Consider the following 57098-nt stretch of genomic DNA (forward strand, 5'->3'; position numbering starts at 1 on the left):
CCAGTTCAGCGATCCAGCCCCTGATCACGGCCTCGTTCACCCGCCCGGCAGGAAGACCGAAGGACAGGACCGGTGCAACGACCACACCGGCCGCACTCGGCGAAGCGTTTACAGCAGCGTTTACAGCCGGCGGTGCAGGGACAGCCAAGGGTGCCGGGACGGGGCAGCGGACCACCGCGGTGGAGGGCGCCGGGACAGCCGGCGGTGCAGGGACAGCCAAGGGTGCCGGGACGGGGCAGTGGACCAACGCGGTGGAGGGTGCCGGCGAAGTGTGTGGTGTTTCGCTGGTTCCGGTGCTTGTTCTATTACTTTCGAACATATCTTCAGTTTAGTCTTGTTGGTTAGAACGGACAATAGTATATGGGGTCTGTGGACAACGAATTCTCACGGTTATTGGTGCCGATTACGGGGCCGGACCGCGCAGGTCCCTACACCGCCGTATGCCGGGCTCGGTCGATAACGGAATCTGCGGCCGTTTCGTACCATAGCTGCGGATATGGAAGACTACAACGGTAAGGAAGGTTGTCCGAGCGGCCGATGGAGCTGGTCTTGAAAACCAGTGTGCGGTGACCCCGTACCGCGAGTTCGAATCTCGCACCTTCCGCCAAGCGTGCATCGCATAACAGGCGCTCCTGCAATTCGCGCCCTGCTCAGGGGAACCGGGCGGCTGGACCTCGAGGTCCAGCCGCCCGGTTTTTTCTATTAACGGTTACGGGATGGCTGACACCATCGGTGCCAGAATGTCCTCCGCGATCTGGTCTGAGTCCTGCAGTGTCCGGTAGCCGCTGCGGTACTGCGCTTTCGATTCCGCCGCAATCGCGATGCCCCACTGAGTCGAAGAGAGTTGAAGACCCAACACGTAAAGACCTTCGATTCCCCGCCCGCTTGCACCTACCGACCGGTAGGGCGGAGCTGTTACTTCCAGACCGCTCGTCACGACCGGCTCACCGTCCGCCGCGATCATGATCCGCGGCCGGGCCAGACCGTCCGTCAGCAGACCTTCCAGTAGCTGCGAGCGGTTCATGAGAACCTGATTTGCCGGCGCCAGCGCCTCGATCATGTTCCGTGCCCGCAGTGGCTCAGCTTTCACCCATGGTGAAACGACGGTGAAGGTTCCGTCCGCCGGATCAATCCCGAACACCGGATCCGGGCCAACAAACCGGACGACGCCGGCACGCGACAGTGCGGCCAGCTGTTCCATCCGCAGTGCTGGTGGTCCGCTGGCAAGTCCTTCTATAAAGGATTCGAACCAGCCGCGAAGGCCGCCGAGCCACGACTCGCCGGTGATGCCGCCGTCGGCCACCAAAATCTTGATCACGGCCCGTCCCGCGTTCAGCACTCCAATGGCCATCTTGACAGGATCATCTTCCCCCGCCAAACAAGCACGCGCGTCCGCCTGGAGGTACGTCTCCACAGCCGCGTCGAACTCTTCATGTGTGGCGAAGGTCCGTTGCGCGAAGGGCCTGGCCAATCCCAACAGATTCAGCCGCCGCGAAACCGGCACGCACGCTGCTACCAGCGCGTCGACGTCGTCCGCCCATCCGATCCCCCGTCCAGGGCGGGAAAGGATGTCGTCCAGGACGGACAGAAAATCAGCACGGTCGACGCTGCTTGGTTCCGCCCTGACCAGGGTCCGGTAATACGCCCAGAGCGCGTCGCGGTGCAGCAGCGGCCAGAGGTCCTGATCGAATCCCGGCTGGAGGCCGCCTACGGCCAGAGCCGCGACCGTTTCCTCGGTAAAAAAGCGCAGGCTGACGCTCTGCGGATAGTACGTAGCGAGGGCGGATTTAGCCCGGTATGGGGCTCCTCTGCGGGAGGCGGCCAGAATCAGCGGTTCGCGTCCGGACGGGACGTAGTTCAGCGCTTCCCCGCCGCTGCTGACCGCCCGGTCCCCCGGCTCCTCGTTCGGGTCAAACCGTCCCCCACGGCCTTCCGTGAGCTGCCCTACGACATCGAAAAAGTTCAGTCCCATCCCGCGGACAAGGACCGGCTCTCCGCCGGGTACCTCGCCCCAGTCCACGTCATTGGGAACGGCGGGTGGCCAGTAGCGCAGGCCGGATTTTCGCGCACCGTCTGCCAGCCGCTGCTGCGCGGGGTTCAACCGTGCCGGCAGGTGCCCCAGGGCGAGCACCACATTATCGGCGCTCAGCTCATCGCCGTTAGCGAGTTCGACGACGAACCTGGCCGCCGCCGTCGGCCGCCCCCGGCGAATCCGGACCGCAGTGGTCTGATGGATCCGAACCTGGATGCCCGCCGGGGCACCGTCCACGAGCGCCGTAAAGGTGCTGCGCAGGTATCTTCCGTAGAGGGCGCGGCTGGGGAAACCTTCAGTGTTCAGTTGCTTGAGTTCAGCAACGTCGGCTGCACTGAGATCAGCGTCCGGGAACAGTGCTTGTTTCCGGCGCCAGTCATCAAAGCTGGCGTCCCTCAGGGTTTGAACACTTAGCCCCTGATCCGGAATGACGGTAGGGAAGAACGCGGGCGTGTTCATCAGATAGAGCCGTGACTGGTCCGTTCGCCATACGTGACCGGGGCCCGCTGGATAGGGATCAACCAGATGAATCTCCAGATGGTGCCGCTCGTCGGGACTCGACGCATAACGGGCCAACAGCCGCTCCAGGACAGACGTTCCACGAGGACCTGCACCCACAATCACCACCCGGAGCCCGCTCGCGTCAACCATTATTCGAGCCTAATGGACCAGTTCCCCACCGCGTGACGCCGCTGTTCGCCGGCGGGCACAAGGACCCAGCCGAAACCGCAGCGGCGTTTTGCTTTGCGACAGCACTTTTAGGTAACCTTGAAACGCTGGCTTCGGGCTTCTACCGGGGCCAGCACTGGAGACGTGCCAGAGCGGCCGAATGGGCTTCACTGCTAATGAAGTGTGGGGCACAACTCCACCGGGGGTTCAAATCCCCCCGTCTCCGCAGTAAATAAGGCACCCCCGATGATTCGGGGGTGCCTTTCTGCTTTCCGCAGGACGCCGCTATCCTGCCTGGGCGAGCACGAGTGGCAGGACCGCGCCGGCGCCTGCCTGACGCAATGCACGGCCGGCGACGGTGAGCGTCCATCGGCTGTCCACCAGGTCGTCGATCAGCAGGACGGGTTGGCCGGCAAAAGGTGCCAGGGCGCCGATCAGGTCCGGTCCGGCTCCGATCCGTTCCCAGACCCCGGCCAGGCGGTAGGCGCTATTGCCGCCGCGCTGGCCCGTGGGCCCGGAATGCTGCAGGTCCATCTGCCCAAGCAGCGGGAGCCGCCCGATCGAGGAAATTCCTTCCGCCAGCGAGCGAACCAGCCGTGGCCTGCGGCGGGACGGGACAGTTACCACGGCAACGGGACGCCCGGCACCGTCCCAGCCTGCCTGCCCCCAGTCCCGGAGAACGCCGATGCAAGCCTGCAGCAGGGCCGGGTCAATCTCCAGATCTTCGGATTCTGCGGCGAACAAGCCACGCAAAGCTCCGCCCCAGCCCAGGTCCGTCAACCGCGACAGCGCCCGGCCGGTCCCGTTCTGTTCCTCGGCTTTCAGTTTCCCCTTCACCGGCACACCAAGCCGGTCCATGCCGCTGGGCCATTGCATGCGCGGTTCGATAGTCACACCGGCTCGGCGCAACGACTCCCCCGCCCTCGAGACCGCCGAGGTATCCACAGCGGCGGAGAACCAACGGCCGGTGCAATTATCGCAGCGCCCGCACGGAGCGGCTGTGTCATCATCGAGGGCCGCGGCTAGATACTCCATCCGGCAGCCATTGGTTTGTTCATAAACGACCATCGAGTCCTGCTCATTCACCCGCGCGGCCGCGATCCGTTCGTAGCGTTCCCTGTCGTAGACCCAGCCCCGCTCCGTCGACTGCCAGCCACCCGCCACCCGCTCCACGGCGCCGTCGACCGCCAGTACTTTCAGGAGCAATTCCAACGGTGTACGGCGCAAATCCACCCGGGCTTCGAGGGCCACGGTGGAGACCGGCCGACCCGCGTCGGCGAGCGCTTCGAGTACGGCCGATGCCTTCCCTTCGGAGGGCATAGATGCCGTCGCGAAGTACTGCCAGATGTCCTTGTCTTCACTGCCCGGCAACAAAAGCACGTCCGCGTTCGCCGAACCGCGCCCGGCACGGCCGACTTGCTGGTAATACGCCACCGGAGAGGACGGCGCCCCGAGGTGCAGAACGAAGCCCAGGTCAGGTTTATCGAAGCCCATCCCCAGTGCGCTGGTCGCGACCAGCGCCTTGACTTGGTTGCCCTTGAGCTTCTGCTCGGCAAGCTCACGGTCCATCGGGTCCGTCCGCCCCGTGTAAGCCAAGACCTCGTGCCCGGCTTCGGCGAGCATTCTGGCGGTATCCTCCGCTGCGGAGACGGTGAGGGTGTAGATGATCCCGCTGCCTGGAAGTTCGGCCAGGTGAGTGAGCAGCCAGCCCAATCGGTCCCGCGAATCCGGCAGCCGGAGGACGCCCAAACGCAATGATTCACGTGCCAAACCCCCGCGGATAGTAAATACGCCGGCGCCCAGCTGCTCCTCAATATCAGCAACAACACGGGAGTTTGCCGTGGCCGTGGTGGCGAGCACCGGCACGGTAGCGGGCAGCTGGGCGATCAGGTCGGCAATCCGGCGGTAATCCGGCCTGAAATCGTGCCCCCAGTCGGAGATACAGTGTGCTTCATCGATCACCAGCAGGCCCGTGCGCCGAATCAGCTCGGGCAGTTGGTTTTCCCGGAAAGCGGGATTTGTCAGCCGCTCCGGGGACACCAGCAGCACATCCACCTCATCTGCTGCCAGCGCCGCCCGAACCAGGTCCCATTCGGTGGCATTGGCGGAGTTAATCGCCATCGCCCGGACACCGGCCCGCTCGGCAGCAGCCACCTGATCCCGCATCAGCGCCAGCAGGGGTGAAACGATTAAGGTCGGCCCGGCGCCCCGGACCCGCAGCAATAGGGAGGACACAAAGTAGACAGCGGATTTTCCCCAACCGGTGCGCTGGACCACGAGAGCACGCCGGCCCGCCTCCACCAGCGCTTCGATGGCTTCGAACTGCCCATCGTGGAATTGTGCGTCCGGGGAGCCGACCAGTTTGCACAGCAGCGCCAGCGCCTGTTCGTAAAGGGGATGCGCTGCTGCTGAATTGTCGTCTGCATGCCGCGTCTGGGCGGCTGCGGCGCCGGTTCCGGGACTGGGAGATGAGGGCGTGCTGGTCTGCTGGGTCATTCCTTAAGTATTCCAGCCGCCACAGACATCCGGGATTTCGCCGCCGAGCGGCTGTGGATATCACCTGCCATAATCAAGGCTTAGCTGCGGCTTCAAAAGCTTCCGGAGCTCTGCGGATATCCGACCGGCAACTCGCCGTCGTTCCCTACTGAATCTCCCCTCTGGCACCCGCGGCCGGACGCTTGTAGTCTCGACAGTGGCGATGGGTTGCTTAGGGAAGCGGGTACCAGGCTGATGTTGACTACTCCCGAAGCTGACGGCAGCAGCACTTTGTTGCCGCAAGCGTATTACGAATTGTCGGTGGAACAGGCCGGGCCGACGGCGGACGGTCAGCTTTTGTACCACCGGCGCCTGAGCCTTGCAGGACCGGTTTGCCGAGGCACCGGTAAGCATCGGGACCGATTATGCAGCCCTGCCGCTGTATTTAGCCGGGAAATGAATGGCGCAGAAGCGGCAACGCACTGTAGTGTCGGTATCGGTGATGGATCCCGCCGGGGCCGCAATGCGGTCCGAACCGCTCACACGCTAATGGTTCCTACCTTTGCTCCATGAAGGTAGGTGATTTATGCCCGGGACCGGAACCCTGATTCTCTTGCGGCACGGCCAAAGCGTGTTCAACGCCGAGGGCCGTTTTACCGGTCTGCTGGACCCTCCCCTGACCGCCCGGGGACGTTCGGAGGCGGTCTACGCCGCAACTCTGATATCCGGATTTGGTCTTCATCTTGATGACGTCTTCACCTCGACCCTGATGCGCGCGGTACGGACGGCCGAAATTGTCACCGAGTGCCTGGGACTGTCCCCCATGCCACGGAAGGTGTGGCAATTGAATGAGCGCAACTACGGGTCACTGACCGGACGGCTCAAGTCGGAGCTGCTGGCCGAGTTCGGTCCCGACGTCCTGCATTTCTGGCGTCGTTCCCTGTACGGCGCACCGCCCCCGATGGACGCGGAGGCCTTGGGTGAACTCTGGCGTACCCCGGCGCTTGCCCAGCTTCCGGCCCGCGCCGTCCGGGGCACCGAATCCCTGTGTGAAGTGTTGAAGCGGGTCCGCGAATTCTGGCATCAGCACTTACGCCGCCAGCTGTTGTCGGGCCGTCATGCGCTGATTGTGGGGCACGGGAACTCGCTGCGGGCCCTTTGCCTGCTGCTGGATGGGCTCAGTGAGGGTGAAGTGGAACGGCTCAATTTCCCCACCGGGCATCCGCTGGTGTACGAGCTGGATGAACGTGCCCGGCCGCTGGAACGCGGCGGGATATATCTGGATCCGCAGGCGGCGCGGTCCGCGGCCAAACAGGTCACCGCCGAAGGTGGAACCTGAAGCTGGATAGGAGAAGAGAATGAGCACACTCGCTTTCACCGGCGCCCGGGCGCTGCAGATCCTGGATTCACGGGGGTTTCCGACCCTGCGGGTGCAAATTAGGGACGACGCCGGAGACCACTTTTATGCTTCGGCTCCTTCCGGGGCTTCCACGGGCTCCCATGAAGCCGTGGAATTGCGCGACGGCGGCACCGCCTGGTCCGGGCGCGGAGTAACAAAGGCCGTGCGCTCGGTGACCGGAGAGATCAACACGCTGCTGACCTCCCGGGAATGGGACAGCCAAAGCACCGTGGACAACGCCCTGCGCGAACTCGACGGGACGGCGGAGAAATCCAGGTTGGGTGCCAACGCGCTGGTCGCTGTTTCCATGGCCGCCTCGAGGGCATTTGCAGCTCATGATAGAGCGTCACTACACACGTGGATTGCGTCAACGGTAGGCTGCTCACAACGGCTGCCCGTTCCGCATTTCAACGTGCTCAATGGCGGTCAGCATGCTGCCAATGCCCTCGCCTTCCAGGAATTCATGATTGCACCCGTAGGTGCTACGACGTTGCCGGACGCCGTGGAATGGGGGGCAGACATTTACCATGCCCTGGGGAGCATCCTGCGTAAAAAAGGCATGGCGACCGGGCTCGGTGACGAGGGCGGCTATGCGCCGGAGATTTCCCGGCCGGAACAGGCCCTGGATCTCATTGTCGAGGCTATTGAGACCGCAGGACACCGGACCGGCGCCGGCGATGTGGCAATCGCGCTGGATCCGGCCGCGAACTACTTCTTTCACGATGGCCGGTACCTCGTCGGGGAACAGAGCTTCAGCACCACCGAGTTGGTCACGTATTATGAAAAACTGCTCGACAACTATCCGATCCGGAGCCTGGAGGATCCGTTGGCGGAGGACGATCCCAACGGCTGGCCGGAGCTGACCGCCGCGCTCGGCTCCCGGATCCAAATCGTTGGAGATGATCTCCTCGTCACCTCCGCCGCACGTGTGCAGGCCGCAATTGCCTCCGCGTCCGCGAATGCCGTATTAATCAAGCCGAACCAGGTCGGAACTGTCAGTGAAACGTTTGACACGCTTCGCGCGGCCGCCCAGGGTGGTTTCACCGCCATGGTCTCGCACCGCTCCGGTGAGACCATGGACAGCTTCGTGGCCGATCTGGCTGTCGGGGCAGGTTGCGGCCAGCTCAAGGCCGGAGCACCGGCGCGCGGCGAGAGGGTTGCCAAGTACAACCGGCTGCTGGAAATCGCCGACGAGGATCCAGCTCTGTCCTACGGGCTGGCAACCCCAATGAACCAGGGGAATCAACATGACTAGGCCAAGCCACAGCCCAGAACCGGAGCGGCCCTTCGCTCCCCTGAGAATTTCCGGTCCGGTTCTGGCCGGAGTGATTCCACGCCAGCCGGGCGTCGTGCTGCACCGTGCCGCGGAGCTGGCCTTCAGCATGGGAGTTGAGCTTATTTGCGCGTATGTGGACGTCTCCAGCTACCGGGTGAGGGACGATGGAGAGGGCCATGTCGAAACCATGCCGATCGATCCGGATGGAGTCGACGACGATCCGGATGGCGTGTCTGCTGACCTCAAAAACCGGCTGGCCGTTAAACTGGCACCCTACGAAGGGATGAGCTGGTCCCTGACCACCCTGGCCGGAGATCCGTCCCGTGCCCTGGGCAGGCTCGCCGAAAGCGTCAATGCCTCACTGATCGTGGTCGGTACCCGCGAACACGGCATCGGTGCACGGCTGGAGGACCTGCTCATAGGGTCCGTCGCTGTCCACCTGACCCACCGTCAGCACCGGCCGGTGCTGGTGGTTCCGCTCAATCCACATACGGCAGGAGCCGAAGCTTAATGGCCGACCCCATAGACCATCAAATGGAGTCCGCCGCGGCTCTGCCCGTGGACAGCGATGTGGACGCACTGGCGCCGCGGCACCGGCCGCTTCATCTCAAAGTGCGGTACGTGGCTTTGGTTGCATTGGGCGGTGCTGTCGGAGCGTTGGCCCGGTACGCGCTGACTACCGTCCTCCCCGCACCGCAGGGATGGCCATTGCCAACACTGCTGGTCAACTTGGCCGGGGCTTTTGCTTTGGGCGCCTTATTAGAGGGACTCTCCCGCCGCGGACCGGATGCAGGAAGATTGCGGGTGGCCCGTCTGCTGGCTGGAACCGGGTTTATGGGTGCATTCACCACCTACAGCACGCTGGCGCTGGACGCCGTCCATCTTTTCGGTGACGACAGGATTGGCGCAGCATTCCTGTACTTGGCCGCGAGTCTGTTCGGCGGAGCAGCTGCGACCATTCTCGGAATCTGGGCGGCCGCCGGGCATCACCGGGCCGTGAGTCGCCGCAGCCCCGTTACTGCGCCGGGCCACGGGACAGGAACGAGCATCGGAATGAAGTCTTGATCATTGCCCTGCTTGCCGCCGCCGGAGGACTTGGTGCTGCGCTGCGGTTCATTGTTGATGGGTTGGTTCGTGCCCGCGTCCGGGCCGCGCTTCCGGTCGGTACGATGCTGATCAACATCACGGGTTCATTGTTGCTCGGCTTCCTCGCCGGACTGGTCCTGGCGCATCAGGTTCCGTCCGCTCTGCAGACCATCCTCGGCACCGGCCTTTTGGGTGGCTACACCACCTTCAGCACCGCCAGCTTTGAGAGCGTGCGCCTGGTCCAAAGTGGACGCATCGGTTTGGCGCTCCTTAACGGAGTGGGAACGATGATCATGTGTGTGCTGGCTGCGGCTGCCGGACTCGGACTGGCACTACTGGTGTGATCCCGCAGTAGTGCCCGGCTCCACACCGAATCCGGCAGGAAAGAGCGAGAAGGTACAGAAACGGTCCCGTGGACTTCACGATGGCGCCGCCTATCATCAGCCGGTGAAACCTAAACAGGTCCGAGAGGTCTCCGGCAGGCAACTTGACCACGATGCCGGCTCCCGCTGCCTCTTACCCGCACTGATCAGCACCGACAACAGGGTGGGCGTTAAACGGCTACACCAAACCCGGACCGAACGGCGCGACACGAGGACGATCAGGCTGCGACGCGCTAGTGTCCACGTGTCGGGACCTCCTTTCGGTTCAGTCGTGCCAATGCGAGCACAATCAGGGCAGCAACTTGGATCAGTGCCGTGACCAGGATCAGCAAGCCAATACTGGTCTGGTACAGCGCTCCGGCGAGTGTGCCGCCGATCAGGGCGGCGCCGCCAAGGATGGCGGCAAAAATTCCGTACGCGGTCGCGCGGCGGCGTGGCAGGACAAGATCCGCTACCGTGGCGCGGAGCGTGGATTCCTGGACGCCCGTGGCCGCGCCCCATAGCAGCGCGCCGAGCACGACTAGTGGAACGTACAACGTGAACGAGAAGACAGGGATCAGGGCCGAGAGGACCGGCAGGATAATCAGGGCCCGGGGCCCGACGCGGTCATACAGCCATCCGGTGGCCAGCGCGGCCACCGCGTCGGCCGCCATGGCCGCGGCGTAGATCAAGGGTACGGCTGCCGGGGTCAGCAGGTGCCGCTCGACCATGTGGAAAGAGATGACGCCGAAGGTCGCAAAGCCGGCCATCGTCATTCCCGTGAAGACGGCATACACCCAGAACGCGCGCGGCAGCGGAATCCTCGGCGTCGCTGCGGGCGATTCGGTCGGTTCCGACGGCGACGATTCCGACGGCGCCGATGCAGACGGTTCCGCGGCTGCCTGTCCGGCCGTCGCGCCGTCGTCGGCCTGGTTTGCGGACGTGCGGTTTTCGGGGGCACGGACGTCGTCCACCTCGTAGGCCAGCGGATTTGGTACGCGGGAACGCAGCCACACCAGCAGCGCCAGGACCAGGATTCCGGGAATGGCGAGCACCAGCAGGGACGGGCCATATTTCCCGCCGGTGATGGCCAGCATTCCGGCCACCGTCAGCGGGCCGATGACCGCGCCCACCTGGTCCATTGCCTCATGGACAGCGAAGCCGCGTCCGCGTCCAGTCACCGCGGTGGCGTGCGAAAGCATGGTGTCCTTCGCGGGACTTCGCACCGCTTTTCCTACCCGTTCGGCGATCACCAGCAGGCAGGCCACCCAGAGCGCGCCGGCCAGGCCGAGGATGGGAACAGTGATGACCGTCAGCGCATACCCGGCGATAGTGAGCGCCCAAAACCGCTTCGTGCGGTCGGCCAACGGCCCCGAAACCAGCCGCAGGATCAGGGCCGCGGCCTCCCCGGCACCCGTCACGGCGCCGACCACCAGCGCCGACGCGCCGAAGGAGGCCAGCAACGGACCCGTGATGGACCGCGCTCCCTCATAGACAAAGTCAGCGAGCAGGCTCACCGTACCGAAGGTCAGCACGAAGGACCAGGCGCGCATCTGCGGGGTGCCGGCCGCAAGACCTGCCTTGGTCATGCCCGCGCGCCGGTTCGGGTGCTCATTGAGCAGCGCGCCGCTGCTGCCGGCGCCCGCCCAGGTCATCGAGGGTTTGCCACCGGTCACCGGCGTCGCGGTCATCCCCTGGGACGATCACTATGAATCCATAGTTCACCGGCTTGGCGAAAATCATCGGCTCGACGCGGCCCAGATGGAAGACGCAGGCGTCCCAGTCCCATTCAATCTTCAGACACGATCCCATTGGCACGTCGATCACCGCCGTTAGCCTGCCTTGGGCAAAGTCACCGCAGGTGAGCGCTGTATTGAAATTGGTCATGGCATGTCCTCTTTCCTATAACTGCTGCCAGCGGTCAGATCCGGCAGCAATGTACCGTTTCGGATACCGGATCATGCCCGCTGGACCCGCTCCGGGACCTCCGACGTAAAGATCTTTCTGTACAGATCTTCACCGTAGCTGGTGGCCGTGGGCTCGCCGGCAACCAATTTAAAGGTCCGCTTTCCGTCGTCCTGACGCTCGGCCTGCAGGAAGAGAGCCTCCGGCAGATCCTGGCCATAAAGCCCGCGCGCCAGGTCGTATAGATGGGTAACGAAGAAAACCCGTATCCGCGATTTCAGCAGGGCGAGGACAATATCCCTTGCAATGCCGGATCCCTCCCGCTCGTTGGTGGCAGCGAAGGATTCGTTGAAGAGCAGCATGCAGTTCGGCGATATTTCATCCGCAATGGCGCTCATTCTGGCCAGTTCCTCATCGAGTTTCCCGCTGACCAGGCTGGTGTCCTCCTCGCGCTTGTAGTGGGTGAAAATGCCATCACAGACGCTTGAACTGTAATAGGTGGCGACGACGAAGAGGCCTGCCTGCATCATCAGCTGGGCGATCCCGACGCTGCGCAGGAACGTGGATTTACCACCTTCGTTGGCGCCGGTCACCATGACCAGGGCCTTGCCGTCGCCGCCGACGTCATTGCCAACGACCTGTCGGGATGACGTCAGGACCAGGGAGGCATCGCATAGGCCGCACAAAGACAGACAGAGTTCGGCAGTCATGGCCTCCGGTTTCGGCAGGCAGATCTGCTGCCCCTTGCCGCTGAGCTTCTCCCGCAGGTTTAATGCGCCCACATAGAAGCCCAACTCGGCCCGCAGCAGCGAAAAGAAGCTGAGGATGTGGTCATCTGCCCGGGCAAGCGCGTTGGCCACCAGGTTGATCCCCCTGTCTTTGAGTTCGGCCAATGCCCTGAACCCGCTTTCATCCCGGTCGCTGATCTGAAAAGTCAGGGTGGAACGGTCCTGGTTGAAAAGACGCTCCAGCCAGTTTTGCTGGTTCGTTTCCGGGCTGCGCAGTGTGAAGTTGGTTCCCTGATTGGCCTTGCCCAACCCGGCGCTAATCAGCACCCCGTTGCGGAATTCCAGCGTCTTCAGATGATTCGCGATGGTGCTGAAATATTCGTCGTCGAGCTGGTCCGCGAGCATTCCAAAGAAGCGCGTAAAGCCGGGTGAGCGGAAGGACGTTGCATTGTCATCGGCCACCTGCCGCAGCTTACGGAGGACTTTTACCAGTATTTTCAGCGACTCCATCGACGTCCGCAGGACGGAACTTGGGTAATTACTGAAAATGCTGTGATAGACATGCTTCTCGGCTTCGATCGCCTCCACGGCCAGCGAATAAAGCTGCCGGATAACGGCTGGCTGCTCAAGACAATCGATCAGTATTTGCTGGCGGTATTCAATGGCCTGCGGCGTCTTCAGAATGCCCAACAGGCCTCTGCCTGCAATATCCCGGAGGAATTCGTCACCGCCGGCCATCGCGTCCAGAATTACGCCGAGCTCCAGGTCCTGGTAAAGCTCCTTAGCATTTTTTCCCAACGCGGCGGAAACATCGAAGTCTTGGTCGGGATACATCAAATAAGCCTTCATGATCCAATCCTTTCCGTTAGCCTGCCGTACGTCAGTGAGTATTTCTCCGCCAGGACCAAGGCGTAGGCCATCCCATTTGCCGGCCTTCGTTCGAGCTTAAAAGTGCGGACGGCGGGATTATCCGGGACGACGGTACTGACCATGCTCACGGTGCTCCCGCTCAACGCCGCCAATTCATCGATGAAGGTCACGCATACACAGAGCAAGTCCCGGTCTACTATCTGCGTCAATACTTCGCGGCACAAGAACACGGCGTCGGACAAGGTGGTGGAGGTGAAGATTTCATTCAAAATGACGATGCTGTTTGACGTCGCCTGGTTCAGGACGTCATGGACGCGGACCAGATCATCGGTCAATTTCCCTCTGAGGTCCTTAAGGTCTTCTTCCCGCTCGAAGTGCGTGAGGATCCGGTCCGGCAGAAATAGTTTCGCTTGCCCGCCCGGTACGGGGTACCCCAGACTTGCCAAATAGTGGAGCTGCCCGAAGGTGCGGGCGAAAGTTGTTTTGCCGCCCTGATTAGGACCGGAAACAACGAAAATCCGTTCCGTACCGGTAAGGGAGAAGTCATTGCATACCACTGGAGCATTCTTTTTCACCAGCGTATCCGCCAGTGCCAGATCGAACGTGTCCTGCACCAATTCCTCCTTCGACGTCTGGGACACTTGTGGATAGCAGAACTGCAGCCCATGTTCCTGGAGCAGTTTCAGCTCCGCGAGATACGCCAGATAAAACTGCACCTCACGGTCAAACCTGTCAATCGTGGGGTCCACGAAGTCCAAGTTGCGGTTGTTGAACAGATCAAGCGCTGCAAACACCTCGGGGAAGAGCTTCGCGACGCGGTCCAGGACCATGGCTTCCACATGATTCATCTCCAAATAGACGGACGTTTTTGCGCAGTGGTCTTTGGCAGCCCGCTGCTGGAATCTCCGGAACGTCTGTTCGACTTCGACGCTGTAGTCGCGTTCAGATTTGTATGGGGCAACGGTGACCCGGCCGCCCTTGATCCGGAAGCAATACTGCATCCCGGCCAGGTCGGTCCTGAGATTCTTCGCTTCGGCCGCCAGCGTGCGAAAGTACTCCGACGCAACGTAGCCGCTCAAAAACTTACGGAGCGCAGCAAAGCCGGCCGAACCGACGTCGGCCCTCTGCAGGGCAGCGAGGAGTGTGTTCACCGCCGCGCAGTAGATTTCCACCGTTTCCAGGAACAATGCCTCCCGCTGTCCCTGGTAAGAGAGCTTGGCGCCCTGCTCGAGCTGGTCGCGCATACTGCGCATGGTTTCGGCGAATAGTTCTATTCCGGCCAGCAGTCCACCGGTCCGGAGATCACGCATGATCCCGTGACGATACTTGATTGACTGAACGCTGGTCAGCGGCATGTAAAAGTAAGGCTTGAGCCCGTAGGCTTCGCGGCCGGCCGTGACGGTGTCAATGATCTGGCTCAGCTGCAGGTCTGTCAGGAAGGCCGCCTGCAGCACGACGTCCGGCGCGGGCGCTACGGGCGCCGGATTCTCAAAAAGGATGCTCTGAAAGGTCATGGCACGTGCCCTATCCGTAAGAATCGGACAGGAACCATAAGCCTGGTGGCAGTTGGAACCGGGATAACCGGTTCGGGCGGGATCCATCGCCTTCATTGCCATAATACAGCTACGCTTAGGGGCGTGACTACTACAAACATCGATCTTTCAGCATCGTTTAAGGCCTACGACGTCCGCGGGATCGTTGGCGAAACGATTACGACGGAGATTGTCCAGGCAATCGGCGCCGCCTTTGTGGATGTCCTGGAGCTGGCCGGACAAACCGTCCTGGTGGGCGGCGATATGCGCCCCTCCTCGCCGGAATTCTGTGCTGCTTTTGCCAAGGGCGCCACCGCCCGCGGCGCGGACGTGAAGCTGCTCAACCTGATCTCCACTGACGAGCTGTACTTCGCCTGCGGATCCCTCAAGGCCGCCGGTGCGATGTTTACCGCGAGCCACAACCCGGCCGAATACAATGGCATTAAAATGGCCAAGGCCGGCGCGATTCCAGTGTCTTCCGAAACCGGACTGACCGAAATCCGCGGACTGAGTGAAAAGTACCTCGCGGGGGGCATCCCCACTATCGGCTCCACCGGCAGCATCAGTGAGCACGATGTACTCCGGGACTACGCGGAATATCTGCGCAATCTGGTTGACCTGACCGGCTCCCGGCCGTTGAAAGTCGTGGTCGACGCCGGGAACGGCATGGCCGGTCTTACTACGCCGGCGGTACTGGGCGGGCGGTTGCTTCCGGCCCTGCCGTTCGAGATAGTCCCGCTGTACTTTGAGCTCGACGGGACTTTTCCGAATCATCCCGCCAACCCGCTGGAGCCGGCAAACCTGCGCGACCTGCAGGCCGCCGTCGTCGCCCACGGCGCGGACATTGGTCTCGCATTCGACGGCGACGCCGACCGTTGCTTTGTCATCGACGAAAAGGGCGATCCGGTATCCCCTTCCGCCATCACCGCCCTCGTCGCGCGCCGCGAAATCGCGCGGGCCAAGGCAGGCTCCGCGGTGCACGCCCCGGAGACAACCCCCGTCATCATTCACAACCTGATCACCTCCCGCGCAGTCCCCGAACTTGTCACAGCAGACGGCGGTCATCCAGTCCGCACGCGGGTTGGACATTCCTTCATCAAAGCCCAGATGGCGTCCGAGGGTGCCGTATTCGGCGGCGAACATTCAGCGCATTACTACTTCCGCGACTTCTTCAATGCAGATACGGGCATGCTGGCCGCCATGCACGTCCTGGCCGCACTCGGCGAACAGGATGGCCCGCTGTCGGAGCTGGGACGTGAGTACGAGCCTTATGTTTCCTCCGGCGAGGTCAACTCCAAGGTGACCGATGTGCCGGCAGCGGTGGCGCGGGTACGATCGGCCTACGGGCGCGACGGCGTCACCATCGACGAGCTCGATGGCCTCACCTTCACGGCAGACAACGGGGACTGGTGGTTCAATCTGCGCGCCTCCAACACCGAACCGTACCTTCGGCTCAATGCCGAAGCCCTCGACGCCGCGACCATGGAATCGGTGCGCGACGACGTCATTGCGTTAGTGCGGCAGCCGTGACCGGGCAGCAGCCGGAGCAGGCACCGGAAGGGATGATTAAGCCCGACGACGCGACCCGGGACGATCTTAATAAGCTGCTGGGCACCGCGCTCGGCATGGCGCAGGAGCAGTTGGCGGCGCATGGCGCCTTCCTGCCGGTCGGCTTGGCTGTGGGGGACGACGGCGAGATCCGAATGATCTCTGTGGTGCCCGAAGAGGGCGCGTTGGAGGCGGACATAGCCCAGGATGCGGAGTTGGACGCCGATGCGCTGATCGCCGATCTCTATGAGGTGCTGCGGCAGCAAAAGGACGTGCACCGGGCGGCCGCCGTCATCTGCGACATCCATTTGCCCGAAGAGGGCACGGACGCAATCCACGTCGTCACCGAGCACCGCAGCGGCATTTCGGTCGCCGCGGTTCAGGCCTACACGCCGCCGGAGTCCGCGGCCGCGAAGGGGACGGAACAGGCCGGCTGGACGTTCAGCGTCCCGGTCTGGGAGGCCGAAGAGATGCGGATCTGGATCTGACCAGGTCCGCATCCCATCCCGTCAAACAGTCCCGCTAGGCTGAGGCGAGCCAAAGGTCGGGACCGAAAACCTCGTAATGGATGCGTTCGGCCGGGATGCCGGAGGCCAGGGCCTGTGAACGGATGCTCTTCATAAAGGGCAACGGTCCGCACAAGTACACCGAAGCGTCGTCGGGAATGTCCAGGCCCGCAAGAGTCATGAATCCCTTATTGAAGCCCGCTTCGGGGCGTTCGAGCCAGAGCTGCAATTGGGCGGAGTCCAGCTTCTCAACATCGGCGCTCATCTGCTTCTGCAGGGCCCAGTTCTCCAGCCCCTGGTCTGCATGCAGCACCAGAACTTCGCGGTCCGAGCCGCTGTCCACGAGCGAACGCAGAATTGAGGCTGTGGGCGTACATCCGATCCCCGCCGAGGCGAGCACCAGCGGGTGGTTCCCGTCGCCGAGCGTAACGTCGCCATAGGGGTTCGAGAGCTCCAGCACGTCACCTACCTTAACGGTGTGATGCAAAACCGGCGAAACCTCGCCATCGACGTCGAGCTTGGTTGTGAAGACCCGACGCGCCGCATGTGTATCGGAGTGCAGGGAGTATTGGCGAACCTGATATATCCCGTCCGGCATGGGCACTTTGATGGTAATGAATTGACCCGGGCTGGAGGGGCTGACAGGGGTCTCGTCCGCCGGCTCGAAGGTGAAGGTCATGGAACCCACGCCAGCGGGCTCCTTGCCGGTCAATACCCAGGGGGAAAAGGGCTTGTCATTGGCGGCCTGCGCGTAGAGGCCTTTTTCAATCTTGATCAGCGCGTGCGCCATCAACCAGTAGACCTCGCTCCAGGCGCCGGCGATCTCGTCGGTGATCACATCTGAGAGCTCTTCGGCGATTGCTTCGAAAAGGTACTGGTAAACGATTGGGTACTGCTCCGGAACAATGCCCAACGACGCGTGCTTGTGGGCGATGCGGGACAAGACGGTCTCCGGGAACGAATCCGGGTGAGTCATCAGGTGCGAGGCGAAGGCGACAATACTGCCGGCCAGGGCCTGCTGCTGGATGCCGCTGGCCTGGTTGGAACGGCTGAACAGACCGTCCATCAATTCGGGGCGTGCAGCAAACATCCGGGCGTAAAAGTTGGGCGTGATTACGGGCAGACGTTCCGCTACCAGCGGCATTGTGGCTTCAATGATTGCACGGCCTTGATCCGAAAGCATTGGGTCTCCTTGGTACTGGTGATTACCGACAAGACCAAATTAGCATCTGAAATGCTAGTTTTGAGGCATTTTCTACGATTTGTAGAAAATAGTTTTTCGACCCGTAGTCAGAGCACAGAATCTGCGCTGGATTCAGGCGATTAGCTGCGGAACATTGTGTCCAAGGCCACAAAGACCGGTCGGCCCGGACGCTTCGCCGCGAGCGAGGAGATGACGACGTCATCGAGTTCGCTGTAGAAGGCCTCACGTGCCCGGGCCAGGGCGCCACGCAGTCCGCACCCGTCCAGCAGCGGACACTCCCCCAACGGCGTATGGCAGTCGGCCACGTCCGGTCGGTTGTCGAGCCGGCGCAGGAGCCAGCCCACTGTCGCCACCCGGCCCGCTGCGCTAATGGCCGCGCCGCCGGCCCGTCCGCGGGCGACCTCCACCAGACCCAACTCCCGAAGCCGGATCACTGCCTTGCTGACGTGGCTGTAGGGGATGCCAACGCTGTCGGCTATCTGATGCGACGTCAGCAGGGCAGTTCCACGCCGGGCAGTGTCCGGCGGGGAACTGTCCGCGGCAGCCGACAGCAGCATGACGACGCGCAGGCACAAATCGGAAAAAGCGTTAATGCGCACCCATCAAGAGTATCCGTTCACCCCAGACGGGACTTGAGGCCGGCCAGCTCCTGCGCCAGCTCATCCGGCAGCGAATCACCGAACCGGGCGTACCATTTCTCGATGCTCTGCACCTCGGCGGCCCACTCCTGAGGAACTACGCTCACGGCTTGGGCCATGTCCGCTTCGGTCAGATCGAGGCCGCGGAGGTCAATTGACCCGGGAGCCGGGACGAAACCGATCGGAGTTTCCACGGCTTCGGCGGTTCCTTCGATGCGCTCGATCGCCCACTTCAGGACCCTGGCATTATCTCCGAAACCGGGCCATGCAAACGAGCCGTCGGCTTTACGCCGGAACCAATTGACCAGGAAAATCTTCGGCAGCTTGTCCGGGTTTCCGGTCTTGCTCAGCGTCACCCAGTGCTTGAGGTAGTCTCCGGCGTCGTAACCGATGAAGGGCAGCATGGCCATCGGATCGCGGCGCACCACGCCCACTTGGCCGGAGGCCGCAGCAGTGGTTTCCGAAGAGAGCGTTGAACCCATGAAGATGCCATTGGTCCAGTCGCGGGACTCGGTGACCAGAGGAATAGTGGTCTTGCGCCGGCCACCAAACAAGATCGCGGAGATGGGTACGCCATTGGGCTCGTTGTACTCGGCCGCCAGCATGTCCACCTGGTCAATCGGCGTGCAGAATCGGGAGTTAGGATGTGCGGCGGTGCGGCCCGAATCCGGTGTCCAGGATTCTCCGCGCCAGTCGGTCAGGTGCTCCGGAGTCTCCTCCGTCATCCCCTCCCACCACACGCCGCCGTCGTCGGTCAGCGCCACGTTGGTGAAAATCGAATTCCCCTTGGCGATCGCCCGCATCGCGTTCGGATTTGTGCCCCAGCCCGTGCCCGGTGCTACGCCGAAAAGGCCATCTTCCGGGTTCACAGCCCTTAGCTGACCGTCCGCCCCGAAACGCAACCAGGTGATGTCATCGCCGAGGGTCTCAACCTTCCAGCCCTCGATGGTCGGATCCAGCAACGCCAGATTGGTCTTTCCGCAGGCAGAGGGGAATGCGGCGGTGACATAGTATGTTTTCTGCTCAGGTGACGTCAGCTTCAGGATCAGCATGTGCTCGGCCAGCCAACCCTCATCCCGCGCCATGGCCGAGGCGATCCGCAGGGCGTAGCACTTCTTCCCAAGCAGTGCGTTTCCGCCATAGCCGGAACCATAAGACCAGATGGCGCGTTCCTCCGGGAAATGCACAATCCACTTCTCCTCGTTGCACGGCCAAGCCACATCCGGCTCGCCGTCACGAAGGGGTGCGCCAACGGTGTGCAGTGCCGGAACGAAGAACGCATCCAGTTCTTCCAGCTTCCGAAGCACCGGGGTGCCGATACGGGCCATAATCCGCATCGACGCGACCACATAGGCGCTGTCCGTGATTTCGACGCCGAACTTGGGGTCGTCAGCCTCTAAATGCCCCATCACAAACGGGATGACGTACATAGTCCGGCCGCGCATTGAACCGGCAAAGAGCCCGTGCAGTTTTTCCTTCATCAACGTCGGCTCCATCCAGTTATTGGTGAAGCCTGCGTCGTGCTCGTTCTTTGAGCAGATGAAGGTCTGTTCTTCAACCCGGGCCACGTCTTTGGGGTCCGAGTTGCCGGCAAATGAATTGGGAAACTTTTCCGGGTTCAACCTCACGAGCGTCCCCGCGGCGACCATCTCGTCGGTCAGCCGCGCATATTCCTCCGCGGAGCCATCGACCCAGTAGATTTTATCCGGTTGAGTGAGCGCGGCAACCTCTTCCACCCAATCCAGCAAGCGCGTATTCGTGGTGGGGGCTCCCCCGACAGACTCCTGCAGCGACGTAACGCTCATGACTATTCCCTTCATCGGGTCAGTGGTGTGAAATAAATGCTAGGGCCCCAGGGTGGGTCCATTTGGAGATCACATGTGGGATGTTGTCTCTTGGCCTGACGGTGCAACCTCTACATTCCGGGGTTCTTCGCCTAGGCAACCACAAATAACCGTGATATGAATCACGTAGACCGGTATAGTAAATATGGCGGACCAGCTCCGATTTGTGGCTCGGCCCGGTTCGCGCTAAAGTTGCATACGGCTCGAGGGCCTGAATGCGTGCGTAGCTCAACGGATAGAGCATCTGACTACGGATCAGAAGGTTGGGGGTTCGAATCCCTTCGCGCGCACAACTGAGGTATCAGCAAAAGAGCCGTTAACCTGAGCAACCGCAGGTCAACGGCTTTTTTTGTTGTGGCTTCAAAACCCGCGGTACCCAGGCATCAGAGCGCGACGACCTCGGCAATGCGGTGACGGATCCCGTCGAAATGGCGATTGAGCAGCTCGGAGGCGAGCGGTTTATCTTTCTGAGCCACGGCGTTGTAGATCTTCCGATGCATCGCGGCGGTTGCCACCAGATCCCCGGACTCGACCCCGATCTCAATATGGATCTTCCGGTAAACCTTCCAAAAGACATCCATCAGACTGCTCAGAAGATCGTTCACCAGGGGCTCGAAGAGCAGCGAATGAAACTGCGCATCCGCCTCGGTGAAGTTTTCCCCGTGCCCGGCGAGTTGTTCCATCCGGCTCACGGCCGCATCAATTCGGCCCAGTTGCTCGGTGGTCATCACATCGATCGAGCTGCCGATCAGACCGGATTCCAAGGCCTGGCGAATATCCACCAGCTGCATCGCCTCCAGCCCCTGATGCCGCAGGGATAGCCTTCCCCGGAAGATCAGCCCATCGGCCAGAGCATCGAAATTGCTTGGCGCCACGAACATACCGAAGCCATGGCGGATCTCGAGCACGCCGAGCGCCTGCAGGACCTTGAGCGACTCGCGGAGCGTATTGCGGCCCACGCCGAGCGCCAGCGAGAGCTCATTTTCCGTCGGCAGCGGATCGCCTGCCTCCAGCTCACGCTCCAGAATGAGATCCATGATGTCTGCCTGCAAGGCTCGTAAGCGTGCCTGCGCGCTGAATCGTGCCTGCGGTACGACTGCCGATGTCGCCAATCTGACTCCTTATATAAAGTGTGCCGCCGCCCAGCCGGCAAGGTGCTCCGGGATCACAACGTTCAAGACATACGATATCGGATGTCTAATATCGACGGCGCAGCGGCACTGGCGGGCAGCCGGGACGAGCAGGATATCCGTGATGATTCTGTGATCACCCGCGCACTTGACGGCAGCTGTGACGTCTCTTACAGTTTTAATATAAGCATCGGACGTCCTACATCCGATATCTAACTTTCGAAATGGTGAGCCCATATGAGTAGCACTCTTGAGAATCTTCCACTGATAAAGGATGCATCCCGACGCAACTTCCTGAAGATGGCAGGGGTCCTCGGCACCGCCACAGCGTTCGCCGGTACGCTGGCCGCGTGTGGCACTTCGTCGACGACGACGACTTCCGCTGCCGCCAATACCGCCGCGGTCAATAAGGACCTGGCGATTGAAGCCGGCATCTCGTACTCGCTGTCCACCGGGTTCGACCCAATGTCCTCCTCGGGAGCCACGCCGCTGGCCGCAAACCTGCACATCTTCGAGGGCCTGGTTGAGCTCGACGCGGCCACCCGCAAGCCCTACAACGCCCTCGCCGCGTCGGATCCCCAGAAGATCGATGACACCACCTACCGGGTAACGCTGCGCGATGGCGCGATGTTCCACAACGGCACCCCGGTCACCACAGACGACGTCGCCTACTCCTTCATGCGTGTCCTGGACCCGGCCAACAAGGCCCTCTTTGCGCAGTTCATCCCCTTCATCGATACCGTCACGCCGGTGGACGCCAAGACCGTCGAGTTTAAGCTGAAGACCCCGTTCGCCGGCTTCGGCCCACGGATCTCCGTGGTCAAGGTTGTACCAAAGGCACTAGCCTCCGCCGACCAGAAGGCATTCGACGCCAAGCCGGTTGGAACCGGACCGTACAAGTTCGTTTCCGCCGCCAAGGACGACAAGATTGTCTTCGAACGCAACGACGCCTACAACGGACCCAAGCCCGCGCTCGCCAAGTCGATGACCTGGTTCCTGCTGGCCGACGCCTCCGCGCGTGTGACCGCGGCCCAGTCCGGGCGGGTCCAGGCTATCGAGGATGTTCCGTACCTGGACGTCGACGGTTTGAAGTCCAAGGTTCAGGTTGAGTCCGTGCAGTCCTTCGGCCTGCTGTTCCTGATGTTCAACTGCTCCAAGGCGCCGTATAACAAAAAGGAAGTCCGGCAGGCCCTGCATTACGCCCTGGACAAGGATGCCATTATCAAGACGGCCCTGCTGGGGAACGCTACGGCGGCAACCTCCTACTTCCAGCCGACGCATCCGGACTACCAGAAGGCCGCCACGGTCTATGGGTTCGATGCGGATAAGGCCAAGAAGCTGCTCGCTGACGCCGGTGTCAGCGACCTGTCGCTGACACTGACCACGACGGACACCGCCTGGGTGAAGGATGTCAGCCCGCTGATCAAGAAGAACTGGGACGCAATCGGCGTCAACACAACGCTTGAAGCACTGGCCTCGTCAGCCGTTTACGCACCGGATAAGGTCGGCGGCCTCAAGTATGACGTCGTCGCCGCTCCGGGTGACCCGTCGGTCTTCGGCAACGACGCGGACATTCTGCTGAGCTGGTTCTACCGCGGCGATGTCTGGGCCAAGAACCGCTTTGGCTGGGCCGACCAACCGCAGTACGCGGCTGTGCAGACCAAGATGGACCAGGCTACTCAGGCAACCGGCGATGCCGCCAAGAAACTGTACAAGGAAATCATCGACATCATTGCCGAAGAGGCGCCGTTGTACCCAATCTTCCACCGCAAGCTCCCCACCGCCTGGGACGCCACGAAGCTCTCGGGCTTCGCACCGCTCCCGACGACCGGCCTGAGCTTCATCGGCGTCGGCCGGACGGCGTAGCGTCTGGCTGCATGACACAGACCAAAGGGGCTGTGGCCTCGCGGCCCCGGCCCCTTTGTTCTGACCTCGATCTAACTACGAACACGCCCCGCCTTTGACGCAGCACACCCTGCGGATAAACCGAAACAAACCGGAGAAGCAAATTGGTAATGTTATTGCGACTGCTGGGACGCCGGCTCGCAGCACTTCCGCTGATGATCCTGGGTGTCACCCTGCTGGTCTTCGTTGTGCTGCAGTTTGCCCCAGGTGACCGCGCCGTGGCAGCCCTCGGCGAAGGGGCAACGCCGGAGGCACTGCAGCAGTACCGGCTGGAAAACGGCCTCAATGACCCAATGTTCCTGCAGTACTTCAGGTATTTGGGAAACCTCATCACCGGAGACTTCGGCAAGACACTCCCGCCGCAGAAGGACATCACGAAAGTCATCGCCCAGGCGTTCCCGCTGACGCTTGAGCTGACCTTCCTGGGCGTGCTCATCGCCGTCGTCGTCGCACTGGTATTCGGCGTGCTGGCCGCGCTGTACCGCGATACCTGGGTGGACCAAGTGGTTCGCGTGTTTTCGATCGCGGCCATCGCCACCCCCTCCTTCTGGCTCGGCATCCTGCTCATCCAGTGGTTCGCCCTGGGCACCAACTCGATCTTCCCTTCCGGCGGCCTGGCCGACCCATCGGCAGGCTTCAATGGCTGGATTAAGTCCATGGCACTTCCGGCCCTGGCCCTTGGCGTTCCCGTCTCGGCGTCCCTGATCCGCGTGGTCCGCACATCCATGGTGGAGGAACTGGACCGTGACTACGTCCGGACCGCCGTCGGCAACGGTGTCCCCTACCGCGAGGTTGTGTCAAAAAATGTGCTTCGCAATGCGCTCGTTACCCCGGTGACCGTGCTGGGTCTTCGCGTTGGCTACCTGCTCGGCGGCGCCGTCGTCATTGAAATGATTTTCTCCCTGCCCGGCATGGGTCAGCAGATTCTCAACGGCATTACCAGCAAGGACACCAATCTGGTGCAGGGCGTAGTGCTCGTCATCTCCGTGACCTTCGTGCTGGTGAACATCCTTGTTGACCTTCTCTACCTGCTCATTAACCCCCGAATCAGGACGGTCTAAGCCATGCGCAGCAAACTTGCCGAACGGTTAAGCGCTCCGGGACTGCGGTTCAAGGCCCTGTCCCTGTCCTCCAAAATTTCCCTGCTTTTCCTGATTTTCATTATTGTGATGGCCATTCTGGCCCCGGTCATTGCCCCGCACGATCCGCTGAACACCGGCATTCCGGCCCAGGCTCCAAGCTCTGAGAACTGGTTCGGCACCGACCGGCTGGGCCGCGACGTCTTCTCCCGTCTGCTCTACGGCGCGCAGTCGTCGCTGGAAATCGGTCTTGGCTCGGTGATACTGGCCATCATTCTGGGCGCCACGCTGGGTTCTCTCGCCGCCACCACGTCCAAGACACTCAGTGAAATCATCATGCGCACCATGGATGTGCTGATGGCCTTCCCCGGCATCGCCCTGGCCGCAGTGCTGCTGGCCTCCTTCGGTAATTCTGTTCCGGTCATCATTGTGGCCATTGCGATCATTTATACGCCGCAGATTGCCCGCGTGGTCCGCGCCAATGTTCTGGCACAATACGGCGAGGACTATGTCCGGGCCGAGCGCGTCATCGGGGCCGGGCGGACCTATATTCTGCTCAAGCACATTGTGCGCAACACGGCGGCCCCGGTCCTGGTGTTCGCCACGGTCATGGTGGCGGACGCGATCATCCTCGAGGCCTCGCTGTCCTTCATCGGAGCCGGGATCCAGGATCCCGCGCCGTCCTGGGGCAATGTGATCTCCTACGGCCGCAATCTGGTCCTCTCCGGCGGCTGGTGGGCCACGACTTTTGCAGGTCTGACCATTCTGCTGACCGTGCTGGCCTTGAATGTACTGGCCGAGGGCCTGACCGATGCCATGGTCAACCCGAGGCTGCGCAAGGCCCCGAAGGTAAACGACGACGACGGCTCGGCCGCCGCCCTCGCCCGCATGGGGCTGGATACGGAGGTGGCCACCTCACCGGCCCAGCCATCCGTCGTCGAAGGTCACGAACTGGACCAATTCGAGCAGCAGGGACCCGGGGCGGAAATTGTCACCGGCTCCGAGCTCGCGGGCGTGCTGGACGATCCGCACGCCGCCGCCAACCCGTTCGCCCTGCTCGATCATGAACTCACGCTGCTGCGCGATATTGAAGAGCAGCGCACTGACCGTCTGCCGCAGGTCAGCCCGGCGGCCCGCACGGTGCTGGAAGTGCGTAACCTCTCGATTCGATTCCCCGGCCGCTTCGGTGAGACTGCCATCGTGGACAATGTCAGTTTCACCGTCCGTGAGGGCGAAACAATGGGGCTGGTCGGTGAATCCGGCTGCGGTAAATCCATCACGTCTTTGGCCATCATGGGGCTGCTGCCCAAGACGGCCAGGATCAACGGCTCGATCAAGTTCGATGGCAAGGAGCTGCTGGATTCCGACGCCGGGATCAGCGACGCGAAGGCGTACCAAGGCCTGCGCGGCGAGCAGATCGCCATGGTCTACCAGGATGCGCTCAGCTCGCTCAACCCCTCCATGCTGATCAAGGATCAGATGAGCCAGCTGACCAAGCGCAATGGCCGCAAGACGCCCAGGGAGCTGCTGGAACTGGTCAAGCTGGACCCGGAACGCACGCTCAAGAGCTACCCGCATGAACTCTCCGGCGGCCAGCGCCAGCGGGTACTCATTGCCATGGCACTCTCCCGGTCACCGCGGATTGTCGTCGCCGATGAGCCGACGACGGCACTGGACGTCACGGTGCAGAAGCAGGTGGTGGATCTGCTCAACGAGCTGCGCGATCAGCTGGGCTTCGCGATGATCTTTGTCAGCCACGATCTGGCCCTGGTTGCCTCGCTGGCACACCGCATCACGGTGATGTACGCGGGGCAGGTGGTGGAATCGGCACAGGCGTCCGAACTGCTGCAGAATCCGCAGCACGAATACACCCGCGGCCTGCTCGGTGCCGTGCTCTCGATCGAGGCACATGCCGTCCGGCTGCACCAGATTCCGGGAACCGTCCCCTCACCGCGGGATTTCTCCGCCGGGGACCGGTTTGCCGGGCGCTCGCTGCGCCCGGACGCTGACCCGGCTCAACAGCTGGCCTTCGTGAAAGTCCGCAACAGTGATGCTGCCGGCACCGACAAGGACCACTTCTGGGCGAGCCACCGGAAGGACGACGCGCCGGTCCTGGCCGGAGTTGGCACCGCCCAAGCGGGCACCACACAGTCGGGCACCACCCAGTCAGGCACGGCCCAGTCGCAAACTGCCGGGAAAGGCGCGAAATGAGTACTGTTCTGAACCCCTCCCAGCCGGAGCTCAACGATGCTCCTGTCATTGAACTGCGCGACCTGCATGTGCACCACCGCACTCGCTCCGGCGGCCTGTTCAAGCCGAACTATGTCAAGGCTGTCAATGGCGTGAACTTCACGGTCAGCCGCGGCGAAACCGTCGGCATTGTCGGCGAATCGGGTTGCGGAAAGTCAACGCTGGCAAGCGTTCTCGTGGGCCTGCAGGCACCGACCTCCGGAGAGGTCTTCTTCCACGGCCGTCCCGCCGTCAAGCGCAGCGCCAAAATGCGCAAGGAGTTCGGCCGCGCCGTCTCGGTCGTCTTCCAGGATCCTTCCACCGCCTTGAACCCGCGGATGACAATCCAGGACATCCTGACGGATCCACTGGTGATTCATGGCATCGGCAACGCCGCTTCCCGGGCCGCCAAGGTCAGCGATCTGCTGGCCCTGGTGGGACTGCCGCAGTCGGCCGCCGAGGTCACCCCCTCCCAGGTTTCCGGCGGCCAGCGGCAACGCGTCGCGATTGCCCGGGCGCTTGCGCTTGGACCGGATGTGATTGTCGCCGATGAACCAACGTCCGCACTGGACGTATCCGTGCGCGCGCAGGTGCTGAACCTGCTCTCAGATCTGAAGAAGGAACTCGACCTGGGGATGGTCTTCATCAGCCACGACATCCAGACGGTGCGCTACGTTTCGGACCGGATCTGCGTCATGTACTTTGGCCGGATCGTCGAGGAAGGTCCGGCCCGCGAGGTGTTTGACAATCCCAGCAACGATTACACCAAAATGCTGCTGGGCGCCGCGCCCTCGCTGCTGCACACCTAGCTTCGCTGGCGTCCGGACAGCTGCTCAAATTTTCATCTATTACCAACAACTATTTTGGAGAATACTGTGACTTCCGTCGCTACCCGTTTCCAGGGCGTTATCCCGCCCGTCGTCACCCCGCGCACCCTCGAGGGATCCATTGATGTTCCGTCGCTGGAAAACGTCGTCAAGCACCTGCTCGACGGCGGTGTGGACGGACTATTCGTACTCGGCTCCTCCGGCGAGGTCAGCCATATGACGAACACCGAGCGGGACCTGACGCTGCGTACAATTGCCGGCGTCAACGCCGGCGCGGTTCCGCTCTTTGTCGGCGCCTGTGAGCAGACCACCGCACGCGTGATCGAAGAAGGAAAGCGCGTCGTCAGCCTCGGCGCCGATGCCCTGGTGGTGACGTCGCAGTACTACGCCGTGAGCAACGCGCAGGAAAATGCGACCCATTACCGCAGCATCCATGCCGCCATCGACGTCCCGATCTTCGCTTACGATGTCCCCGTGCGCACCCACTTCAAGCTCCCCACGGATCTGCTCGTTGAGCTCGGCAAGGAGGGTGTGCTGGCCGGCGTCAAAGATTCCTCCGGTGACGACGTCTCTTTCCGGCAGCTATTGCTGGCAGCGCAGGACATTCCCAATTTTGACATCTTCACCGGTCACGAGGTCGTTGTCGACGGCGCGCTGCTTGGCGGGGCCCAGGGCGTTGTTCCCGGACTCGGTAACGTGGACCCGCGCGGCTACAAGAACCTGTACGAGGCCGCCATGGCTGGTGACTGGGCCAAGGCCGCTGCCGAGCAGAACCGCCTTGCCGATGTTTTTGAGATCGTCTATACGCCGCAGCCGGGACGGCTGTCCGGAAACGCCGCCGGTCTTGGAGCCTTCAAGACTGCACTGATGCTGATGGGCGTCATTAAGACGAATGTGATGAGTGCTCCGATGCTGGCGCTGGATGAGGGCGAGACGGCCGCGGTAAAGGTGATCCTGGAGCGTACGGGCCTGATCTAGGCTGGGCCAGGAAACGCCCTGCCCCAACCCGCTTCCCTGCCCGCCGATGACTGCTTACTCCTGAGGATTGAAGTATGACGCATGTGATTGGGATCGACCTCGGCGGGACGAAGACCGCGGCGGGGGTTGTGTCAGCGGACGGGTCCGTGCTGTTTACCGCGCAGACGCCGACGCTGAATCGGGCCGGCGGCGAGGCAATTCTGGAGGCCACCGCCGGCCTGGTCGGGGGGCTGCGGGAGCGGGCCGCTGCTGCGGGCATCGAGGTTTCCGCCGTAGGCATGGGATCCGCCGGCGTCATCGACGCTGACCGTGGCGTCGTGGTCTCGGCAACGGACGCCATCCTTGGCTGGGCCGGAACCCGGATCACAACCGGATTGCAGACACGGCTGGGCCTGCCGGCGGGGGCCGTCAGCGTTGTCAACGATGTCCATGCCCACGCCATCGGTGAGGCGTGGCTGGGCGCTGGCGCCGGATCCTCCAGCATGCTCCTGCTCGCCTTCGGGACCGGCGTCGGCGGGTCGTTCGTCGTCGGCGGCCGGCCGCTGTTGGGACACCGCTATGCAGGGGGCCACGTAGGGCACTTTGCGTCCAGTTATGCCGTGGCCGCTGATGGCACTAAGTTGGCGTGCACCTGCGGTCGTCGGGGGCATGTGGAAGCCATCGCCTCCGGGCCGGCACTGCATGCACTCTATCTGCGCCGCGGCGGCGATCCTGACGCCGTGGACACTCGAGAGGTGCTCGCCCGTGCCGGTGCCGGCGAGGCGGTAGCACTGGGAGCCGTCGACACCGCCGCGCGCGCCGCTGGAGAGGCAATCGGGGGGCTGGCAAATGTGCTGGACCCCGAGCTGGTGGTGGTCTCGGGCGGTCTGGCCGATGCCGGGGCACTGTGGTGGGACCGGATGACTCTCGCGGCAGCCGAGGAGCTGATGCCTCCGCTGGCGGGGCTGCGGATTGAGCGCGCTAGGCTGGGCAACACCGCGGCCATCGTCGGAGCCGCTGCGCTGGTTCTGCGCGCGTAATCGATCGTCGGCTTTGACAAATTATTAGGAGTTAGCATGACCTTGAAACTGACCAATTTGGACGTCCTCAAGGGCCAGCTTATTGTTTCCGCCCAGGCGTACCCCGGCGAGCCGATGCGGGATCCGCGGACCACCGCCCAGGTAGCGGCCTCGGCCGTCATCGGAGGCGCCGCGGCGGTCCGGGTCCAGGGCATCGCTGATATCCAGTTCACCCGTTCTGCCGTTGAAGTGCCCGTAATCGGACTCTGGAAGGACGGCCACGACGGCGTCTTCATCACCCCCACCCTCCGCCACGCGCTGGCATGCGCCAACGCCGGTGCGCACATTGTGGCCATCGACGGTACCCGCCGCCCCCGCCCGGACGGACTGGACCTCGCCGCAACGATTGCCGGCATCCACGCAGAATCCAATGCTCTTGTGATGGCAGACTGCGGCTCACCGGCAGATGCTGCGGCGGCGGCAGAAGCCGGCGCAGACCTGCTCGGCACCACGCTGGCGGGCTATTCCGGCGAACGCACCAAAACGCAGGGGCCGGATCTGGACATGCTGGCGCAGATCGTTGCGGCGGATCTGGGCCTGCCGCTGATCGCGGAAGGACGCATCCATACCCCGGCGCAAGCCCGGCAGGCGCTCGATGCCGGGGCGTTCGCCGTCGTCGTCGGAACCGCTATTACGCACCCGGCCTCCATCACCGGCTGGTTCAAAGACGCTCTCAGCGCATAGTTTGCGTAGCACCGCGTATCGACCGTGCCGCACATGCTCGAAACCGGTCCGTATCGTGCATGAGCGGCATAGTCGACGTAGGCTCGACTCATGGCTCAGACGCGAACGGTTGATGTTGTTATTATCGGTGCCGGTGCTGTGGGCGAAAATGCCGCAGACAAGGTCGTACAGGGGGGCCTCTCAGCGGTACTGATCGAGGCCGAACTGGTCGGCGGGGAATGCTCCTATTGGGCCTGCATGCCGTCGAAGGCGCTGTTGCGGCCCGGAGCGGCGCTCTTGGCGGCCCAGTCTGTGGCCGGTTCGCGGGAGGCTGTCACCCAGACGCTGGATGCGGACGCGGTGCTGAAACGCCGGGATGAGTTCACCTCGCACTGGCAGGACGACAGCCAGGTCAGCTGGGTGGAGAACGCCGGCATCGAACTCATCCGCGGACATGCCTGGCTCACCGGGGAGCGCTCCGTTGAGGTGGCGGGGAACGACGGCGGCACGCACGTTTTGCACGCCACGCACGCCGTAATCCTGGCAACCGGTTCCGTGCCCACTGCTCCCCCGCTGCCCGGATTGGCTGACATTGAGTATTGGGGCACCCGCGAAGCGACGTCAGCGCAAACCGTACCGGATCGGCTGACGGTCTTCGGCGGCGGCGTCTCCGGTACCGAACTGGCACAGGCGTTCGCCCGGCTCGGTTCCAGCGTCACGCTTGTGGCCCGTGGCGACCTGCTCACGATGTATCCAACCGAGGCCCGCGAGCTGGTCAAGGCCGGCTTGCGCGCTGACGGCGTTGACCTGCGGCTACACACCTCTGCGGACAGCGTGCAGCGCAATGCCGGCGGCGAGGTGGAACTGGTCCTCTCCGAGGGCGGCGGAACGGTAACGTCCGATGAACTGCTGGTTTCCACCGGCCGGCACCCGGCACTGGAGGGGCTGGGGCTGGAGAGCATCGGGCTGGAACCGAAGAAACTCACGACCGACACCACCGGCCGGGTTGCCGGCAAGGATTGGCTGTACGCCGTTGGGGATGCTGCCGGGAAGGTGCTGCTGACACATCAGGGCAAATACGAGGCGCGTGCCACAGGCACAGCCATCGTGGCCCGCGCGGCGGGAACACTGCACGGCGATCCCGCCCCCTGGAGCGCGGGCGCGCAGACGGCCAACGACGGAGCGGTACCGAACGTTGTTTTTACCGACCCGGAGATTGCCTCGGTCGGCTTGTCTCTCCAGCAGGCGCGCGACGGCGGACGAAACGTTTCCGAGGTGTCCCTGCCGATCGCGGTGGCCGGATCCGCACTGTATGCGGACGACTATAAGGGCTGGGCCCAGCTGGTGATCGACGAGGATGACAAGACACTGTTGGGTGCCACCTTTGTTGGTCCGGACGTCGCCGAACTGCTGCATTCGGCCACGATCGCCGTCGTCGGGCAGGTTCCGCTGGAGCGCCTGTGGCACGCCGTCCCGTCCTACCCCACAGTGAGCGAGGTTTGGCTGCGGCTGCTGGAGAAATATGGTCTCTAAGGCTATTTGAACTGACCGGTCAGTTTTGATAGGATTTTCATGGCTCATTAATCCACCGGAAGGCCATGCCTGTGCTGTCGGCTTCGAAGCTCCATGTCCAGGGCCGTCACCGGGACCTTCTCCCGGCGACCAGCCTGGCGCCTCAGCGCGGAACCCTGCTCCTGGTCCAGGGTGACGGCCAGGACCGGCGCACCGCGCTGGCGCTGACCCTGACCGGAAGAATGCGGCCCACGTCCGGATCCGTGCACTGGGGACATGAAGAGGGCATTGCCCATCTGCGCCGGCACAGCGCGCTGATCGACGCACCGGACGTCAACGAACCCGAGCAGCATCTGAGCGTGCAGGATCTGACCGCGGAGGACCTGGCCCTGGTTCCGGGTAAATTCCGCGACCGTACCCGCCCGGCGGCATGGTTGGCCAAGCACGGGCACGCGGATATTGCCGCCAAATGGGTCGACGAACTGGCCCCGGAACCGCGGCTGAAGCTGCTGACCGATCTGGCCCTGGCGAACGCGGACGTCGATGTCCTGGTGGTCGACTCACCGGATAGGCACAGCGCCGATCCGCAGGACTGGCTACCGTTCCTGCAACGGCTCGCGGCAGGCAACGGCACATCAGCCACGTCCGGCACGCCCGACTCGTCCGGCACGTCAGACACCGCAGTCCCGGTGCGTCCGCTGACGGTGATTGTCACCGTCGCGACCATACCGGGGAACTTCCATGGCGCCGTCGCCCGTCTGGGAGACGCACCTCCCGGGGTAACCCCAGCCGGGAGCCCGGGCACGGAACCGGCCCCTAACGACGAATCGCAGGAAACCACATGACCGTCCTCCGTCTCGCTCTTTCCGAGCTCAAGCGCATGACGGGGGGCCTGCTTCCGAAGCTGACCATCCTGGCGCTGATCATGGTTCCGCTGCTCTACGGGGCTCTTTACCTGTATGCCAACTGGGATCCGTACGGCAATCTTGACCAGCTTAAGGCGGCCGTTGTTGTTCAGGACCAGGGCGCCACCACCAAAGACGGCAAGCAACTCCAGGTGGGCAATCAGGTGGCGCAGACGCTGATCGACGGCAAAAAATTCGACTGGGTCAAGGTGGATTCTGTCCAGCAGGCGGACAGTGGCGTGGAATCCGGCGAGTACGCATTTGCCCTGAAAATCCCCCGGGACTTTTCCGAAAACCTCGCCTCACCCGAGCATTTTGATTCCGCGAAACAGGCTATTTTGGGCGTCACCACCAATGATGCCAACAACTATCTGCTGACCTCCATTGTGGACAAGGTGACCACGCAGGTGCACGAATCCGTGGCCAAGGAGGTCGGGCAGGCCACGGCGGACACGCTGCTGACCGGCTACGGCACCATTCACGCGCAGATCGTCAAGGCGGCCGACGGCGCCAGCCAGCTGGCATCAGGAGCGGCAGGTTTGCGGGACGGTGCAGCACAATTGCACGCGGGCACGAGTACGCTGACCGGCGGCGCGAATCAGCTGGTGGACGGCCAGAGCCAGCTGGTGGCCGGAGCGGACCGGCTTAATACCGGAGCCGCGCAGCTGAGCACCGGTCTGGGCCAGCTGCAGTCCCAAACCACCTCGTTGCCGACAGACAGCCAGGCACTCTCCACGGGCGCCGCCCAGGTGGCGGCAGGAAACGCGACGCTGAACACGAAAGTCCAGGACGCCGTCGGGGGGCTTGATCAACTGGATGCGGCGGCAAAAACCGGCTTCTCGCAGCGGCTCGATGCGCTCGTGGCAGCCGGAACGATCCCCAAGGAAGACGCGGACAAGATCAAGGCCGACGTCCAATCCGCCCCGGTCAGCCAGGCCGTGCAGGATGCCAAGGCGAAGCTGAATATCGATGCTGCGGACGTGCAGCAGCTGGCGGCGGGCTCGCAGGCCGTGGCCGGGGGCGCTGCCAAACTCGCCGCGGCCGCTCCGACCCTGACCGGCGCCATCACCCAGGCCAACGACGGCGCTGCCCAGCTCTCCGCCGGGGCCGCAACGCTGGCCAGCGGTCAGCAGACCGCCCTGGACGGCAGCCGCCGGCTCGCTTCGGGCGCGACGACGCTTGAGGGCGGCGCCACCAAGCTCGATGACGGTGTGCAAACGCTGTCCTCCGGTGCAGCCACGCTGGCCGATGAACTCGCCAAGGGTGCCGGTCAGGTCCCTCATCCCGACGACGCGCAAAAAGCCAATGCCGCCAAGGTCATCTCGGACCCAATCGCGGTCAATTCGCTGTCCCAGGCTCAGGCCGCCAACTACGGCTCCGGGCTGGCACCATTCTTCCTCGTTCTGGCCCTGTGGATCGGTGCGTTCATGCTGGTCCAGGCCATGCGGCCGGTGACCCAGCGCGCCCTGGCCTCCAACGCACCGTCCTGGAAAATCGCCGTCGGCGGCTGGCTGCCGTTCTTCCTGGTCTCCACGCTGCAGGCCGTGGTGATGTACCTGGTGGTCTATTTCGGACTCGGACTGAACCCGTCGCATCCGGTACTGACCCTGGGTCTGCTGCTGCTGGCCTCGATGGCCTTCACCGCCATTATCCAGGGCGTCGTGGCGCTGCTGGGCACGGTGGGAAAGTTTGTGGTGCTGATCCTGCTGGTGCTCCAGTTGGTCAGTTCCGGCGGCACGTTCCCCTGGCAGACCACGCCGGGACCGCTGCATGCGATCCACACCGTCATGCCCATGGGCCACGTAGTGGAAGGCATGCGGCACCTGATCTACGGTGCGGGTCTGGCCCCGGTGGGACCAATTGTGCTGGGCCTGATCGGCTACACGCTCTTCGGTCTGCTGTTGTCCTTCCTCGCAGTACGCAAGCATAAGTTCTGGACGCTGAAGACTCTGCAACCGGAGATCGCGGTATGAGCGAACCTGCCCGCCCCGCCCAAACGCGGCGGCCCGTCCGGACCAACGCCACCCGGCAAAAACTGTTCGAGGCATCAATGCTGCTGATCGGCGAGCGCGGACCCGCCAACGTTACCGTGGACGAAATCGCGGCCGCGGCGGGAGTTTCCAAGGGCACCGTGTATTACAACTTCGGCAGCAAGTCGGAGATGATCGCGGCCCTACTGGAGCACGGCGTGGAAATGCTCGAGTCCCGCTTGGCATCTGCTTCGCCCGCTGCGAAGGCCGTGGACGATCTGCAGGAAATGCTCGGCGCCATGCTGGATTTTTTCGCCGAGTATCCGTCCTTCGCCCAACTGCTGGTCAGCGAAATGTGGCGTACCCCCGGCGAGTGGCACGAGACCCTGACCCTGCTGCGCGAACGGCTGGTCAGCGTTATCGGCGCCGCGGTGGAACGCGTGGCACAGGAGAACCAGGTCGATACTCAGATCACCCCGGCCAGCGTCGCCGGGGCGATCCTGGGAGCAACGTTCGTGATCGGGCTGGACCGGCTGGTGTTCCATCCGGACCGCTCGCGGGAACAGGCCCTGGCAGTGGTCATGACCGTCATCCGCGGCTATCTGAGGTAACCCCGGGGGCAGTGGCTGGGTTTCAGGCCGCGCGCGGAACCGCGAAAGCCGTGGCGCGGGCGTCCTGACCATCGAGCCCGGCCCAGGATCCGGCGTACTCGAAGACCGCCAGCGCACTGGTGGGGTAACTCATGGCCAGATTCGTATACGCTGCCTCATCCGAATCCCGGGAGGCCAGCCGCAGACCCAGATCCTGGATGCCCGGCAGATGACTGATCACCAGCAACGTCCGGACAGTCTGGGGCAGATTGTTCACGACGGCGAGCATCTCCCCCGCTGAGGCAGCGTACAGCCGGTCCTCCAGCTTGGCAGTGGGCGCCTTGTCGCCGAGCTGCTGACACACCCACGTACAACTCTGCCGTGCCCGCAGAGCGCTGGAACAGAGAATAAAATCAGGGATCACCGAGTTTTCCAGCAGCCACCGGCCCGCAACGGCCGCATCCGCGTGCCCGCGCTGCGCCAGCGGCCGGTCATGGTCCGCCACACCCAGCGGGTACGCGGCCTTGGCATGGCGCATTAGGACAAGCCGCAGCAGGTGTGTTTCGCTCATGACCTCAGTCTAATGACCGCCGTTAGATGGAGTATTCCGGAGCCGCCCAGACCACTACTTCGGGATGCTCGTAGAACCGGTACCCCTCGCCGCGGACCGTGCGGACGGTATTGGCCAGCCGGCCCAGCTTGGACCGGAGCCGGCGGATGTGGACGTCGATGGTGCGCTCATTAGGCACCTCGTCCGCATTACGCCACAGCCCGTCCAGGAGCTCCTCGCGTCCCACCGTTCGGGTGCCGTGTTCCACCAGGTAATTGAGTAATTCAAATTCCTTGAACGTCAGATTCAACGTCTCCCCATCCAGGTGCACTTCCCGGCGCGCCAGATCAATCAGCACCCCGGTGGGCCGGGTTTCGGGCACCGTCCGTAGCCGGGCCGTTTCCTGACGCTGACGGGCCGGCCCCGCCGGATCCCCGAACGTGGACCGGACAACGTCCAGAGCCGTCCCGGGAGCATCCGCCGGGGCTATGGCGACGGCGGCATAGCTCTGCGCCTGCGGCAGCAGCGTCTGCGCGTAGGCCCGGATGTCCTGGGCCAGCTTAGCCAAGGAGGTTCCCGCCTCGGCCGCCGTCTCCTCATCCACTCCCACATACAGGACAAACCCGCGCGCAACATTCTCCACCTGGGCACTACGACGGTTCTCTAAGCCGGGAACAACGGCTGCTGGAGCACGCACGGGAGCGGCCGGGAGGTAAGGAGGGCGGCTGCCCTGAGCGGGCGCCAGGGTTCGGGAGTCCTGATACCCGAGACCGTAACCTGTCCCCGGCGCCGGGTGTGGCTGGCGATCGGCAAATTGCGCCCGGAAATTATTGTTGGTGGCGCCGCCGGTGGCGGCCTTGCCCGCGTTTCGGACGGAGATGTGGACGTATCCGGATGCTACTGACATGGTGACCTCGATGTGAATAGCCGCTTTGGCGGCGCGAATGCTTTGTCACTCCCGCCTAAGTGGCAGGGTGAATGCCCATGACGGGCAGGCCCGAAGGCCCATAATGCCTAAACTCCGGGGTAGTGAGTCAGGCCTGCATTCGACAACAGCACATGAGCCTGCCAGCGGTTTCGCTGGGCAGGCTCCCTGCGGCTGCAGATGCCATTGAGTGGATGTTCACACTGAGAGTCTGCAACGTAACAAACCCGACGTGCAAGTAACATTGGGTAAAACTGTCCGCATGCTGAGACGAAGACGTCCAGAGTGACGCACGTCATGCCTTATCCAGCGGCCTGCACTGGCCGCGCTTACGGCTGGGTTGCCGAGCTGCCGCTGCATGCATGCCGGCAGAAAAGTGAGACCAAGGTCCGCCGCTTTATTGCCGCCGCGGGTCACGAACTACGCACACCGCTGACGGCCTCCACGGATATGCCGGACTGCTGCATGCCAACGGAATTCTGACAGATGAAGGGAGGAATTCGGTGGACCGGGAGCACCGGGGCACCTCATTCATCGTCCACCTGCCGCCGAGGCTGGTTATGCTGTGAGACCAAGGTCTAGCCGCGCAGCGGCCGCCGAAAACTGAACTGCGTCACGCTGTGCATTTGATCGCGCAACCGGACGTCGTTGCGCCGATTGAGCAGGACCAGCGCCCAGACACCCGCCACCAGGGCAACCACAGCGCCGATTCCGACCGACCAACGGGCCCCGAAGACGGTCCCGATCCAACCGACCAGCGGTGCCCCTATTGGCGTTCCGCCCTGCAGCACCACCATGTACACCGCAAGAACGCGTCCGCGCATCACCGAATCCGTGGAGAGCTGGACGCTCGTGTTGCAGGCGTTCATAAACGTCAGCGAGGCCAGCCCCACGGGGATCAGGGCAAGGGCATAGAGCCAGTAGCTGGGCATCAGCGCCGCGACGGCAACGAACACCGCGAACGCCAGCACCCCGCCGATTACGTAGCGCATTCGTGTGCCCTGCCGCCGGGCCGCCAGCAGCGCCGCCGCCAGTGTGCCCACGGCCATGACCGAACCCAGCAGCCCGTACTCGCCGGGCCCCAGATGGAAAACCTCCGTGGCCATCAGTGCGTTAGTGATCTGGAAGTTCATCCCAAAGGTGGCGACCACCCCGACCAGCACCATAATCATCATCAGGTCCGGACGCTGCCGGATATAGACCAGGCCCTCCCTGATCTGCCCCTTGCCCCGCGGTGCGCGGGCGCTGGTATGCAGCTCGTCGGTGCGCATCCGCAACAGCGATATCAGCACGGCAAGGAAGCTGGCCGCGTTGAGCAGGAACGCGGTACCGGTGCCAAAGTAGGCAATCAGCAATCCGGCCACGCCGGGGCCGGCCAGACGGGCGAGGTTAAACGAGGCGCTGTTGAGGGCGACGGCGTTTGGAACGTCGCGCTGCTCCACGACCTCGGAGACAAACGCCTGCCGGGACGGGGCGTCAATGGCACTGGCAACGCCAAGCAGCAGTGCGATGGTAAAAACCTGCCAGAGCTGGACGGCATTGGTCACCACCAGTAGTCCAAGAGTCAGCGCGCACAGCCCCATTGCCGTCTGTGTGCACAGCAGTATCTTGCGCTTGGAGACGCGGTCCCCCAGCAGCCCGGCGAACGGGCCGATAAAAATGATCGGGAGGAACTGCAGACCCGTGGTGATGCCCACCGCCGTCCCGGAGTGGTTGGTCAGGATGGTCAGCACCAGCCAGTCCTGCGCCACCCGCTGCATCCAGGTCCCGATATTGGAGACCAGCGCACCGCCGACCCATAACCGGTAGTTATGGACCTTCAGGGCCCGGAACATTTCCTTCATTTGCCGCTCATTCGCTGCAGGATACACGCCGCATCGGCGAGCACGGCACGCTCTGCGGGTTCCATCCCCGCGAGGCGTTCCGCCAGCCATGCCGTCCGGTGGGTGCGCGCCTGGGCCAAAATGGCGCGGCCGGCCGGCGTGATATTCACCAGCACCTGCCTGCCATCCGTGGGGTGGTCACTGCGGTTCACCAGCCCGGACCCTTCCAAGGCGTTCACGATCCTTGTCATCGACGGTGCCTGGACGTGCTCCCGGTCGGCGAGCTGCCGCAGGGTCATCGGATCCGGGTGGATCGCCGCGAGCACGGAATACTGGCCCGGCGATACGGCCTCGCCGCTGCCCTCCGTACGCAGCCGTCGCGAAGTGCGCATCACGGCGATCCGCAGATCAACGGCCAGGGCGCCGACATCCTCCGGAGCCGACAGCTCCGCACGTTCTACTATTGTCATATAGTTACCTTAGGTCATTACCCTTGCTAAGTACATTCGGCCAATGAGGCATCGGTCTTTGCCCCCGGGGAACTACGCCAGCGATACCGCGAAGACCGGGAGGGCCAGCTCGACGCACTCGGGCTCATCCTGAACGCGGTCATCCTGCGGAACATTCGGCCGCATCGGCTACTGGGACGGGCGCGCGGTGGAGTCGGACTTTGGTGCTGTTGCGCCCTTGGCCAGCGTGGCGTCGTCGTGGGCCGGGGTGGACTTGGTAGGGTCCAGGATGCGGTAAGCAAGGAGTTTGATGCGGTCGCTGACCAACGCCCAGATGATGGCGTAGGCCCAGACGAACGCTGCCCAGCCCCAACCCAGCGGGGTCATGAACAGCCCGTAGACGGCGATCAGCGTCGCCACTGCCTGGGTGCCGAGAACTGCCATCAACAGGATCCGGGCCGGGCGGATGGACCAGAACGGGCCGCGGGTGCGGGTGAGGAAGATGGTGAGGTGCCCGGCGACCGACAGCATCAGGTACATCATGGTCTGTAATTGCGGACGGCCCAAGCCGAAAACCTTGTCGCAAAGGTAAAACAGACCGAACGCCGCGATAGGGCCGACGACACCGAGCACGGTGGCGATGCCCAACACCATACGCATGTTCCAGGCTTCCGGCTTCATCTTGAAGTGGACGTTGTCGTAGGCGATGGACAAGATCGCCCCGTCGTTGAGCAGCGCCAGCATCACGATCATGATCGCGGTGACGGGGAAGAAGTTGAAGACGAGGATTGACCCGGTCACGAACAGCAGCACCCGCAGTGTTTCTGCGATGCGGTACATGGCGTAGGAGTTCATCCGCTGGAAGATCTTGCGGCTTTCCTTGACCGCGTCAATGATCACTGCCAGCCCGGGGGTGAGCAGGATGATCGCTGCGGCCGCGCGGGCGGCGTCGGTGGCTCCGGAGACGGCGATGCCGCAGTCGGCTTTCTTCAGGGCGGGGGCGTCGTTGACGCCGTCACCGGTCATGCCGACAATGTGACCGCGCTGCTGCAGGACATCGATAATGTGGTACTTGTGCTCCGGGAAGACCTGGGCGAACCCGTCGGCGGTCTCGATGGCCCGCGCCCTCGCCGGGGTCTCTTCCTTCTTCACATCTCCCAGGCCCGCGGCGTCGAGGATATTGGTGCCGAGCCCGACCTTTGCCGCAGTTTCTTTGGCGATGGCGATTGCGTCACCGGTGACCATCTTTAGGCTCACGCCCATCGCCTGCGCGGTGGCGATCGTGGTCTTGGCGTCCTCGCGGGGCGGATCGAACAGCGCAAGCACGCCCAGGAATTTCCACTGGTCTTGTCCGTCGGCGCGGGCCACCCCCAGCGACCGGTAGCCGCGGGCGGCGAACTCGTTGACGGCTCCCTCGACGGCCGGCGTGATCTTGGCGCTGTCGCCGGCAAGAGCGAGGATGACCTGCGGGGCGCCCTTGCTGACCTTGAACGACTTCCCGTCCGCACCGGTGACGCTGGCCTCGGTGCGTTTGTCGACCGGGTTGAACGGCTCGAAGTGGCCGATTGTGTAGGGATCAAGTTCGCTTTTGTCGTCCAGGCCACCGAGGACGGCGAGGTCGATGGGGTCCTCGTTGTCGGCGCGTGAGGCCAGTGCACCTGCGAGGATGACCTCGGCGGCGGTGGCGGTGTCTACACTGAACGGGGCACCCAAGGTGAGCGAATTCTGGGTCAGGGTGCCGGTCTTGTCCGCGCACAGCACATCCACGCCGGCCAGTTCTTCAATGGCGACCAGCCTGCTGACGATGGCCTTCTTCTTGGCCAGCAGCCGTGCGCCGACAGCCATGGTCACCGACAACACCGTGGGCATCGCGACCGGGATTGCCGCGACGGTCAGCACCAGAGCGAACTGCAGGGTGGTCAGTACTGCGTCGCCCCGAAGCAGGGAGACGAGCACGATCACCGAGACGAACACTGCAGCGAGGATGATGAGGTAGTTCCCGATCTTGAGGACGGCTTTTTGGAAGTGGCTGACAGTGTGTGCGCCGGCGACCAGTTCTGCGGTCTTGCCGAAGTAGGTGCGGGTGCCGGTGGCGTAGACCAGCGCGCCGATCTCGCCGCGGCGGATGATCGAGCCGGAGAATACGGCGGCACCAGGTGCGCACGTAGCCGGTAGCGACTCCCCCGTCAGGGCGGACTGGTCAACCTCGATTTCGTCGCCGTCCAGCAGACGGGCGTCGGCGGGGACGATATCACCAAGCCGCAGACGGATCACGTCACCGGGAACCAGGTCCCGTGCCGCCGGGGTCACCCATTCGCCGCCACGCTTGACCCTGGCCGTGATCGCTAGCTTCGCCCGCAATGCATCGATGGCGTTTCCGGCTTGACGTTCCTCGGTGTAACCGACCAGGGCGTTGGCCATCAGCAGCACCAAGATGATGAAGAAGTCCGGCCAGTGCCCCACCACACCTGACAGGATGACTGCCACTTCGATCATCCACGGGATCGGTCCCCAGAAGTAGGACAGGAACTTCAACAGTGGATTCGTCTTGTGCTCGGCGATCTCGTTCGGCCCATACATTGTCAACCGTTTCGCCGCCTCGGCCTGCGTCAGCCCCTCCGGTGAGGTGTCGAGCTGTTTGAGGACCTCTGCCATCGGTAGCGACTTCAGGTCATGCTTTGGATCAGGTTTCGACGTTACCGAGCCGCCCTGCGTGACTTCGGTGGGTGTGGATCTGGTGCTGTCAGTGCTCATGGTTGGCGTCCGTCTTCTGGAATTCCGTGCTGGCCCGGGGCGGAGGCCGCAACGCCGTGCTCATCCCGCGTCGAGACGCCGTGCGGAAGGGTATCCGTCCCACGGCGGGCATCCCGATTGGCGGCAACGCGTCGTTGAAGGGCCTGCTGTGCGCGGGCTGCGTTCGCGTCCTGGCCGTCCCGGGTTGTCAAGGCCGGTTGCTGGATCGCGCGGCCGAAGGAAAATGCCACCGGCCACGGAAGCCGTTGGCCTGCGTCGGTATTGATGGCGGCCAGCCGGGCGCGCAAGCCGTCCAGACCTTCGGTGATCCTCTCCCCGGGATGCCCGGCCATCGGCGTCGTCCCGAGGTCGAACTTGATGCCCGTGCCGATCCCGGCTCTGGACAGTACGCTCAGGAACGGCACGCCGTCAGCGGTGTGTTGACGGATCGTCTCAGCACACACGATGACGCCACTGATGCTGTCTCTGAGGTTCGGCGTGGTGATGATCAATTCACGGTATGCGCGGCGGGCCTGGACGGTCTGGGGGACCCCGAGCTTGGCGAAGCGCCGGTTGCAGGTCCGGATCGATTCATCGATCGCCAGCAGATCTTTGTCGTCCGCAGCCAATGCCTGCGCGGTATGCTTCAACGTCGTATCCGGCAACGCCGCTTCCACGAATGCGTTCACCGCCACGCCGGGTTCCGCGAGTGGCGGGGTGTCAGTTGCCATGGCCAGCTCCGCCGGGGTTCCAGGTCCAGTCGCGGATCTCCGGCAGGTCCTGGCCGTGTTGGTTGATGTAGAGGTTGTGTTCGATGAGCTTGTTGGCCATCGCCTGTTTGAGGTAGTCCCCCGTTGCACCAAGCTGGGGCAGTCTGTCGACAACGTCCTGGACGAGGTGGAAGCGGTCGAGCCGGTTCTGCACGCGCATGTCGAAGGCGGTGGTGATGGTGCCTTCTTCAATGTAGCCGCGCACGTGCAGGTTGCGGTTGGTCCGCCGGTAGGTCAGGCGGTGGATCAGGGTCGGATATCCGTGGAAGGCGAAGACGATGTGCTTGTCCTTGGTGAACAAGGAATCGTAGTCCTGGTCGGAGAGGCCGTGCGGGTGCTCGCTCGCTGATTGCAGCTTCATCAGGTCCACGACGTTGACAACCCGGACCTTCAGCCCGGGCAGGTGCTCGCGAAGAATCGAGACAGCCCCGAGCACCTCGAGGGTGGGGGTGTCACCGCAACAGGCAAGGACGACGTCGGGCTCGGCGCCGCGGTCATTGCCGGCCCACTCCCAGATCCCGATTCCCTTGGTGCAGTGGATCTCCGCGTCGGCCATGGAGAGCCACTGCGGCATGTCACGCTTGCCGGCAACGATGACGTTGACGTAGTGGCGGCTTCGCAGGCAGTGGTCGGCGACAGTGAGGAGGCAGTTGGCATCCGGTGGGAGGTAAACCCGGACGATGTCTGCCTTCTTGTTCACCACATGGTCAAGGAAGCCGGGATCCTGGTGGGTGAAACCGTTGTGGTCCTGCTGCCACACGTGGGAGGCCAGCAGGTAGTTCAGCGAGGAGATCTCACGCCGCCACGGCAGGGCCCTGGTGATCTTGAGCCATTTGGCATGCTGGTTGAACATCGAGTCGACGATGTGAATGAAAGCCTCGTAGCAGTTGAACAGGCCGTGGCGGCCGGTGAGCAGGTAGCCTTCCAGCCATCCTTGGCACTGATGCTCGGAGAGCATCGAGTCCAGCACCAGCCCTGCTGGCGCCAGCGACTCGTCACCTTCGAGCGTGCGGGCATCCCATTGGCGGTCGGTGACCTCAAACACGGCGCCCAGCTGGTTCGACAACGTCTCATCCGGACCGAAGATCCGGAAGTTGCGCCGTTCCTCGTTCAGCTTGACCACATCGCGCAGGAAGTCCCCCAGGACGAGCGTGTCTTTCGCTTCCACGGCGCCGGGAACGACGACGGCAACCGCATGCGTCCGGAAGTCCGGCATTCGCAGGTCCCGCAACATTAATCCACCGTTGGTGTGGGGATTAGAACCCATCCGCTGTTCCCCGGATGGGGCGAGCGCCGCCAGGTCGGGCAGCAGCCGCCCGTTCTCATCGAACAGTTCCTCGGGCCTATAGCTGCGCATCCATTGATCGAGCTGTTCGACGTGTCCGGGATGTGCCTCGTCCACAAGCAGTGGCACCTGGTGCGCCCGGAAAGTGCCCTCGATCTGTAAACCGTCCACCACGTTCGGCCCCGTCCACCCCTTCGGGGACCGCAACACGACCATCGGCCACCGCGGGCGGGCGCCATCCTTGCCATTGCGCGCATCGGCCTGGATCGTGCGGATTGTTTCCACCGACTCGTCGAGGGTGGCCGCCATCAGCTGGTGCATCGCCTCCGGATCATCGCCTTCGACGTAGCGCGGGTCCCACCCGCAACCACGCAAGAACTGGTCCAGTTCCTCGTGCTCGATGCGGGCCAGCACCGTGGGGTTGCTGATTTTGTAGCCGTTCAGGTGCAGGATCGGAAGGACCACCCCGTCACTGACCGGGTTGAGGAACTTCGTGGACTGCCATGCCGTGGCCAGCGGACCGGTTTCGGCCTCCCCATCGCCAACCACGCAAGCCACGACCAGCCCGGGATTGTCGAACACGGCACCAAACGCGTGGCTGAGCGAGTACCCGAGCTCCCCGCCCTCATGGATCGAGCCCGGCGTGGTCGGGGCCACGTGACTGGAGATGCCGCCCGGAAACGAGAACTGCATGAACAGCTTCTTCAACCCGGCCTCGTCTTGGCTGACATCCGGGTAGATCTCTGAATAGCTGCCCTCAAGATAAGTATTGGCCACCAGCGCCGGTCCGCCATGTCCTGGCCCGGCCACGTAGAACATGTCAAGCCCGTATTTCACGATCACCCTGTTCAGGTGCACATAAATGAAGTTCTGTCCCGGGGTAGTGCCCCAATGCCCCACCACCAGCGGCTTCACGTCCGTAAGCGCCAACGAACGCTTGAGCAAAGGATTGTCATAGAGATAGATCTGCCCCACCGAGAGATAATTCGCAGCGCGCCAATACGCATCCATTCGGTGCAGCATTTCAGCACTCAGCGTTGCCTGCGCCGGGCTCTCCTCGATTCCTGGCCGGCTTGCCATTGCTGTCGTCCCGGACTTGCTCTGATTGCTCATGTTCTTGCTCCTTTGGAAATGAACGGCTTTGCTGGAGCTGCTGTCTCCAACACTCCGCGTATGCCGTCCGGCTCTGCCTGGGCCGATGTGGAACCGGAAATCGTGGTGCCCGCAATTCCGGCCGGGAGGTCCTATGCATCGGCGAGGCACCGGACGCGGTCCTTGGCCCCATCGACCCCGCGGGGAGATGCAGTTCGGCCACCCGCTCGTTGACTGGATCAAGGACGGTCTTGCTTGCGTCTGATTCCCCAGTTTGTAGAAGTCTGCGTTGTCGAAGGGCTCCCGGGTTGAGTCCTCAGCCGTATCGCTATCCCCGCTCAATTCCCACACTTGGCAGGGCAGTTTATTTAGGTATATTCCGGCCAAGGCGATCCCGATGCCGGCCGGAAGGCCCTGACTCAGGGATGTGGCGCCAACATCGATCGATGGCAATACCGGCGTGGGATTCCCGGCCAGGCGTGCCCCGAACCAGCGGTCGGTCGCGGGGAGTTCGTCCGCATCGACCACCCCGACGGCCCAGTACATGGAGTACAGCAGCAGGGAGGCGTGGCCCTCGGAGAAGGTCAAATGGTCATTCCCAGGGGAAGGGTGCGGGCTCCAGTCGTAGCGCAGATGCCCCACCAGCGGTACCGGGACCAGGTCCGCCGCAGACAAGGACGAGGTGGGATGGCCGGGGCCGGCGCTGGTGCCGCAATGGCTGTAATCCACGCGTGAGCGCCCGGACGGCCTCCGGCTGACCTCGAGCTGATCGTCATTCATGGTTGTGCTCCAGCCATTGGGTCCTCGTGGAAAACTTCCATAAGGATTGAAGGCGGGGCTGCAGGGTCCAGGCGGCGTCTTTAATCAATCGGCGCCAGCTTACACCGTTGTGATGATTGGAAACCGATCACCAGACCAAAGTTGCCGGCCAGGAAGTTCGGCAGCCCGTGGGCGGCTGGTTCGCCGTCAACGTAGCGCTGGTAGACCGCCTCCGAATCGAACTGTGCGAAGTCCCTGCCACGTAAGACGCCGTCCTGATCGAGTAATCCGTCAAAGGCCTGCTTCCACGCGGCCGCGTACACCGACGCGGTCTTCGTCAGAACGCCGTCGATGTCGAAGAGCCAGGCGTCATAGGACGACGATTTCGACTAACGTTGGCTGGTGTTTAAATCCCGCCAGCGTGAGTGCAGACGTCAGCATGCGTGCACTGCGCTTGAGTGATGCGTCAGCGCTGGCCGCAGGCTGCAGACATTGCGGCCCGCCTTGCTGCAAATGAAGCCGGCGAGGGGTGTCCCTTTGGATTGTCTGCCGGCGGGATCCTCGTTGGCCGATTCAACTTGGCTGGAATTGTGCGTGGTCCATTCCAGAGTGCAGGGCTGGGTTACTGGGTGGATAACAAGTTCGCGGGCCGCGGCCTGGCATCAGCTGCGGTCCAGGTGGTCGTCGAGACGGCACGCGACGAACTCGGATTGCACCGCATCGAGGCGAGCACTCTGCTGCACAATGTCGGCTCGCAGCGGGTCCTGCTGAAAGCCGGCTTCCAGCAGATTGGGATGGCTCCGGGGTACCTGCAGATTGCCGGGAAACGGCAAGACCACAACCTCTACCAGGTGGTCCTGCACGACTAGGGCGGCGTCGTCGGTCTTACCGGCACTCAAGGAATCAACAACTTTTCCCTCGTGAATCTGCAACCAAGCTGGACCGGCTGGCCCGATCCGTCGGTGCTGCCCGCGAAATAGCAGACGACCCGGCCACCGACAAAATAAGATTCAGCATTGGTGACTCTGTCTACGATCCAAACGACCCAATCGCCAAGGCAAAGAAGCGACTGCGCGGAAAGCAGCCAAAACTATCGGCCAACCAGGAAGCCCACCTTGCAGCCCCGCACCCCACACAGGAGAACACAACGAAAAACGCGCAGTGCCGTCCGCCTCCGATACCGGTCCAGAGGACTTCTGACATTCTGCGCAGTCGACTTCGAAAAATGACAGCCGGCATGCGTCAGCTGCCGCACCTGAAAACCACCTGAAGCGCGCCCGAAATATTGACCGTTATCAAAATGTGACTATTAGGCTACTGTCCGGTAGAATACTTGAGGCGCCAAATTCGGCAACTACTGCCCCTGACGCCCGTGTCCGGACCGCCGAGCTCTGCCGCCGCCCACGCTCCGTTCTAGGAAAGGCAGAGACGGGGAACCCACTTTTTTGGGCTTCCCTCCCGAAGCCCTTGGGGTTAAGCCATCAGGTCCCTACTGCCGCGTGCAGATCAGGACCGGACGACCGGATGCTCTCATCCGAACCCGACAGCTCACCTCGCAGGCGCGTCAGAGAGGTTTTTAGTATGTCCCAAGAGTCCCAACACGGCCGCCGCCGGATCCAAACGCCCCACCGCGCCTCTGCCGCAGGTCGCTGGTGGGACGCGGCGCCGAAGCCCGGCCCAGCCGGCAAGCGGATGACCGCCGTCGCCGTCGCCGGCTTCCTCCTCGTCGGCGTGGGTGCCTCCAACGCCGCCCTGAACAACGGCGCAACGGTTGAGCCGCAGGCGGCCGCCGCCGACGCGACCGTCGCCGCACCCAGCAATGCATCGCTGTCTTTCACCCGGACAGCGGTGAAGTCCAGCGCTGCTCCGACGGCAACACCGAACGTCAGCGGAGCAGCCGCCGATGTGCAGGCCCTTGGCGCGAACGGCGGACCCGTCAATGATCCGGCCGGAGCCAAAGCCTACGCAGCCGCGGCATTGCCCTCCTATGGCTGGGGGCAGGACCAAATGTCCTGTCTGCTGCCGCTGTGGGATCAGGAATCCGATTGGACCACCACCGCGGAAAACCCGTCCAGCCTCGCCTACGGAATTGTCCAGTCGCTCCCGGCCGAGAAGATGGATTCCGCCGGCAATGACTGGAAGAACAATTACCAGACCCAGATCAAATGGGGCATGACATACATCAAGGACCGCTATGGCTCACCCTGCGGCGCCTGGGATCACGAAACGGCCATGAACTGGTACTGAATCGCCGATAACGGGCCTGACTTTAATGCGCGCTTCCTAGTGCACGATTCCTAGTGCACGACGCCGTAAAGACGGTCCCCGGCATCGCCTAGCCCGGGCACGATGTAGGCATTCTCGTCGAGCTTTTCATCGATGGACGCCAGCACAATGGTGACGTTTTTGCCTTCCAGCTCGTCGCGCAGCTTCTGCAGCCCTTCGGGTGCCGCCAGCAGGCAGATGCAGGTGATATCAGCCGCACCGCGCGCAAAAAGGAACTTGATGGCCTCCCGCAGGGTCCCGCCCGTGGCGAGCATCGGATCCAGCACGTAGACCTGCCGCCCGGTCAAGTCATCGGGCAGCCGTTCGGCGTAAGTGATTGCCTCCAGCGTCTGCTCATGGCGTTCCATCCCGAGGAAACCAACCTCGGCGGTGGGCAGCAGCCGCGTCATCCCCTCCAGCATGCCAAGGCCCGCGCGCAGAATCGGGACCACCAGCGGCGTGGGCTTGCGCAGGCCGGTGCCCACCGTCGTCGTCACCGGAGTCTCAATGTTGACCGGCTCCACCCGCACGTCGCGGGTCGCCTCATAGGCCAGCAGCGTGACCAGTTCTTCGGTCAGCAGCCGGAAAATCGGCGACGTGGTGTTTTTGTCCCGAAGAACGGTGAGTTTGTGGGCAACGAGCGGGTGGTCCGCAACAAGTACGCGCATAGGTAAAAGTTACCATTGAGCCGTGACCCCAACAGCAAAGTTCCCCGCGGTACCCGCGCCCGGCGGCGGACCAGACCGTGCCCGGCACCACGAGTGGATGGGACTGGCCCTGGAACAGGCATCGCATGCCGGTGCCACCGCGGACGTGCCGATCGGCGCCGTCGTCCTCGGCCCCGACGGATCGGTCCTCGGTGCCGGCTGCAACGAGCGCGAGGCGCTGGAAGATCCGACGGCGCACGCGGAGATGATTGCGATCCGCGCCGCCGCGCGTGAACTTGGCAACTGGCGGCTGGCGGACTGCACGCTGGCGGTCACGCTGGAGCCGTGCGCCATGTGCGCCGGAGCCATTGTGCTCGCCAGGCTCCCCCGGGTGGTTTTCGGTGCGTGGGACGAAAAAGCGGGCGCAGCAGGATCCGTCTTCGATATTTTGCGCGACCGCAGGCTCAATCACTGGGTGGAGGTTTTCCCAGGCGTCCGCGAGGATGAATGTGCCGCCCTGCTGCGGGACTTTTTTGGCGACCGGCGCCTTCAATAGCTGTTGGACCCTCCGCTCAGCGGCCTGAATCCGGGGCCGGTAACCGGGGCGGGTAACGGCGCTTTTGGGAAGCGGGCCGTCCGTCCGGTAAAGTAAATGCGTTGGTGACGTGTCCGAGCGGCCGAAGGTGCAACACTCGAAATGTTGTTCAGGTGAGAGCCTGACGTGGGTTCAAATCCCACCGTCACCGCCAATCAGGAAAACCCCTGCTTCCCTTTGTTTACAAGGGAAGCAGGGGTTTTGTCGTGCCACAGCCCAGACGATTGGGCACCGTTTAAGGACCCTTGATTCTGAGACTGCACTATCCCGGGCTATTGCAGCGGCGTCCAGATCCCCATCAAACACGTCTGCATAAATATCCGGCGTCATGGCTGCGCTGATGTGCCCAGGCATTCTTCGCACGGCCTGGACGTTCGCCCGGGGCTCACGGCGGGGCTTGCCGCCGTGAGCCGTAGATCGTGCAGTGAGATCCTTGGAATGCAGGACCGCTTCACTGCCCCGGCAAACCAAGACTGGTCATCTTCACTGGTGGCCAACCTCGAACAGTGGGCCAGCTAATGAAGGCAGCGGACGGCACCGATTCGACAACGAAGCCACGAACTGCGGCCTGCTCCAAGATAGCGGAGAGATTTCGAAGCCAGTCCCGAGGTAGCCATGTCCGGTCTTTGGACCGCCAGCGCTCAGCGGTAGTCGGAGGGCGAGTTTTCCCTTTGCCGAGTCTGCGCACGTAGAGGCAGCGCATCAATCTTCTCAAGGGCGCGGTGGGCTGCGGCCACGAGCAGGCAGAAGCCCAAGAGGGCGAGCAGCGACCCGAAAGCTATCACCGCGATATAGCCGGCAGCCATTCCAGAGCTACCGTTGGCGGTGGCAACATACATCCACAAGGCGGCGGCTACCACGCCCAGTAACGGTCCGCCAAAAAATAGCGTGATACCTGCGACGAAGAGACCTGCGGATCGTTTGTACTGCATAGTTCCCCCTGGAAGTATCCGACAATTGAGAATACAACGACTGAGGTACATTACCGGTTGCGTCGCACGGAATGTTCCTGTCTCGTACACTGGTCTCACTGCACCCGGCCTTGCAGCCGCTGACAGCCGAGGAGATCCCGTGACCATTTGGACCTGCGCAACCTGCGCCATTGAGCATCCCGATACGGATACTCCCCCGGTGAGCTGTGAAATCTGCACCGACGAGCGGCAGTTCGTGCCTGCGGGAGGTCAGCGGTGGACCACGCGGGAAGAACTCGCCGCCACCGCCCACCGGATCACAGTGCATGAACTCGAGCCGGATCTCTACGCGGTGGAGTGCGTCCCAAGACTTGGCATCGGCCAGCGCGGCCTGCTGCTCTGCACCAGAGACGGCAACCTGCTCTGGGAGCCGCCGGGTTTCATCGACGACGCCGGCGTGGAGGCTGTCCGCGCACTCGGCGGCATCGCGGTCATTACCGCAAGCCACCCGCACCTGACGGGCTCCTCCATTCAGTGGAGCCACGCCTTCGGTGGCGCACCCGTGTACGTTGCGTCGGCAGATCAGGAATGGATCAGGCGTTCCGATCCTGTCATCCGGTTGTGGGATACCAGCTGCAGGCTCCTTGCCGGTCTTTCGATGCTGCAATGCGGCGGGCATTTCGCCGGCAGCAGCATGGTCCATTGGCCTGACGGCGCCGGCGGCCAGGGCGCGCTCCTCACCGGGGATACCATCGCCATCGGTGCGGACCGCAAGTCCGTCAACGTCATGCGCAGCTTCGTCAACAACATCCCGCTCCCCGAACGGGCGGTCCGCAGAATTCTCGACACGGCGGCGCCGCTGGGATTCGACCGGATCTACAGTGCCTTTGGACTCATCGAATCCGGTGCCGGCCTCATCGTGGACCGTTCCTTGCACCGGTACATTCGCTGGATCCGCGGCGAGGCGGAGGACTAGCCGAACGGTTGGGTGGCACGGGCAGATGCCGTTTCGGTTGCGTCGAGCAGGCCGAGACTGAATCGTGCGATGGCGGCGCGGTCAGCGACCAGTTGGTGCAGGGCCGGGGTCGGCTCGGTGCGGAGGTGTTCGAAGGGCAGAGTGGATAGGCCGGTGAACAGCATCAGGTGTAGTGCGTGGGCGCGCCGGACGACGTCCAGTGGGATCTTGCTGCCTTCTGCGCGGAGACCCTCAACGTAGGACGGCAGGATTGCCTCTTCGACGGCCTGAAGTGTGGACGCCCGCTGCCGGCCGATCTGGATGTCCCCGACGAGAAGTTGGCCCAGGTCGAAACCGATAGGGCCTTCGCTGAAGAAGTTGTAATCGATGAGCGCAAAACCATCGTCGTCGGCGGTGACGAGCAGATTATTCGGGCAGGCGTCGCCATGGATGGTACCCAGTGGCAGGGCGGCGAGCTCGTCGACCAGGTCGTGGGCGCGCCCGGCCTGCTCCTGCAGACGGGTCCGCAGGGAGTCGTCGAAGGCCCTGGCCACCAACCGGTTATGCCAGACGCCTGAGTCGCACACCAAGGGGATCACCTGGTGCGTGAGTCGTCCATGCAGGTAGTCGCGTACGGTCCACTCAAACTCGCCCACCTTCGCGCGCTCCCGCACCCTTGGGCTGGCTGCGAATCGGCCCAGCAGGTAGGCGGCCTTCGAGAACCGGGCCACGTCCCACTCGGCCGATACCGTCATGATCGCTTCCAGCCAGACGCTGGCTGACTTCTCGTCCAGGTCGAACACCGCCACAGCACGCGGCATCCGAAGCCCGTGCGGCAGCCGTTGGCCGAGGTCAGACCGGTAGGCCAGCGGCTCTACTCTCCACGGAACGCCAGCTTCGGCCATCACCGCAAGCTCCGCAGGGACCTCCGCGAACATTGGTGAACGGGCCCACGACTGCACGTGTTTGACGAAGAAGCAGAAAGATTTTGGCTCGCCCCCGACCAGTGCCTGCCCACGGACCCAGTAACGACCGGCCGTCGTGATCGTTGGTAAATCATAGGCGACCCGTTCTACGTCGGAGCTCGACACCGTCACCCGGCCCGGAGGCTCCCTCAGAAGCGCAGCAACGAGCTCCGTTAGCGTCTCGTCACTGACGTTCGCGGTCCCGAGTAGTTCACGGTGATGCATGGTGCGCCCTATCACTGGGAAAGTCGGTTTCCTACTCAGATGGTAAAGTCACTTTATGAACTACGTCAAGGCTGACTTTCCTGTCGACCAGATTCACACCCCCATGCTCATGGGCCTGCTCTTTCGACAGGTGCACGCGATCTTCGCCACCGAGGACTGGAATGGGTTGCGGCAGTCCCATTTTCGGGTGATCTCATCGGTGCCGGAGCATGGGGTGACGATCACCGAACTGGGCGAACGCGTCGGGATGACCAAGCAGGGCTGCGGGCAGTTCGTCGCCCAGCTCGTCAGGACCGGGCATCTGACGTCCGACCGGGATCCCTCGGACCGCAGAGTGCGCCTGGTCCATCGCACGCCGCTCGGCCAGCAGGTAATCGACGCCGTTCTCGCCCGGAACCTCCGCATCGAACAGGACTGGGCCGGGCGCGTCGGCCAGGAACGCTACCGCACCTTCCGCGGGGTCCTCGAGGAGCTCGCCCTGGGATCGCTCCCGGACTGAATGGGCGAGCCGATGACCGGAACTAAGCGTTCCGCGGGGCGAACATGATGACGGCAACGCCTACAAGACACACGGACGCGCCGATCACATCCCAGCGGTCGGGACGGAAGCCATCCAGCAGCACCGCCCACAACAGCGATCCGGCCACGAAGACTCCCCCGTAGGCAGCTAGGATCCGGCCGAAATTCGCATCCGGTTGGAGCGTTGCGATAAAGCCGTAAATTCCCAGTGCCACGATGCCCAGGCCGGCCCACCACCACGCCTTGCCTTCCCGGACGGCCTGCCAGATCAGCCACGCTCCGCCGATCTCGGCGACCGCAGCAAACACGAACAGGACTACGGATCGGAAAATTGTCACTCCCCCAGTGTCCTCTGCGCTGCCGGGCCATCCTGTACCGACCCGGTAACGAATAGTAGGTAAACTGGCTCCGGGCACCGCCGGAGCCACAAACGGGCCAGCGCAAAAACGTTTAACGATCCGCGTTCTGCAGCATCCGTGCCCCGCACGTTTTTTTACAAACGCCCAGAGCCGAAGGAGAGCACGTGAGCGCCGTTTCCGCGCCGTTCCGCTGGCTGCGTTCCGGGACTATTGCGGTGACGATTCTGGCGCTCGCGGCGGGTGCGCATACCTTGGCCGGTGGCGTGCTGCCGGAGCCGATCCTCCTGCTCGCCTTGACGGCGCTGACTGCCGTTGTTTCTGTTGCGGTGACCAGTATCCGTGTGCCGCTGGCCCTGATGCTGGCCTTGCTCGGGGCCAGCCAACTCCTGCTGCACAATGCCTTTGACCTGCTCTCCAACCCCATGGTTCCCACGGCCGCGCTCGTCGATCCGGCCATGGCGCATCACCTCATGGGTGTGCATACCGCTCTAGCGCCCCAAGCAACCGCGATGGCGCAAATGTCCATGCAGCCGGGATATCCTTCGGCTGCCCTGGCCATGACGCTGGCCCACGTCGGAGCTACCTTGGCGACCGCCGTCGTGCTGGCCAAAGGGGAGGAAGCCCTGTGGCTGCTCGCCGACTGGCTCCGCCCGCTGGTGAGGCTGGCCGGGCCGGCCCCCGTCGCCGTCGCCCCTTTCCAGGCACTAACAGCGGCTAATAGCCCCATCCGCCCGCAGCCGTGGCGTAACCTGCGGGCCGACTGTCGGCGCGGGCCGCCAACTGTGGCACACGTCTTCGTCTAACGCCCCTTCCGGCCGATCCGGTGGGGTGTCCACACCCTCACCGCTGTCTGCACGCCAGGTTGGCTGCTGTACCGACAAGGATTTCCGATGAACCCGCACACCAAAAAAACCACCCGTAACAACACGCCCGGCTCGGGCAAAACTGCCCGTCGCGCGCTCAAAGCGACACTTATTGCCGGGGCCACTGTCGGTCTGATGACGGCCGGACTGTCAGCAGCCTCGGCGCACGTGGATGTCTCCCCGGACAGCACCGCGGCCGGCTCCTACTCACTGCTGACGTTCAGCGTGGGGCACGGCTGCAACGGGTCCCCCACCACCAAGGTCACCATCGATCTGCCGAAGGAACTCAATGACGCCACGCCTACAGTGAACCCAAACTGGACCATCAGTAAAACGACGGAAAAACTTGCAACGCCGCAGAAGCTGGCAAACGGCAGCTCGGTCACGGAGCGAACCAGCCAGGTCATCTATACTGCCAAAACGCCGCTTGACGCCCATCAGCGCGACGCCCTGGCACTGTCCCTGCAGTTGCCGGAAAAGGTCGGGGAAACGCTGTACTTCCCGACCCTGCAGACCTGCGAAACCGGCGAGACGAACTGGGTGGATGTTCCCGCCGCAGGGCAGGACGCGGAATCGTTAAAGGCGCCGGCGCCCACGGTGACGGTCACTGCGGCCCAGACGGCCGGGAGCACGACGGCTCCTGCCGGGGCAGCGCCCGACGGCGGCACCAACGCTGCGGGTGCCGACACCGCGGGTTCCGACACCGGGAGTTCCGACGGTGCCAGTTCCGGCGGCGCCGGCCAGGCACCCGGGTGGATCGGGCTGGGAGCCGGTGTCCTCGGCTTGGGTATGGGCGGGGTCGCCCTGGCCAGGACACGCAAGCCGGCCGCAAAGTAGCCGCCCGGCGCTAGCCCGGCGCTGGGGGGCGCTGCCCGGCGCTGGGGGCGCTGCCCGGCGCTGCCAATCCAGAGCGCCGGGCTGTTGTCCAGGGTCACGATCGTAAGAAGAATGCGCCGCTGGCCGTGGCGGAAGTTGACTCGAGCAACCGGAAAGACAAGTCTGGTTCAATGATGACTCGGGGACACGCGAAGATAATGACGGTTTTGACAGCAACGGCGGCAGTCATTGGGCTGGCCGGCTGTGGGGGTTCGACGACTCCTGCCGGCACCTCATCGACGGTCGACAGTACGCCGTCGTCCTCCGCTTCCAGCACGTCCAGTCACGCCTCCGCCAGCCCTTCTGCGAGCGCTTCCCCGTCAGGGCCTGCCTCGACTGCAGTTCCGGCGTCGACAGCTCCGGCATCTACGGCGGCCCCGGTTGCCGGCGCCGCTCTCTGCACGGCAGCCATGCTGGCCGGCTCCGTTGACGACAGCGGCGGCGGAGCGGCGGGCAGTATTTACATGAAACTGATCCTGCAGAACACCTCGAACACTGAGTGTATTTTGGATGGCTACCCCGGAGTTTCCCTGGTCGGCAACGGCAATGGCACGCAGTTGGGCGCGGCCGCCGACCGCGATCCGGGCCTTCCCTCCTCGGGTCCCATCACGATGGAACCCGGTTCCAGCGCCGCCGCTGTTCTGCGTTACACACAGGCAGGGAACTATCAGGGCTGCGTTCAGGTGCCCGCCGACGGCCTGCGGGTCTACCCACCAAGCGCCACCGACGCGCTCTATATTGCGCACCCTCTAACAGCCTGCACGGACGCCGGGATTGTCCTGCTGACGATTGGTTCATTCCAGAAGTCTTAGGGTGCCGTGACCGGGGCCTACCGACGGGCTAGAAGTGGATCAGCGAATCCAGATCAACCTTTTGGGCCGGCGGCCGCCGGCCATAGCGCATCAGATGCAGGCGATGGGCCGCCAGGACAAAGGCGGCTGCGGTTACGGTCTGAAGCGCGCCGCCCCAAACTGCGGCGGTAATGATCATACCCAAGAGCGCCGTCGCACAGGCTGTGGCCCCAGCTGTGACAATTACTCGAACGCGTTCCAGAACGCCATATGCCAATACCCCGCCGCCAAGTGCCAGCCAAGGGACGCAGCCATGCAGTATGCCGGTGGACCCACCCAACAGCAGCGCAAACACCACGGCACCGGCCGTATAGAGGTAGGGCCGGAGCTCGCCGCGCAGAACCGGTGGATTCCGGTAGGACCACCAGGCTGTGGCGCCGGCGAACAGCAAAGAGGCGATGAGATAGTAGGAGGGCACCGCAGCCTTGCTGGAGTTGGCCATCAGGGCAGTGGCTGCTCCGCCCAAAAAGAGCGCGGCCATGCCAGCCATGGGGAACCAAGTATTCCCCATCTGCCGCGAAACCACAGCCGCTCCGTCCCCGATGTTTGTGCTCTGCCGCTAGTGACACACGGCAAAGGCTGCATTGCCGTTTATACCGACACAGTACAGGCAGATCAACGTGCTGACGCGCAGGCACAGCGTGCGGCGAAAAATGTCAGTACCCTGCGAGATGATGGAGCCGTGGCGGGAAGTATATGAGTCCTCAGATGAAGCAGTTCACGGCGGCAACCCGGGAGTGGTTTCTGGGTGCCTTTCCGGCGCCCACACCCGCTCAAACAGGAGCGTGGAAGGCGATTTCCGGCGGATCTCATTCGCTCGTCATTGCCCCCACCGGTTCCGGTAAGACCCTCGCGGCCTTCCTTTGGGCGCTGGACCGGCTGATCGCCGTCGAGCGGGATCCGGAGGTCAAATCCGGCACACGTGTGCTGTATATCTCCCCGCTGAAGGCCCTCGGTGTGGACGTGGAGCGGAATCTGCGTGCTCCGCTGATCGGCATTACGCAGACCGCAAAGCGGCTGGAGTTGGCGGCTCCGCACATTTCCGTCGGCGTCCGGTCCGGAGACACGCCGGCGGCGCAACGGCGCTCGCTGCTCGCGCACCCTCCGGATATCCTCATCACCACGCCCGAATCGCTGTTCCTGATGCTCACATCCAAGGCCCGTGCCACGCTGGCACAGGTGGACACCGTGATTCTTGACGAGGTGCACGCCGTGGCCGGGACTAAACGGGGCGCACATCTGGCGGTGTCTTTGGAACGCCTTGATGCCCTGCTGGATAAGCCTGCGCAACGGATTGGCCTCTCCGCCACGGTGGAGCCACGGGAAACCGTGGCGCGGTTCCTGGCAGGCTCGGCCCCGGTGGAAATCGTAGCTCCCGTCACTGCGAAGAATTGGAACCTCACCGTCACCGTGCCGGTGGAAGACATGACGGCGCTGCCGGCACAGGCAGGAACGCGAGGAGGGGACGACGGGCCCGGACCGGCAGCGAACGCCTCGATTTGGCCGCACGTGGAGGAAAAGATTGTCGATCATGTGCTCGCCAACAATTCCACCATTGTCTTTGCCAATTCCCGGCGGCTTGCCGAACGGTTGACCGCCCGGCTAAACGAAATCTACGTCCAACGCCTCGCGGACAGTGCTGCACTTTCGGACAGTGCTGCACTTTCGGACAGTGGCGTGCCGCCGGACAGTGGCGTGCCGCCGTCGTCGGCCGTCCTCGCCACGCCGGCACAACTGATGGCGCAGGCCGGAGCGACCGGC

At 63.3% G+C, this 57098-nt stretch carries 51 protein-coding genes, 4 tRNA genes, 2 pseudogenes and 3 riboswitches (1 of these 60 running past the window's edge); of the genes and pseudogenes, 33 read left to right on the forward strand and 24 right to left on the reverse strand.

Annotated features, from left to right (window positions below):
* Both IV500_RS11780 and IV500_RS11785 read left to right on the forward strand, forming a co-directional pair.
* Positions 1 to 332 (forward strand): annotated as a pseudogene (locus IV500_RS11780) (hypothetical protein); the annotation flags it as partial.
* A 184-nt stretch (positions 333 to 516) separates the two neighbouring features.
* A tRNA-Ser gene (locus IV500_RS11785) sits at positions 517 to 607 on the forward strand.
* Between the two features lie 102 nt (positions 608 to 709).
* On the opposite strand, the gene IV500_RS11790 is transcribed toward IV500_RS11785, so the two are convergent.
* The gene (locus tag IV500_RS11790; RefSeq protein ID WP_196397013.1) at positions 710 to 2683 is read right to left on the reverse strand and encodes an FAD/NAD(P)-binding protein; all 1974 of its coding nucleotides are present in this window, start codon (positions 2681 to 2683) and stop codon (positions 710 to 712) included.
* A gap of 156 nt (positions 2684 to 2839) precedes the next feature.
* On the opposite strand from IV500_RS11790, the gene IV500_RS11795 reads away from it, so the two are divergent.
* Positions 2840 to 2927: transfer RNA gene (locus IV500_RS11795), tRNA-Ser, on the forward strand.
* 59 nt (positions 2928 to 2986) lie between these two features.
* Here IV500_RS11795 and IV500_RS11800 read toward each other — a convergent pair.
* Positions 2987 to 5197 (reverse strand): RecQ family ATP-dependent DNA helicase, encoded by a 2211-nt coding sequence (locus IV500_RS11800; RefSeq protein ID WP_196397014.1) that lies wholly within the window; start codon positions 5195 to 5197, stop codon positions 2987 to 2989.
* A gap of 468 nt (positions 5198 to 5665) precedes the next feature.
* Positions 5666 to 5742, forward strand: a riboswitch (Fluoride riboswitch).
* Between the two features lie 20 nt (positions 5743 to 5762).
* Between IV500_RS11800 and IV500_RS11805 the strand changes: the two genes are divergently transcribed.
* From IV500_RS11805 to crcB, 5 genes are read left to right on the forward strand one after another with little or no spacing between them, the layout of a single operon-like run.
* Complete coding sequence (locus IV500_RS11805) at positions 5763 to 6515, forward strand: 2,3-bisphosphoglycerate-dependent phosphoglycerate mutase (RefSeq protein WP_196397015.1); 753 nt, start codon at positions 5763 to 5765, stop codon at positions 6513 to 6515.
* 19 nt (positions 6516 to 6534) lie between these two features.
* Positions 6535 to 7830, forward strand: coding sequence for a phosphopyruvate hydratase (gene eno / locus IV500_RS11810; RefSeq protein ID WP_196397016.1), 1296 nt, complete (start codon positions 6535 to 6537; stop codon positions 7828 to 7830).
* Positions 7823 to 8362, forward strand: coding sequence for a universal stress protein (locus tag IV500_RS11815; protein ID WP_196397017.1), 540 nt, complete (start codon positions 7823 to 7825; stop codon positions 8360 to 8362). Before eno ends, IV500_RS11815 begins: the two co-directional genes overlap by 8 nt.
* Positions 8362 to 8916 carry a fluoride efflux transporter FluC gene (locus IV500_RS11820; RefSeq protein ID WP_230854870.1) on the forward strand — a complete coding sequence of 185 codons (555 nt, stop codon included), beginning with the start codon at positions 8362 to 8364 and terminating at the stop codon, positions 8914 to 8916. Before IV500_RS11815 ends, IV500_RS11820 begins: the two co-directional genes overlap by 1 nt.
* On the forward strand, positions 8913 to 9281 hold the full coding sequence (gene crcB, locus IV500_RS11825; RefSeq protein ID WP_196397018.1) for a fluoride efflux transporter CrcB: 369 nt from the start codon (positions 8913 to 8915) through the stop codon (positions 9279 to 9281). Before IV500_RS11820 ends, crcB begins: the two co-directional genes overlap by 4 nt.
* Positions 9282 to 9553: 272 nt before the next feature.
* On the opposite strand, the gene IV500_RS11830 is transcribed toward crcB, so the two are convergent.
* The 4 genes from IV500_RS11830 to IV500_RS11845 form a co-directional block, all read right to left on the reverse strand.
* Complete coding sequence (locus IV500_RS11830; protein WP_230854871.1) at positions 9554 to 10954, reverse strand: MFS transporter; 1401 nt, start codon at positions 10952 to 10954, stop codon at positions 9554 to 9556.
* Positions 10911 to 11186 (reverse strand): hypothetical protein, encoded by a 276-nt coding sequence (locus tag IV500_RS11835; RefSeq protein WP_196397019.1) that lies wholly within the window; start codon positions 11184 to 11186, stop codon positions 10911 to 10913. Before IV500_RS11835 ends, IV500_RS11830 begins: the two co-directional genes overlap by 44 nt.
* A 71-nt stretch (positions 11187 to 11257) precedes the next feature.
* Positions 11258 to 12781: a MutS-related protein gene (locus tag IV500_RS11840; protein ID WP_196397020.1), complete on the reverse strand. Its 1524-nt coding sequence runs from the start codon at positions 12779 to 12781 to the stop codon at positions 11258 to 11260.
* Positions 12778 to 14316, reverse strand: coding sequence for a MutS-related protein (locus IV500_RS11845; protein ID WP_196397021.1), 1539 nt, complete (start codon positions 14314 to 14316; stop codon positions 12778 to 12780). The genes IV500_RS11840 and IV500_RS11845 overlap by 4 nt, the downstream gene beginning before the upstream one ends.
* 21 nt (positions 14317 to 14337) lie before the next feature.
* Positions 14338 to 14416: riboswitch (Fluoride riboswitch) on the reverse strand.
* Positions 14417 to 14439: 23 nt separating this feature from the next.
* Between IV500_RS11845 and IV500_RS11850 the strand changes: the two genes are divergently transcribed.
* Both IV500_RS11850 and IV500_RS11855 read left to right on the forward strand, forming a co-directional pair.
* Positions 14440 to 15864 (forward strand): phosphomannomutase/phosphoglucomutase, encoded by a 1425-nt coding sequence (locus IV500_RS11850; protein ID WP_196397022.1) that lies wholly within the window; start codon positions 14440 to 14442, stop codon positions 15862 to 15864.
* Positions 15861 to 16370: a hypothetical protein gene (locus tag IV500_RS11855; RefSeq protein ID WP_196397023.1), complete on the forward strand. Its 510-nt coding sequence runs from the start codon at positions 15861 to 15863 to the stop codon at positions 16368 to 16370. Before IV500_RS11850 ends, IV500_RS11855 begins: the two co-directional genes overlap by 4 nt.
* Positions 16371 to 16404: 34 nt before the next feature.
* Here IV500_RS11855 and IV500_RS11860 read toward each other — a convergent pair whose 3' ends face one another.
* From IV500_RS11860 to IV500_RS11870, 3 genes are all read right to left on the reverse strand, one after another.
* Positions 16405 to 17571: a globin domain-containing protein gene (locus tag IV500_RS11860; protein ID WP_196397024.1), complete on the reverse strand. Its 1167-nt coding sequence runs from the start codon at positions 17569 to 17571 to the stop codon at positions 16405 to 16407.
* A gap of 140 nt (positions 17572 to 17711) precedes the next feature.
* Positions 17712 to 18191 carry an RrF2 family transcriptional regulator gene (locus IV500_RS11865; RefSeq protein WP_196397025.1) on the reverse strand — a complete coding sequence of 160 codons (480 nt, stop codon included), beginning with the start codon at positions 18189 to 18191 and terminating at the stop codon, positions 17712 to 17714.
* Between the two features lie 17 nt (positions 18192 to 18208).
* Entirely contained in the window at positions 18209 to 20035 is a 1827-nt protein-coding gene (locus IV500_RS11870) for a phosphoenolpyruvate carboxykinase (GTP) (RefSeq protein WP_196397026.1), read from the reverse strand.
* 256 nt (positions 20036 to 20291) lie between these two features.
* On the opposite strand from IV500_RS11870, the gene IV500_RS11875 reads away from it, so the two are divergent.
* Positions 20292 to 20364: transfer RNA gene (locus IV500_RS11875), tRNA-Arg, on the forward strand.
* Between the two features lie 93 nt (positions 20365 to 20457).
* On the opposite strand, the gene IV500_RS11880 is transcribed toward IV500_RS11875, so the two are convergent.
* Positions 20458 to 21186 (reverse strand): FadR/GntR family transcriptional regulator, encoded by a 729-nt coding sequence (locus IV500_RS11880; RefSeq protein ID WP_196397027.1) that lies wholly within the window; start codon positions 21184 to 21186, stop codon positions 20458 to 20460.
* A 255-nt stretch (positions 21187 to 21441) separates the two neighbouring features.
* Here IV500_RS11880 and IV500_RS11885 point away from each other — a divergent pair, with 255 nt between their 5' ends.
* From IV500_RS11885 to IV500_RS11935, 11 genes are all read left to right on the forward strand, one after another.
* Entirely contained in the window at positions 21442 to 23070 is a 1629-nt protein-coding gene (locus tag IV500_RS11885; protein ID WP_196397028.1) for an ABC transporter substrate-binding protein, read from the forward strand.
* A gap of 143 nt (positions 23071 to 23213) precedes the next feature.
* Positions 23214 to 24170 carry an ABC transporter permease gene (locus IV500_RS11890; protein ID WP_196397029.1) on the forward strand — a complete coding sequence of 319 codons (957 nt, stop codon included), beginning with the start codon at positions 23214 to 23216 and terminating at the stop codon, positions 24168 to 24170.
* 3 nt (positions 24171 to 24173) lie between these two features.
* Complete coding sequence (locus IV500_RS11895; RefSeq protein ID WP_196397030.1) at positions 24174 to 26399, forward strand: dipeptide/oligopeptide/nickel ABC transporter permease/ATP-binding protein; 2226 nt, start codon at positions 24174 to 24176, stop codon at positions 26397 to 26399.
* Complete coding sequence (locus tag IV500_RS11900; protein ID WP_196397031.1) at positions 26396 to 27226, forward strand: ATP-binding cassette domain-containing protein; 831 nt, start codon at positions 26396 to 26398, stop codon at positions 27224 to 27226. Before IV500_RS11895 ends, IV500_RS11900 begins: the two co-directional genes overlap by 4 nt.
* 66 nt (positions 27227 to 27292) lie before the next feature.
* Positions 27293 to 28222: a dihydrodipicolinate synthase family protein gene (locus IV500_RS11905; RefSeq protein ID WP_196397032.1), complete on the forward strand. Its 930-nt coding sequence runs from the start codon at positions 27293 to 27295 to the stop codon at positions 28220 to 28222.
* Between the two features lie 74 nt (positions 28223 to 28296).
* The gene (locus tag IV500_RS11910; RefSeq protein WP_196397033.1) at positions 28297 to 29241 is read left to right on the forward strand and encodes an ROK family protein; all 945 of its coding nucleotides are present in this window, start codon (positions 28297 to 28299) and stop codon (positions 29239 to 29241) included.
* Between the two features lie 36 nt (positions 29242 to 29277).
* Complete coding sequence (locus IV500_RS11915) at positions 29278 to 29964, forward strand: N-acetylmannosamine-6-phosphate 2-epimerase (RefSeq protein WP_196397034.1); 687 nt, start codon at positions 29278 to 29280, stop codon at positions 29962 to 29964.
* Between the two features lie 90 nt (positions 29965 to 30054).
* A complete protein-coding gene (locus IV500_RS11920) occupies positions 30055 to 31476 on the forward strand; it encodes a dihydrolipoyl dehydrogenase family protein (protein ID WP_196397035.1) in 1422 nt (473 codons plus the stop codon).
* Positions 31477 to 31541: 65 nt separating this feature from the next.
* Positions 31542 to 32300, forward strand: coding sequence for a heme ABC exporter ATP-binding protein CcmA (locus tag IV500_RS11925; RefSeq protein WP_196397036.1), 759 nt, complete (start codon positions 31542 to 31544; stop codon positions 32298 to 32300).
* Positions 32297 to 34333 (forward strand): YhgE/Pip family protein, encoded by a 2037-nt coding sequence (locus tag IV500_RS11930; protein ID WP_196397037.1) that lies wholly within the window; start codon positions 32297 to 32299, stop codon positions 34331 to 34333. Before IV500_RS11925 ends, IV500_RS11930 begins: the two co-directional genes overlap by 4 nt.
* Positions 34330 to 34941 carry a TetR/AcrR family transcriptional regulator gene (locus tag IV500_RS11935; RefSeq protein WP_196397038.1) on the forward strand — a complete coding sequence of 204 codons (612 nt, stop codon included), beginning with the start codon at positions 34330 to 34332 and terminating at the stop codon, positions 34939 to 34941. The genes IV500_RS11930 and IV500_RS11935 overlap by 4 nt, the downstream gene beginning before the upstream one ends.
* A 22-nt stretch (positions 34942 to 34963) precedes the next feature.
* Here IV500_RS11935 and IV500_RS11940 read toward each other — a convergent pair whose 3' ends face one another.
* Positions 34964 to 35491 carry a SixA phosphatase family protein gene (locus tag IV500_RS11940; protein WP_196397039.1) on the reverse strand — a complete coding sequence of 176 codons (528 nt, stop codon included), beginning with the start codon at positions 35489 to 35491 and terminating at the stop codon, positions 34964 to 34966.
* A gap of 22 nt (positions 35492 to 35513) precedes the next feature.
* Positions 35514 to 36377, reverse strand: a complete 864-nt coding sequence (locus IV500_RS11945; RefSeq protein WP_196397040.1) for a winged helix-turn-helix domain-containing protein — start codon at positions 36375 to 36377, stop codon at positions 35514 to 35516.
* Positions 36378 to 36692: 315 nt separating this feature from the next.
* Here IV500_RS11945 and IV500_RS22145 point away from each other — a divergent pair, with 315 nt between their 5' ends.
* Positions 36693 to 36878, forward strand: a complete 186-nt coding sequence (locus IV500_RS22145; RefSeq protein ID WP_312875910.1) for a hypothetical protein — start codon at positions 36693 to 36695, stop codon at positions 36876 to 36878.
* Between the two features lie 95 nt (positions 36879 to 36973).
* On the opposite strand, the gene IV500_RS11955 is transcribed toward IV500_RS22145, so the two are convergent.
* The 7 genes and pseudogenes from IV500_RS11955 to IV500_RS11980 all read right to left on the reverse strand — a co-directional run bounded on the left by IV500_RS11955 (position 36974) and on the right by IV500_RS11980 (position 45629).
* Entirely contained in the window at positions 36974 to 38239 is a 1266-nt protein-coding gene (locus IV500_RS11955) for an MFS transporter (protein ID WP_196397041.1), read from the reverse strand.
* Positions 38236 to 38688, reverse strand: a complete 453-nt coding sequence (locus tag IV500_RS11960; protein ID WP_196397042.1) for a MarR family transcriptional regulator — start codon at positions 38686 to 38688, stop codon at positions 38236 to 38238. Before IV500_RS11960 ends, IV500_RS11955 begins: the two co-directional genes overlap by 4 nt.
* A gap of 168 nt (positions 38689 to 38856) precedes the next feature.
* Positions 38857 to 41421, reverse strand: coding sequence for a plasma-membrane proton-efflux P-type ATPase (locus tag IV500_RS11965; protein ID WP_196397043.1), 2565 nt, complete (start codon positions 41419 to 41421; stop codon positions 38857 to 38859).
* Complete coding sequence (locus tag IV500_RS11970) at positions 41418 to 42131, reverse strand: class I fructose-bisphosphate aldolase (protein ID WP_196397044.1); 714 nt, start codon at positions 42129 to 42131, stop codon at positions 41418 to 41420. The genes IV500_RS11965 and IV500_RS11970 overlap by 4 nt, the downstream gene beginning before the upstream one ends.
* Positions 42121 to 44535 (reverse strand): phosphoketolase family protein, encoded by a 2415-nt coding sequence (locus tag IV500_RS11975; RefSeq protein WP_230854880.1) that lies wholly within the window; start codon positions 44533 to 44535, stop codon positions 42121 to 42123. Before IV500_RS11975 ends, IV500_RS11970 begins: the two co-directional genes overlap by 11 nt.
* 396 nt (positions 44536 to 44931) lie before the next feature.
* Positions 44932 to 45327 (reverse strand): annotated as a pseudogene (locus tag IV500_RS21480) (thiamine pyrophosphate-binding protein); the annotation flags it as partial.
* Positions 45328 to 45407: 80 nt separating this feature from the next.
* Positions 45408 to 45629, reverse strand: a complete 222-nt coding sequence (locus tag IV500_RS11980) for a hypothetical protein (protein ID WP_196397046.1) — start codon at positions 45627 to 45629, stop codon at positions 45408 to 45410.
* Positions 45630 to 45767: 138 nt separating this feature from the next.
* On the opposite strand from IV500_RS11980, the gene IV500_RS11985 reads away from it, so the two are divergent.
* Positions 45768 to 46175: a GNAT family N-acetyltransferase gene (locus tag IV500_RS11985; RefSeq protein ID WP_230854872.1), complete on the forward strand. Its 408-nt coding sequence runs from the start codon at positions 45768 to 45770 to the stop codon at positions 46173 to 46175.
* A gap of 525 nt (positions 46176 to 46700) precedes the next feature.
* Positions 46701 to 46883, forward strand: a riboswitch (cyclic di-AMP (ydaO/yuaA leader).
* A gap of 4 nt (positions 46884 to 46887) precedes the next feature.
* On the forward strand, positions 46888 to 47553 hold the full coding sequence (locus IV500_RS11990; protein ID WP_196397047.1) for an aggregation-promoting factor C-terminal-like domain-containing protein: 666 nt from the start codon (positions 46888 to 46890) through the stop codon (positions 47551 to 47553).
* A gap of 50 nt (positions 47554 to 47603) precedes the next feature.
* Here the strand turns inward: IV500_RS11990 and upp are convergent, their stop codons facing one another.
* Positions 47604 to 48239, reverse strand: a complete 636-nt coding sequence (upp, locus tag IV500_RS11995) for a uracil phosphoribosyltransferase (protein ID WP_196397048.1) — start codon at positions 48237 to 48239, stop codon at positions 47604 to 47606.
* 22 nt (positions 48240 to 48261) lie between these two features.
* On the opposite strand from upp, the gene tadA reads away from it, so the two are divergent.
* Complete coding sequence (gene tadA / locus IV500_RS12000; protein ID WP_312875911.1) at positions 48262 to 48774, forward strand: tRNA adenosine(34) deaminase TadA; 513 nt, start codon at positions 48262 to 48264, stop codon at positions 48772 to 48774.
* A gap of 103 nt (positions 48775 to 48877) precedes the next feature.
* Positions 48878 to 48967 (forward strand) — tRNA-Ser (locus tag IV500_RS12005).
* A 487-nt stretch (positions 48968 to 49454) separates the two neighbouring features.
* Here the strand turns inward: IV500_RS12005 and IV500_RS12010 are convergent.
* Positions 49455 to 49745, reverse strand: a complete 291-nt coding sequence (locus tag IV500_RS12010) for a hypothetical protein (RefSeq protein ID WP_196397049.1) — start codon at positions 49743 to 49745, stop codon at positions 49455 to 49457.
* A 139-nt stretch (positions 49746 to 49884) separates the two neighbouring features.
* Here IV500_RS12010 and IV500_RS12015 point away from each other — a divergent pair, with 139 nt between their 5' ends.
* On the forward strand, positions 49885 to 50700 hold the full coding sequence (locus IV500_RS12015; protein WP_196397050.1) for an MBL fold metallo-hydrolase: 816 nt from the start codon (positions 49885 to 49887) through the stop codon (positions 50698 to 50700).
* Here the strand turns inward: IV500_RS12015 and IV500_RS12020 are convergent.
* Positions 50697 to 51869 (reverse strand): phosphotransferase, encoded by a 1173-nt coding sequence (locus IV500_RS12020; protein WP_196397051.1) that lies wholly within the window; start codon positions 51867 to 51869, stop codon positions 50697 to 50699. The genes IV500_RS12015 and IV500_RS12020 overlap by 4 nt on opposite strands.
* A 55-nt stretch (positions 51870 to 51924) precedes the next feature.
* On the opposite strand from IV500_RS12020, the gene IV500_RS12025 reads away from it, so the two are divergent.
* On the forward strand, positions 51925 to 52368 hold the full coding sequence (locus tag IV500_RS12025) for a MarR family winged helix-turn-helix transcriptional regulator (protein WP_196397052.1): 444 nt from the start codon (positions 51925 to 51927) through the stop codon (positions 52366 to 52368).
* 22 nt (positions 52369 to 52390) lie between these two features.
* Here IV500_RS12025 and IV500_RS12030 read toward each other — a convergent pair whose 3' ends face one another.
* Positions 52391 to 52726: a YnfA family protein gene (locus IV500_RS12030; protein WP_196397053.1), complete on the reverse strand. Its 336-nt coding sequence runs from the start codon at positions 52724 to 52726 to the stop codon at positions 52391 to 52393.
* Positions 52727 to 52911: 185 nt separating this feature from the next.
* Here IV500_RS12030 and IV500_RS12035 point away from each other — a divergent pair, with 185 nt between their 5' ends.
* The 3 genes from IV500_RS12035 (at position 52912) to IV500_RS12045 (ending at position 55298) form a co-directional block, all read left to right on the forward strand.
* Positions 52912 to 53550 (forward strand): hypothetical protein, encoded by a 639-nt coding sequence (locus IV500_RS12035; protein WP_196397054.1) that lies wholly within the window; start codon positions 52912 to 52914, stop codon positions 53548 to 53550.
* Between the two features lie 87 nt (positions 53551 to 53637).
* Entirely contained in the window at positions 53638 to 54447 is an 810-nt protein-coding gene (locus IV500_RS12040; protein WP_196397055.1) for a YcnI family copper-binding membrane protein, read from the forward strand.
* A 197-nt stretch (positions 54448 to 54644) separates the two neighbouring features.
* On the forward strand, positions 54645 to 55298 hold the full coding sequence (locus IV500_RS12045; RefSeq protein ID WP_230854873.1) for a DUF4232 domain-containing protein: 654 nt from the start codon (positions 54645 to 54647) through the stop codon (positions 55296 to 55298).
* A gap of 28 nt (positions 55299 to 55326) precedes the next feature.
* Here the strand turns inward: IV500_RS12045 and IV500_RS12050 are convergent, their stop codons facing one another.
* Positions 55327 to 55827: a hypothetical protein gene (locus tag IV500_RS12050; protein WP_196397057.1), complete on the reverse strand. Its 501-nt coding sequence runs from the start codon at positions 55825 to 55827 to the stop codon at positions 55327 to 55329.
* A 206-nt stretch (positions 55828 to 56033) separates the two neighbouring features.
* On the opposite strand from IV500_RS12050, the gene IV500_RS12055 reads away from it, so the two are divergent.
* Positions 56034 to 57098: the 5' end (the start) of an ATP-dependent helicase gene (locus IV500_RS12055; protein ID WP_196397058.1), read on the forward strand. The gene runs 3729 nt beyond the window's last position; only the first 1065 of its 4794 coding nucleotides appear in the window; it begins with the start codon at positions 56034 to 56036; its stop codon lies off the right edge, out of view.

Origin of the sequence: Arthrobacter terrae, assembly GCF_015708085.1 — a bacterium.
Taxonomy (GTDB): domain Bacteria; phylum Actinomycetota; class Actinomycetes; order Actinomycetales; family Micrococcaceae; genus Arthrobacter_M; species Arthrobacter_M terrae.

Bases quoted from the DNA above. Each gene is read 5' to 3' on its own strand.
- IV500_RS11790 (WP_196397013.1), bottom strand. From the start codon at position 2,683: ATGGTTGACGCGAGCGGGCTCCGGGTGGTGATTGTGGGTGCAGGTCCT.
- IV500_RS11800 (WP_196397014.1), bottom strand. From the start codon at position 5,197: ATGACCCAGCAGACCAGCACGCCCTCATCTCCCAGTCCCGGAACCGGC.
- IV500_RS11805 (WP_196397015.1), top strand. From the start codon at position 5,763: ATGCCCGGGACCGGAACCCTGATTCTCTTGCGGCACGGCCAAAGCGTG.
- eno (WP_196397016.1), top strand. From the start codon at position 6,535: ATGAGCACACTCGCTTTCACCGGCGCCCGGGCGCTGCAGATCCTGGAT.
- IV500_RS11815 (WP_196397017.1), top strand. From the start codon at position 7,823: ATGACTAGGCCAAGCCACAGCCCAGAACCGGAGCGGCCCTTCGCTCCC.
- IV500_RS11820 (WP_230854870.1), top strand. From the start codon at position 8,362: ATGGCCGACCCCATAGACCATCAAATGGAGTCCGCCGCGGCTCTGCCC.
- IV500_RS11830 (WP_230854871.1), bottom strand. From the start codon at position 10,954: ATGACCTGGGCGGGCGCCGGCAGCAGCGGCGCGCTGCTCAATGAGCAC.
- IV500_RS11835 (WP_196397019.1), bottom strand. From the start codon at position 11,186: ATGACCAATTTCAATACAGCGCTCACCTGCGGTGACTTTGCCCAAGGC.
- IV500_RS11840 (WP_196397020.1), bottom strand. From the start codon at position 12,781: ATGAAGGCTTATTTGATGTATCCCGACCAAGACTTCGATGTTTCCGCC.
- IV500_RS11845 (WP_196397021.1), bottom strand. From the start codon at position 14,316: ATGACCTTTCAGAGCATCCTTTTTGAGAATCCGGCGCCCGTAGCGCCC.
- IV500_RS11860 (WP_196397024.1), bottom strand. From the start codon at position 17,571: ATGCTTTCGGATCAAGGCCGTGCAATCATTGAAGCCACAATGCCGCTG.
- IV500_RS11870 (WP_196397026.1), bottom strand. From the start codon at position 20,035: ATGAGCGTTACGTCGCTGCAGGAGTCTGTCGGGGGAGCCCCCACCACG.
- IV500_RS11885 (WP_196397028.1), top strand. From the start codon at position 21,442: ATGAGTAGCACTCTTGAGAATCTTCCACTGATAAAGGATGCATCCCGA.
- IV500_RS11895 (WP_196397030.1), top strand. From the start codon at position 24,174: ATGCGCAGCAAACTTGCCGAACGGTTAAGCGCTCCGGGACTGCGGTTC.
- IV500_RS11900 (WP_196397031.1), top strand. From the start codon at position 26,396: ATGAGTACTGTTCTGAACCCCTCCCAGCCGGAGCTCAACGATGCTCCT.
- IV500_RS11910 (WP_196397033.1), top strand. From the start codon at position 28,297: ATGACGCATGTGATTGGGATCGACCTCGGCGGGACGAAGACCGCGGCG.
- IV500_RS11915 (WP_196397034.1), top strand. From the start codon at position 29,278: ATGACCTTGAAACTGACCAATTTGGACGTCCTCAAGGGCCAGCTTATT.
- IV500_RS11920 (WP_196397035.1), top strand. From the start codon at position 30,055: ATGGCTCAGACGCGAACGGTTGATGTTGTTATTATCGGTGCCGGTGCT.
- IV500_RS11925 (WP_196397036.1), top strand. From the start codon at position 31,542: ATGCCTGTGCTGTCGGCTTCGAAGCTCCATGTCCAGGGCCGTCACCGG.
- IV500_RS11930 (WP_196397037.1), top strand. From the start codon at position 32,297: ATGACCGTCCTCCGTCTCGCTCTTTCCGAGCTCAAGCGCATGACGGGG.
- IV500_RS11935 (WP_196397038.1), top strand. From the start codon at position 34,330: ATGAGCGAACCTGCCCGCCCCGCCCAAACGCGGCGGCCCGTCCGGACC.
- IV500_RS11940 (WP_196397039.1), bottom strand. From the start codon at position 35,491: ATGAGCGAAACACACCTGCTGCGGCTTGTCCTAATGCGCCATGCCAAG.
- IV500_RS11945 (WP_196397040.1), bottom strand. From the start codon at position 36,377: ATGTCAGTAGCATCCGGATACGTCCACATCTCCGTCCGAAACGCGGGC.
- IV500_RS22145 (WP_312875910.1), top strand. From the start codon at position 36,693: ATGCCTTATCCAGCGGCCTGCACTGGCCGCGCTTACGGCTGGGTTGCC.
- IV500_RS11955 (WP_196397041.1), bottom strand. From the start codon at position 38,239: ATGAAGGAAATGTTCCGGGCCCTGAAGGTCCATAACTACCGGTTATGG.
- IV500_RS11960 (WP_196397042.1), bottom strand. From the start codon at position 38,688: ATGACAATAGTAGAACGTGCGGAGCTGTCGGCTCCGGAGGATGTCGGC.
- IV500_RS11965 (WP_196397043.1), bottom strand. From the start codon at position 41,421: ATGAGCACTGACAGCACCAGATCCACACCCACCGAAGTCACGCAGGGC.
- IV500_RS11970 (WP_196397044.1), bottom strand. From the start codon at position 42,131: ATGGCAACTGACACCCCGCCACTCGCGGAACCCGGCGTGGCGGTGAAC.
- IV500_RS11975 (WP_230854880.1), bottom strand. From the start codon at position 44,535: ATGGCAAGCCGGCCAGGAATCGAGGAGAGCCCGGCGCAGGCAACGCTG.
- IV500_RS11985 (WP_230854872.1), top strand. From the start codon at position 45,768: ATGCGTCAGCGCTGGCCGCAGGCTGCAGACATTGCGGCCCGCCTTGCT.
- IV500_RS11990 (WP_196397047.1), top strand. From the start codon at position 46,888: ATGTCCCAAGAGTCCCAACACGGCCGCCGCCGGATCCAAACGCCCCAC.
- upp (WP_196397048.1), bottom strand. From the start codon at position 48,239: ATGCGCGTACTTGTTGCGGACCACCCGCTCGTTGCCCACAAACTCACC.
- IV500_RS12010 (WP_196397049.1), bottom strand. From the start codon at position 49,745: ATGCAGTACAAACGATCCGCAGGTCTCTTCGTCGCAGGTATCACGCTA.
- IV500_RS12020 (WP_196397051.1), bottom strand. From the start codon at position 51,869: ATGCATCACCGTGAACTACTCGGGACCGCGAACGTCAGTGACGAGACG.
- IV500_RS12025 (WP_196397052.1), top strand. From the start codon at position 51,925: ATGAACTACGTCAAGGCTGACTTTCCTGTCGACCAGATTCACACCCCC.
- IV500_RS12040 (WP_196397055.1), top strand. From the start codon at position 53,638: ATGAACCCGCACACCAAAAAAACCACCCGTAACAACACGCCCGGCTCG.
- IV500_RS12045 (WP_230854873.1), top strand. From the start codon at position 54,645: ATGACGGTTTTGACAGCAACGGCGGCAGTCATTGGGCTGGCCGGCTGT.
- IV500_RS12050 (WP_196397057.1), bottom strand. From the start codon at position 55,827: ATGGCTGGCATGGCCGCGCTCTTTTTGGGCGGAGCAGCCACTGCCCTG.